The following is a 55,938-nucleotide window of genomic DNA, read 5'->3' as shown; positions in this document are numbered from 1 at the left end:
TTTCAATCAGGACCTTGAAGCGACGCCGCCGGCGGACTGGGTCGCATTCCGCGAGAAGATCCAGACGTCCGACGCGGTTCTTTTCGTCACGCCCGAATACAACAGGTCGACCTCCGGCGTTTTGAAAAACGCGATCGATGTCGCGTCGCGCCCCTACGGGAAAAGCTCGTTTCTCGGTAAGCCGACCGGCATCGTTGCCAATTCACCCGGCCCGCTGGGCGGCGTTGCCGCGGCCATGCATCTGAAATCGATTCTTCCGGGCATTTCCGGACCGATCCTCCAGCAGCCCGAAATCTATCTGAACGGGGTGGGCGATGCGTTCGACGACAAGGGCAACCTCACCAAGGAAGCGCTCGAGAAGGTGCTGAAGACCTACATCGATGCCTTCGCGACATGGGTCGACAAGCTCAAGACATGATTCTGTCGTGATGCGGCGGCCCGGCTGTTAGCAATAGGTTAACCGGGCTGTCGCATCGTGCGGGTATGGTTTCACGCACACGACTCAAAGCCATCATGACCGGCCTCGCGCTGTACGCGATTGCGGCGGCGCTGATCGCCTATTTCGGCGTCAACGCTTATACCGGCAAGTACGGTCTGAACGCGCGCCAGGAACTCGATCAGGAAATCGTGCTGCTGACCGCGGAGCTGGCGCGGCTCAAGGCGGAGCGAACTGCGGCAGAACAGCGCGTTTCCCTGCTTCGCTCTGACCGTGTTGATCCTGACATGCTCGACGAACGTGCGCGTTACCAGCTCGACTATGTGCATCCGCGCGACCTCGTTCGGATGATCGGTCAGAACTAGGTTTCAAATTTCAAAAATCGTTCGCTTTCGATTCTAAAATTGCTGTCGCTGCATTGCGTCATAGATGAGCGAAGCGTTTGTGCACGCTTTGCTTTTCATTGCGATACGAGTTGGGGTACAGAAGTTGGTACCCGCTCTCTTATCCGGACAAGCCATGGCAACAGCGAAGAAAACCGCCGCGCAAGATGCTGGCAACGGCTCCCGCCATCCCAACAATCTGACATTCACGAAGGACCAGGAGCTTCGCGCGTTTCGCGAGATGATGCTGATCCGGCGCTTCGAGGAGAAGGCGGGTCAACTCTACGGCATGGGCGCGATCGGCGGTTTCTGTCATCTTTACATCGGCCAGGAAGCGGTCGTGGTGGGTATGCAGATGTCGCTCGAGCAAGGTGACCAGATCATCACCAGCTATCGTGATCACGGTCACATGCTGGCCTGCGGGATGGACCCCAAGGGGGTGATGGCGGAACTGACAGGACGTGAAGCCGGCTATTCCAAGGGAAAGGGCGGCTCCATGCACATGTTCAGCAAGGAGAAGAACTTCTACGGCGGCCACGGCATCGTCGGTGCACAGGTTCCGCTCGGCACCGGTCTCGCGTTCGCCAACCGCTATCGCGGCGACAAGAATGTCAGCGTCGCTTATTTTGGCGATGGCGCGGCCAATCAGGGGCAGGTCTACGAAAGCTTCAACATGGCGGAGCTCTGGAAGCTTCCCATCATCTACGTCATCGAGAACAACCGTTACGCCATGGGCACTTCGGTCTCGCGTTCGTCGGCGCAGACCGATTTCTCCAAGCGCGGCGCGTCGTTCAACATCCCGGGCGAACAGGTCGACGGTATGGACGTCCGTGCGGTGAAAGCCGCGGGCGACAAGGCGGTGCAGTGGTGCCGCGAAGGCAACGGGCCTTACATTCTCGAGATGCAGACGTACCGTTACCGTGGCCACTCGATGTCCGATCCCGCCAAGTATCGGACCCGTGAGGAAGTGGACAAGGTGCGCCACGACAGCGATCCGATCGAGCAGGTGAGGCAGCGGTTGCTGGACCTCAAGGTCAGCGAGCAGGAGCTGAAGGCGATCGACGCGGAAGTGCGCGAGATCGTCAACGAGGCGGCGGACTTCGCGCAGCACGCGCCGGAGCCGGATGCGTCCGAGCTATACACCGACATCTACCGATAAGTGCGGAGCCACCATGCCGATTCAAGTTCTGATGCCCGCGCTTTCGCCCACCATGGAGAAAGGGAATCTTTCCAAATGGTTGAAAAAAGAGGGTGAAGCCATCAAGTCCGGCGACGTGATCGCCGAAATCGAAACCGACAAAGCCACCATGGAAGTCGAGGCGACCGACGAGGGGACGCTCGGCAAGATTCTTGTCGCTGAAGGCACCAATGATGTCGCCGTCAACACACCGATCGCGACCATCCTCAGTGACGGTGAGAGCGCCGCCGATCTGGGCAAGGCCCCGGCCGCCGCTGCCGCCAAGGCCCCTGAGGCCAGTCCTCAAGTTAAGCAAGAAGTTGAAGAGTCGCGCTCACCCGTCGGGGAAGGCAAGCCCCAGATCAGCGCTCCGCCGGTGGTCGCGGCGCCAGCCGCTCCGGTCGAGCCGGACCCCGAAGTGCCGCCCGGCACCGAGATGGTGAAGATGACGGTGCGCGAAGCGCTCCGCGATGCCATGGCCGAGGAAATGCGCCGCGACGGCGATGTGTTCGTGATGGGTGAAGAGGTCGCCGAGTATCAGGGCGCCTACAAGATCACCCAGGGCCTGTTGCAGGAATTCGGCGCGCGCCGCGTGATCGATACGCCGATCACCGAGCACGGTTTCGCCGGCGTCGGCGTCGGTGCGGCGATGGCCGGGCTGAAGCCCATTGTTGAGTTCATGACCTTCAACTTCGCGATGCAGGCGATCGACCAGATCATCAACTCCGCGGCGAAGACGCTCTACATGTCCGGCGGCCAGATGGGCTGCTCGATCGTGTTCCGCGGACCGAACGGCGCGGCGGCACGCGTGGCCGCCCAGCACAGCCAGGACTACTCGGCGTGGTACTCGCAGATTCCGGGCCTCAAGGTTGTCGCGCCGTATTCGGCGGCGGATGCGAAGGGTCTGCTCAAGGCGGCGATCCGCGATCCGAACCCGGTGATCTTCCTTGAAAACGAAATTCTGTACGGGCACACCGGCGATGTGCCGAAGCTCGACGACTATGTCGTTCCGATCGGCAAGGCGCGGATCGTGCGGCCGGGCAAGGACGTGACGCTGGTGTCATGGTCGAACGGCATGACCTATGCGCTGGGCGCCGCCGATGAACTCGCCAAGGAAGGCATCGAGGCGGAGGTCATCGATCTGCGCACGCTACGTCCGATGGACACCGAGACGATCATCAATTCGGTGAAGAAAACCGGACGCGCGGTCGCGGTCGAGGAAGGCTGGCAGCAGTCCGGCGTCGGCGCGGAAATCGCGGCGCGGATCATGGAGCAGGCGTTCGATTATCTCGACGCGCCGGTTGCGCGCGTGTCGGGCAAGGACGTGCCGATGCCGTACGCGGCCAATCTCGAAAAGCTTGCGCTGCCGACGGTGGCGGAAGTCGTCGCCGCCGCCAAGGCTGTTAGTTATCGCTGAGAGAGCAGGACCAGTGCGGTGGTTCAGAAGTTCGCTTCATCATTCCGCGAATTCTTCAAGCGAACTTATGAACCGAAACCGCACTGGATAGTAGATTTGCGAGTGTCCCTTCGAATCCGAAGTTCGTAACGGAGGGCGCCGTACAATGAGACGAACTTTGGATTCGGGACACTCGTATCATGCCGATCAACATTCTGATGCCTGCACTGTCTCCCACCATGGAGAAGGGCAACCTCTCCAAGTGGCTCAAGAAGGAAGGCGACAAGGTCAAGTCAGGCGATGTGATCGCCGAGATCGAGACCGACAAGGCGACGATGGAAGTCGAAGCCGTCGATGAAGGCACCATCGCGAAGATCCTCGTGCCGGAAGGCACCCAGGATGTTCCGGTCAACAATGTCATCGCGGTGCTTGCTGGTGACGGCGAAGACGTGAAGGCCGCCGGAGCAGGTGCCGCATCGGCTGCGCCTGCGAAATCGGAAGCCGCGCCTGCGCCCGCTCCGAAAGCTGCCGCGCCTGCCGCAGCACCGGCTCCGGCTGCTGCATCCGCGCCAGCGAAGCCTGCTGCTGCGCCAGCCGCCGCAGCGGCTTCTGTACCAAGCAACGGCGCGCGCGTGTTCTCGTCGCCACTGGCGCGGCGTCTTGCCAAGGACGCCGGGATCGATCTGTCCCGCGTCACCGGTTCGGGGCCGCATGGCCGCGTGGTTGCGCGCGACATCGATCAGGCGAAGTCCGGCAAGGGCCTCAAGCCCGCAGCCAGCGCAGGCGCTCCGGCAGCCGGCACCGGTGCAGTCGGTGCACCTGCGATGTCGGACCAGCAGATCCTTGCGCTGTATGAGGAGGGCGGTTACGAGAGCGTGCCGCACGACTCGATGCGCCGGACCATCGCGCAGCGTCTCACCGCTGCGACCAATTCGATGCCGACGTTCTATCTCACGATTGATTGCGATCTCGGCAAGCTCAACGCGGCGCGCGAGGATATCAACGCCGCTGCGGGCAAGAACGCAGACGGCAAGCCGCTCTACAAGATTTCGGTGAACGACTTTGTCATCAAGGCGATGGCGCTCGCGCTGCAGAAGATTCCGGAGGCAAACGTCTCATGGACCGAGACGGCGATGCTTCGCCACAAGCATTCGGACATCGGCGTCGCGGTGGCGCTGCCATTCGGCCTGATTACCCCGATCATTCGCCAGGCCGAAATCAAGACCCTGTCGGCAATTTCCAGCGAGATGAAGGATCTCGCTGCGCGCGCCAAGGCCAAGAAGCTCAAGCCGAACGAGTATCAGGGTGGCACGTCGTCGGTATCGAACCTCGGCATGTACGGCATCAAGGACTTTACCGCGGTGATCAATCCGCCGCAGTCATCGATCCTTGCCGTCGGCACGGGCGAGGATCGGGCTGTCGTGCGCAATGGCCAGATCGTTGCTGCGTCCATGATGAGCGTGACATTGTCCTGTGATCATCGCGCCATCGATGGCGCGCTTGGCGCGGAACTGATCACCGCGTTCAAGAAGCTGATCGAAAACCCCGTGATGATGGTGGTGTAGGCCGGGAGCGCATATGCGCCGGTTTGGGATCATTGCACTTGCCTGCGTGCTCGGTCTTGCTGCAGCCCTCGCGTTCGGTTACGTCGCTGGGCTTTTGCGGCCGTGCCAGGGTGAGCGGCTGTCGTGTTCGATGACGGAGATCATCGGCCTTATCTATACGCCGGTCTTCAGCGTCATTGCGCTGATCTGCTTTACTGTGGCGGTGTTCTGGAGGAGCGGCCCTCGCGCCCTGAATATCGCGCTGCTGGTGCCATTGGTGCCATTCCTGTTGCTGGCTGCGGGCCTGAAGTATTCCGACATATCGGTCCGCGAGTTTCATGAAATTCGCGAGGGCGACATTCAGGAAATGCTGCAGATTGTCGGCCCCATCATCCTGACGTTGATCCTGCCATGGGCCATGCTCCGGCGTTTTGCAGGGCGTCTCGAACCGAAAAACATTCGAACGGCTGAGACATCTTTCAGTGGAGGCGGCCACTGACGAAGCCAATGATGTTCCGAACGGCGAGATGGACTCAGTCGGCGCTTGCGGGCGCGGCGACCGCGACGTTTCTACAGGACGTCGCGTGGACAACAGTGCAAGACTACTACCGGCAATAGCGCGCCAACGGGCGAATGGAGTTCTTTATGGCTGATACATCTTTCGACATTGTCGTGATTGGCTCCGGCCCCGGCGGCTATGTCACCGCCATCCGCGCGGCGCAGCTTGGTTTCAAGACCGCGATCGTGGAGAAGGCCTATCTCGGCGGCATCTGCAACAACTGGGGCTGTATCCCGACCAAGGCGCTGCTGCGCTCGGCGGAAATCTATCACTACATGAAGCACGCCAAGGATTACGGCCTGTCGGCGGACAATGTCTCGTTCGATCCGAAAGCCGTGATCGCGCGTTCACGCGGCGTGGTGAAGCGCCTCAACGGCGGCGTCGAATTCCTGATGAACAAGAACAAGATCACGATCATCTGGGGTGAGGCGACGCTGGACGGCGGCGGCAAGTTCACCGTGAAGAAAACCGAAGCCGCCGCGCCCAAGGGCGCGCTGGGTGCGGGCACTTACAACGCAAAGCACATTATCGTCGCGACCGGCGCGCGGCCGCGCGTGCTGCCGGGTCTCGAGCCCGACAAGAAACTGGTCTGGACCTACTTCGAGGCGATGAACCCGGACAAGATGCCGAAGTCGCTGCTGGTGGTCGGCTCAGGCGCCATCGGCATCGAGTTCGCGTCGTTCTACCGCACCATGGGGGCGGAGGTGACCGTGGTTGAGGTGCTGCCGCAAATCCTTCCCGTCGAGGACGCGGAGATTGCTGGCTTTGCGCGCAAGCAGTTCGAGAAGCAGGGCATCAAGGTGATGTCGAACACCAAGGTGACCAAACTCGACAAGAAGGCCGACAGCGTTGTCGCCACCATCGATGACGGCAAGGGCAAGCCGGTGCAGATCGAGGTGGATCGCGTGATCTCGGCGGTCGGCGTGGTCGGCAACATCGAGGGCTTCGGACTCGAAAAGCTCGGTGTGAAAACCGATCGCGGCTGCATCGTCATCGACGGATACGGCAAGACCAATGTGCCCGGCATCTATGCCATCGGCGACGTCGCCGGTCCGCCGATGCTCGCCCACAAGGCCGAGCATGAAGGCATCATCTGCGTCGAGGCGATCAAGGGGCTTCATCCGCATCCGATGGACAAGACGCTCATTCCCGGCTGCACCTATTGCCATCCGCAGATCGCATCGGTCGGCCTCACCGAGGCGAAGGCGAAGGAAGCAGGCAAGGACATTCGCGTCGGCCGTTTCCCGTTCGTCGGCAACGGCAAGGCCATCGCGCAGGGCGAAGACCAGGGCATGGTCAAGGTGGTGTTCGACAAGAAGACCGGTCAGCTTCTCGGCGCGCACATGGTCGGATCGGAAGTCACCGAACTGATCCAGGGCTTCGTTGTGGCAATGAACCTCGAGACCACCGAGGAAGAACTGTTCCACACCATCTTCCCGCATCCGACCATTTCGGAGACGATGAAGGAAGCTGTGCTCGATGCCTACGGCCGCGTGCTGAACATGTAATCCGGAAGCTGGAGCCTGATCCAGATCAAGGCGCTCGGCTGCGCAAGGGCCTGCAATCGTCAGTGAGGACAGTCCGACGTGCTGATTGCAGTTTTTGCCGATATTCATGCCAACCGTCAGGCGTTCGAGGCTTGCCTCGCGCGCGCGAAAAGTGATGGCGCGGAGAAAATCTATCTGCTCGGTGACATCGTGGGTTATGGCGCGGACCCGGACTGGTGCACGCAGACGGCCATGGAACTGGTCGGGCATGGTGCGCTCGCCGTCCGCGGCAATCATGACAATGCCATTGCGGTCCCCAGCGAGCGCATGAATGCAAAGGCGCAGGTTGCGATTGAGTGGACGCGGAACGTGCTCGGCCGTGCCGAGCGGCAGTTTCTCGCCGAGCTGCCATTGTCGGTCGAGGATGGCGGGCGGCTGCTTGTTCACGCGGATGCCACCGCGCCCGCTCAGTGGCACTATGTGACCGATGGCCAGAGCGCGACCCGAAGTCTGGAAGTGACACGACTGCCACTGACCCTGTGCGGCCACGTTCACATTCCCGCGCTCTATTCGCTCTCGTCGATTGGAAAGATTACGCCCTTCACGCCCAAAACGGGCGTGCCGATCCAGTTGATAAAGGGCCGGCAGTGGCTGGCTGTGGTCGGTTCTGTGGGCCAGCCGCGCGATGGCAATCCGGCAGCGTCCTATGCCATGCTGGATACCGACCGGAACGAGATCACCTTCTGCCGCGCTCCCTATGACATCGACGGCGCCGCCGCGCGAATTCGCGACAACGGATTGCCTCCTTCGCTCGCCGAGCGATTGTACGAGGGGCACTGATGGCCAGGCCCGAACTCGTTCCCGGCGAAGTACTCGATGGTTTCCTGGTCGAGGAACAGGTGCATCGCGGCGGCATGGCGACCCTATGGCGTGTGTCGCATCCGGACCATCCGCAGCCGATGCTGATGAAGGTGCCAAGGTTCGGAGACAGCCCGGATCCCGCGGCCATTGTCAGCTTCGAGATGGAGCAGATGATTTTGCCGCGCCTCTCCGGCATCCATGTTCCAAAATTCATAGCGTTGGGAGATTTCTCCACACCACAGCCCTATATCGTGATGGAGCGCATTCCTGGCGACACCCTCTACAAGCGATTAGCGGATCTCCCGCTTCCGTATGAGGAGGCTGTCGGAATCGGGCTGAAAATTGCCACGGCGCTGGATGATCTGCATCGGCAGAGCGTCGTGCATCTCGACATCAAGCCGAGCAACATCATGTTCAGGCCGACAGGCGAGGCCGTGCTGATCGACTATGGCCTGTCGCATCACGATCATCTGCCGGACCTGATGCAGGAGGAGTTTCGCCTGCCGTTCGGGACCGCGCCATACATGGCGCCCGAACAACTGCTCGGCACCCGTAATGATCCCCGCAGCGATCTGTTTGCGCTCGGTGTGCTGCTTTATTTCTTCACCACGGGCGAGCGGCCGTTCGGTGAATCTGAAACCTTGAGCGGGATGCGGCGGCGTCTTTGGAAAGACCCGGTTCCGCCGCGCCGTCTGCGGCCGGACTATCCGCCGTGGCTTCAGGAAATCGTCCTCCACTGTCTCGAGGTGCAGCCGGCGTGGCGTTATCCGTCCGCGCGGCAGCTTGCCTTCGATCTTGGCAATCCCGATCAGGTCAAAATGACCGCACGCGCCGAGAGGCTGAAGCGTGACGGACTTGCCACCGTTCTGCGCCGGCGCTTCAACAACGAACTCATGGCTTCGCGGTCGCGCCCGGATATTGCCTCACACCTCGCACAGGTCCCGATCATCGCTGTGGCGATCAATCTCGACGACGCCAACGAGGCCCTTAACGAAGCCCTTCGCACGGAGGCCGCGCGCATTGCGAAGGCCGTTCCCGGTGCGCGGCTCGCATGCGTCAACGTCCTCAAGCTCGCGCGTCTTACCGTCGATCATGCGCTGAACGAGGAAGGGCACAACAAACATGTCGGGCGGCTTGCCGAGTTGAAGAACTGGGCGCGGACGCTTGGACTTGGCGATGAGAGTTTTACGGTCCATGTGATCGAAGCCTTCGATCCGGCAAACGCCATCCTCGAGTTTGCCAGCTCAAATCTGGTCGATCATGTCCTGATCGGCGCGCGCGAGAACTCGTTTCGAAAGACGGTTCTCGGCAGCGTATCGGCGAAGGTCGCGGGGGAAGCACCCTGCAGTGTGACCGTCGTTCGTCCCACTCGCAGGCGGGCCGGTCAGGATGGGGAAGGGCGGCCGTAGCCCCGCCGGTATAGATGCACGGTCATATAGTTCCTGTAAGATCGGGTTATGATGACATTCCACTGAGGGGATTCGTCGATGAACGAAGCACAGGCATTTTTCAGCCAGCCCGGCGTGGGCTTTTTCACCATGCTCCTGATCGGCGCGATTGCCGGCTGGATTGCCGAACGGGTGACGGAGTCCAACCATGGCATCTTCACTAACATTCTGGTCGGCATTGCCGGTTCGTTTGTCGGCGCCAAGCTCGCGGAAATCGCACAGGTGCCGGTCTTTGGCTTCTGGCGGACGCTGATTTCCGCGTCCATCGGCGCAGTTCTCCTGCTGTTTGCCTGGCGCATGATCCGTCAGCGTTAACGGGTCGCTTCCTTTCTCAATCGCTGGACTGGCCGCCGCGGTATCGTTGCCGCGGCGCAACGAATGTTGCGTGCCTACAACACTTCGTGAACATTTAACCGTGGCCCCAGCAAGCACTTGCGCGCGCCGCTATTTAGCCACACGCCTCCATGAGATCATTATTCCGTAGGCGAAACGCCACGGCATTCGCGATGGCATTGGAAGAACCTCCCATTTTTAGGGGGTTTTCTGGCTCTCGGGGCGGCTGCGGGACAAGGTTCACGATGGACGCGAAGAGCAACATCAAGGCGCGACTTCCAAGCCGTTACGTCACGGAAGGTCCCGCGCGCGCGCCCCATCGCTCCTACCTCTATGCCATGGGCCTCACCACCGAGCAGATTCACCAGCCGTTCGTTGGCGTGGCCTCCTGCTGGAACGAGGCCGCTCCCTGCAATATTTCCCTGATGCGTCAGGCGCAGGCCGCGAAAAAGGGCGTCGCCTCCGCCGGCGGCACCCCGCGCGAGTTCTGCACCATTACCGTCACCGACGGCATCGCCATGGGCCACGAGGGGATGCGCTCGTCGCTCCCGTCACGGGAAACCATTGCCGATTCCGTTGAATTGACAGTCCGTGGTCATGCCTATGACGCCCTGATCGGGCTGGCGGGCTGCGACAAGTCCTTGCCGGGTATGATGATGGCGATGCTGCGCCTCAACGTGCCGTCGATCTTCATCTACGGCGGCTCGATCCTGCCCGGCAACTTCCGGGGCCAGCAGGTCACCGTCCAGGACATGTTCGAGGCGGTCGGCAAGCACTCGGTCGGCGAAATGTCCGACGAGGATCTGGACGAAATCGAGCGGGTGGCGTGCCCCTCGGCAGGCGCCTGCGGTGCCCAGTTTACCGCCAACACCATGGCGACCGTTTCCGAAGCCATTGGTCTGGCCCTGCCGTACTCGGCCGGAGCGCCGGCGCCATACGAAATCCGCGACAGCTTCTGCATGGCGGCGGGTGAAAAGATCATGGAATTGATCGCGCAGAACATCCGTCCGCGCGACATCGTGACCCGTAAGGCATTGGAAAACGCAGCCGCCGTGGTCGCGGCGTCCGGCGGTTCGACCAATGCTGCGCTGCATTTACCGGCGATGGCGCACGAATGCGGAATTGAGTTTGATCTTTTCGATGTCGCCGAAATCTTCAAAAAGACACCGTATATCGCGGATTTGAAGCCGGGTGGCCGTTATGTCGCCAAAGACATGTTCGAGGCTGGCGGAATACCGCTTTTGATGAAGACTCTCTTGGACAACGGTTACTTGCACGGCGACTGCATGACGGTCACCGGACGGACCATCGCCGACAACCTCAAGAGCGTGAAATGGAATCCGCACCAGGACGTGGTGCATCCTGCCGATAAGCCGATCACCGTGACCGGTGGCGTTGTCGGCATGAAGGGCAATCTCGCGCCGGACGGCGCGATCGTGAAAGTCGCTGGAATGTCGGTGTTGAAGTTCACAGGGCCCGCGCGTTGCTTCGATTGCGAAGAAGACGCGTTCGAGTGCGTGAACAAGAAGACCTACAGGGAAGGCGACGTCATCGTGATCCGCTATGAGGGCCCCAAGGGTGGTCCCGGCATGCGGGAAATGCTCCAGACAACCGCAGCTCTCACCGGCCAGGGTATGGGCGGCAAGGTGGCCCTCATTACGGATGGCCGCTTTTCCGGTGCCACCCGAGGCTTCTGCGTCGGTCACGTCGGACCGGAGGCCGCGGTCGGCGGCCCGATCGGGCTGATCCGCGACGGCGATATCATCGAACTTGATGCGGTCAACGGCACACTCCAAGTTAAGTTGACAGACGAAGAGTTGGCCGAACGCAGGAAGGCGTGGAAGCCGCGTGAAACCTCGGTCGGTTCCGGCGTGCTTTGGAAATATGCCCAGCAGGTGGGACCGGCAATCAAGGGCGCGGTGACCCATCCCGGCGGGGCAGCCGAGAAGGTGTGTTATGCGGACATCTGAGCGCATCGGTATTGTGGGTGCTCTGGCTGTCGTGTTTTTCGCGGCAGGTCCGGCCTTTGCGTTCGAGGGAACATCGCCGGGCGGTCAGGAAGCTGCGTTGCCGATGGTTGCCGCGCCGAGCGGCGTTCCGGTGCTGAAGAAGCCGGTTCCGCCGGCGGACATTCCGCAACCGGCGGCGTTGACGGCCCTGCAGTATGCCGCCGAGGGCGGTCACCCTGTGGCACAGTGGAAGCTCGGGCGCATGTACGCCAAGGGCGACGGCGTCGCCCAGGACGATCTGCGCGCCTATGACTATTTCAGCAAGATCGCCAACGCCCACGCCGAAGACAGCCCGTCGGCTCCGCAGGCCACGATCGTCGCCAACGCTTTCGTAGCGCTCGGCCGCTACTACGTGTCCGGTATCCCGAACTCCAAGGTGAAGGCCGATCCGGAGCGGGCGCGGGAAATGTTCTCCTACGCCGCATCGTATTTCGGCAACGCCGAAGCGCAGTACAATCTCGCACGGATGTATCTCGACGGCGTCGGCATGCCGCGCGATACCAGGTACGGCATTCGCTGGCTCGGGCTGGCAGCGCGCAAGGGCCAGCATCAAGCGCAGGCGCTGCTCGGCCAGATGCTGTTCAACGGTACCGGCTCTCAGCGTCAGGCGGCCCGCGGTCTGATGTGGCTGACCTTGGCGCAGGACAGCGCGGGGCCCGACGAGATCTGGATCAAGGACAGCTACAAGACGGCGATGGCCAAGGCGTCTGAGGATGATCGGGCCATGGCGTTGCAGATGCTCGAGCGCTGGGTTCAGGGCCGCCGGGACTAACCTGTTCGCTTCGCGAACCGGGCGCCGCTTAGTTCAGATCCAGATCGATCCACACCGGAACGTGATCTGACGCCTTTTCCCATCCCCGCACGTAACGATCGATGCCGGCATCGAGCAGCCGGTCGCTGGCCTGCGGCGACAGCAGCAGGTGGTCGATCCGGATGCCATTGTTCTTCGGCCATGCGCCGGCCTGATAATCCCAGAACGTATATTGGCCGGGCTGGTCCGAAACCGCGCGGATCGCGTCGGTCAGCCCGAGATTGAGCAGGGTGCGGAAGCGCTCGCGCGTCTTTGGCAGGAACAGAGCGTCGTTCGCCCAGGCGGCAGGATTGTAGACGTCGCCATTGGCGGGGATGACGTTGAAGTCGCCCGCCAGCACCAGCGGCTGCTCACCCTTCAGGCGCTCTTTCGAATACTGAATAAGCCTGTCCATCCACTTGATTTTGTAAGGATATTTATCCGTTTCCGGCGGGTTGCCGTTGGGCAGGTAAAGGCACGCGATCCGCAGGGTGCCGTTTGCGTGAGACACGACTCCTTCGAGAAAGCGAGCGTGGAGATCTTCGGCGTCGCCGTCCAGACGCGGCGTGGTTTCGTCGAACCGGTACTTGGAGAGCAGCGCCACACCGTTGAAGGTCTTCTGGCCGTGGGTCACCACGTTGTAGCCGAGCGCCTCGATTGGCTCGCGCGGAAACGCCTCGTCCACGCACTTGATCTCCTGCAGGCAGACGATGTCCGGGGACCGCTCCTTGAGCCACGTCAGCAGATGATCGAGCCGCTGTCGGACAGAGTTAACGTTCCAGGTGGCGATCCGCATGGCCATTTCCGTTAGTGACGTGAGCAATATTACGAAGAATCCACCTGTAAGCCGTACCACGGGCGGAGCGGCTGTGATAAGCCGAATACAAATTAACGCTGGAAAACCAGCACCATGGGGTTGGGGAAACGGCGGCTGTTAGGCGTTTTTGCACAGCCTGAATCCTGAACCCGAGAAACGGCATGACTGGAAATTTTTTCAAACGGCGTATTTTGCTCGCGGCCATCGTCGTTGCGGCTGTCGCGCTCTATGCAACGCGATCTACGTGGATGGGCGGCGCGACCACCGCGCAGGCTCCGCCTCGGCCTCGCGCCATTTCCGTGGAGATCGCGAAAGCCGAAAAGAAGCGGGTTCCGGTCGATGTGGATTCCATCGGAATGGTGACGCCGATCTCGAGCGTGGCGCTGAAATCCCGGGTCGAGACCACCATCGTCGGAGTTCACTTCGAGGACGGCGCTCGCGTCAAGGAAGGCGATCTGCTGTTCACACTGGACTCGCGCCAGATCGACGCGCAGATCGCGCAGGCTGAAGGCAATCTCGCGCGGTCTCAATCGACACTCGTCGCGGCGGAACGCGACATGAGGCGTTTCAACGAGCTGATCGGCAAGGGGGCAACCACACAGGTCAACGTCGACAACGCGAAGACCGCCGCCGACACTGCGACCGCGACCATTCAGGCCGATCAGGCCATTCTGGACAATCTGAAGGTCCAGAAGAGCTACACCAGGATTGTCGCGCCGATCAGCGGCCGCATCAGCGCAGCGTCGGTCAAGGTCGGGAATTTCGTCCGTCCTGCGGATACGTCGCCGCTCGCGACCATCAACCAGATGGCGCCGGTCTATGTGACGTTCGCAATCCCGCAGCGCGTTCTGAGCGATCTGCGCGATGCCATGAAGGAAAATCAGTCGTCGGTGACGGCGACCATTCCCGGCAACAACAAATCCGAAACCGGCACTGTTGCGATGGTCGAGAACACCGTCGATGCCACCACCGGCATGGTGACCGTGCGCGGCATCATGGGCAACGAGAGCGAGGTCTTGTGGCCCGGTATCCTCGTCAACGCGACCCTTACGGTTCGTAATGAAACCGCAGTCGTCGTGCCCTCGGTCGGCATCCAGCGAAGCCAGACCGGCAACTTCGTCTTCGTCGTCCGTGACGGGAAGGCGCAGATGCAACCGGTGACGGTCAGCCGCACGTTTCAGGGACTGTCCGTGGTTGAGACCGGCCTCGGAGGCGGGGAGGATATCGTTGTCGATGGGCAGCTCCTTCTGTCCAACGGTTCGCCGGTGGAGCCGCGCAACCGCAAGGCCGGAGCATAATCTAGTGATCCGATTCTAACATTCGCGTCCCTTCTCAGCAGGCATTTTCGCGAATGTTAGAAACAAGGGGTCACTAGCAAATATAAGTTTTCGAGTGTCCTTCCGATCCGACGTTCGCTGCGGAAGGCGCTGCAAGGTTCAAGCGAACGGCGGATCGGGACACTCGAATGAACCTGTCGGAGCTTTGTATCCGCAGACCGGTGATGACGACGCTGATGACGGCGTCGATCATCGCGTTCGGTGTGTTCGGCTTCCGGCTGCTGCCGGTTTCCGCGCTTCCCAAGGTTGATTTTCCGACCATTCAGGTCACGGCAACCCTGCCGGGCGCCAGCGCCGACACCATGGCGGCGTCTGTTGCGGGTCCGATCGAGCGCCAGCTTTCGACCGTCGCGGGTATCTCCTCGATGTCGTCGAGTTCGTCGCAGGGCACGACCTCGATCACCATCCAGTTCGACCTCAACCGCAACATCGATGGCGCGGCTCTCGACGTGCAGACCGCGCTGACTGTCGCGCAGCGACGTCTGCCGGTGGAAATGCTGGTCCCGCCGAGCTTCCGCAAGGTGAACCCGGCCGACTTCCCCGTGCTGTTCGTGTCGCTGAGTTCCGAAACCCTGCCGCTCTCCACCGTCAACGAATACGGCGACATCACCATTGGACAGACCCTGTCGCAGATTCCGGGCGTGGCGCAGGTCCTAATCTACGGTCCGCAGAAGTTCGCGGTTCGTGTGCAGGCCGATCCCGAAGCCGCCGCGGCGCGCGGCTTGTCGCTGGAAGACATCCGCACCGCCGTGTCGCGCGCCAATTCGTCAACGCCGGTCGGCACCCTGAACGGTCCGAAGCAGGACATCGCGATCCAGGCCTCGGGACAGCTCAGCAAGGCGAGCGACTATCGTCAGGTCGTGGTGGCTTGGCGCAACGGCTCGCCGGTGAAGCTCGACGAAGTCGCGAAAATCTACGACAGCGTCGAGAACGACAAGGCTGCGACCTGGTTCAACGGCACCCGTTCCATCGTGCTGGCGATCCAGAAACAGCCCGACGCCAACACCGTGGCGGTGGTCGATGCGGTGCGCGCCAAGCTGCCATCGCTGCGAGCGCAGATCCCGCCGTCGGTCACGATGGACGTCACCCTCGACCGCTCGGTGTCGATCCGCGAGTCCGTTGCCGACGTGGAGGAGACGCTGCTGATCGCCGTCGGCCTCGTGATCGTCGTGATCTTCCTGTTCCTGCGCTCGGCGTCCGCCACCCTTATTCCGGCGCTTGCGGTTCCGATTTCGGTGCTGGGCACCTGCGCGGTGATGTACGCGCTCGACTACTCGATTAACAACATGACGCTGCTGGCGCTGACGCTGTCGGTCGGCTTCGTGGTCGACGACGCCATCGTCATGCTTGAAAACATCATGCGCCACATCGAGGAGGGCATGAAGCCTTACGAGGCCGCGTTGAAGGGCGCGCGCGAGATCGGCTTCACCATCCTGTCGATCACGTTCTCGCTGATCGCGGTGTTCATCCCGGTGCTGCTGATGGGCGGCATTGTCGGCCGCGTGTTCCGTGAGTTCGCCGTAACGATCTCTGTAGCCATCCTTGTGTCCGGATTCGTGTCGCTGACCCTGACGCCCATGCTCTGCGCGCGGGTGCTCAAGCCCCACGATCCGCATCACAAACCCAACTTCGTGCTGCGCTGGTTCGAGGCGATGTTTGAGTCCTGGCTGCGTGCCTATGAATGGACGCTGGATCGCGTGCTGGCCTACAAGTCGGTCATGCTGCTGGTGACGTTCGCAACACTTGGCCTCACCATCTGGCTCTACATGATCGTGCCGAAGGGTTTCTTCCCGCAGGAAGACACCGGCTTCCTCAGCGGCACGACGGAAGCCGCGACCGATACCTCGTTCGCGGCGATGAGTGACCGCCAGAAAATTCTTGCCGATATTCTGCGTGCCGATCCGGCGGTGGAATTCGTCAACAGCACCGTCGGCTCCGGCGGCCCCAATCCGACCGCGAACTACGGACGCCTGTTCATCGGCCTGAAGCCGAAGGATGAGCGCGATCCGGCACCGGTGGTGATGGCGCGGCTGCGGCAGAAGGCGCTGCAGGTGCCGGGCCTGCAGGCGTTCTTCCAGGGCATCCAGAACCTGAACATCGGCGGACGCCCGTCCAAGAGCCAGTACCAGTACACGTTGCAGAGCGGCGATACGGATTCGCTCTACCGCGCGGCGCCTGAAATGCGCGATCGCATCGCGAAGGTCGATGGATTGCAGGATGTCACCACGGATCTTTACATCAAGAACCCGCAGCTCACAGTCGAGATCGACCGCGAGAAGGCCGCAGTCTATGGCGTTACTGCGGACCAGATCCGCAACCAGCTCTTCAACGCCTACGGCGCGCGGCAGGTGGGCACGATCTACATGCCCTCGAATGACTACCAGATCATTCTGGAAGTGCAGCCGAAGTTCCGCGTCGATCCGACCGACCTGTCCAAGCTGTATGTGAAGACCACGAACAATCAGACCATTCCGCTCGATGCGGTGGCCAAAATGGTGCCGACTGTCGGGCCGTTGCAGATTAATCACCAGGGCCAGCAGCCGGCGGTGACGATCTCGTTCAACCTGCGGCCCGGCACGTCGCTCGGCTATGCGGTCGATCAGATCACCAAGATCGAGCAGGATTCGAATTTGCCGGCGACCATTGCGACCGGCTTCTCAGGCACTGCGCAGGTGTTCCAGGATTCGCTGCGCGGGCAAGGCGTGCTCATTCTCGCCGCCGTGTTCGCCGCCTTCGTCATTCTCGGCATTCTCTACGAGAGCTTCATCCATCCGATCACGATCATCTCGGGCCTGCCGTCCGCGGGCATCGGCGCGATCCTGACGCTGATGCTGTTCAAGATGGAGTTGTCGGTGATCGCCATGATCGGCATCGTCATGCTGGTCGGCATCGTGAAGAAGAACGCCATCATGATGGTCGACTTCGCCATCGAGCGCCGCGCCGTGGGCCTGAGCGCGGAGCATGCTATTCGCGAGGCGGCGCTGATGCGCTTCCGGCCGATCATGATGACGACCTTCGCCGCGATCTTCGGCACGCTCCCGATCGCGCTGGGCGCGGGCGCCGGCGCCGAGTTGCGTCAGCCGCTCGGCGTGGCGGTGGTGGGCGGGCTTCTGGTGTCGCAACTGCTGACGCTGTTCATCACGCCGGTGATCTACATTTATCTCGACCGGATCGATCGCCGTCTGAAGCGCCGCCTCGATCCGACGCTGATCGAGGCGCCGGACGTCGAACCGCCGCGCGCTGCGGCGGCTGAGTAGGATCACAGATGCCGATCATATCCGCACGGGCAGGGTGGCGCGTTCTCATCGCCGCCGTTGCTCTGCTCGCTGCCGGGCCCGTTCGCGCGAGTGAAGAGCCGATCGAGATTTTCGACGCCCATCTGCATTACAACTGGGAGCCGAAGCCCTACTATCAGGTCGATGAAGTGGTCGCGTTGTTCAAGAAGCACCGCGTCACCGGCATTCTGGCGACCAGCCGTCCCAACACCGGCACCCATGCACTGATGGACGCAAAGGCCGACGGCTTGTGGATCGTCCCGTTCATCCGGCCCTATCGCGTTCGTCCCGACATTCAGACCTGGTTCAACGATCCGACGATCTTCGATCTGGTGCAGGACGAGTTCAAGCGTGGCTATTATCGCGGGGTCGGCGAGTTTCATCTGTCGGGGAAGGCCGCAGCCACCGAGTGGGTGAAGAAGGCTGTCGACTTCGCGGTCGCTAACGATCTCTACCTGCATGCCCATGCCGACGATGAGGCCGTCGAGATTCTGATGCGCCACAACGGCCGCGCCAAGATCATCTGGGCGCATACCGGCTTCAGCCTCGCGCCGAGCCGTGTCGCTGCGATGCTGGCGACTTATCCGCAGCTTTGGGGCGAACTGTCGTATCGCGGCGGCATCACCGGTGCCGGAGGTGAGTTGACGCCGGAATGGCGGGCGATGTTCGAGAAGTATCCGGATCGTTTCCTGCTGGGCTCGGATACTTGGATCAGCGAGCGCTGGTCGAGTTACGGTTCGATCATGGCGGAGTATCGCAGCTGGCTGAAGCAGTTGCCGCTACCCGTGGCGAAGCAAATCGCGCATGGCAACGCGAAGCGGCTGTTTGCGGAGAAGTAGCGGCATCTTCAGCCGTCATCCTGAGGTGCGAGCCGTTTCCGGCGAGACTCAAAGGATGAGAGTTTGCTTTACCTCTCCCATGGGGAGAGGTCGGCGCGTAGCGCCGGGTGAGGGGTACGCTCTCTACGCCCTTACCCCACCCCTCTCCCCACGGGAGAGGGAGTTGGACTGCGCTCGCGTCGGAGCAGGTGTTTAATTCAAGAAACTAAATCGAAAAACTGGTGCCGCAGCCGCAGGAGGCGGTGGCGTTCGGATTGACCACGCGGAACGACGCGCCGATCAGGTCATCGACAAAGTCGACTTCCGATCCGGCCAGGAACGGCACGGACGAGGGGTCCACCAGAACCACGGCATCGTCACGTTCGATCACAAGATCGTCGTCTGCCTTGGCGCGTTCGACATCGAACTTGTACTGGAAGCCCGAGCAGCCGCCGCCCTCGACGCTGATGCGCAGCATCGCGCCTTCGCCCTCGGATTTGAGGATCACGCCGATTCGCTTCGCGGCCCGCTCCGAAATTGTGACGTTGGCGGCCGGTGCTAGGTCGGTGGCGGTCATAATAAGTCTCCGGAAACGGGGCTATTTGATCATCCCGTGTGGCATAGTTAAGTGCGCTCAACGCCAGAATCAAACACCGAAAGTAGAATAATTCGATGTCGGTCGGAATGGCTGCCCCCCGTGTGGTCTATGGCTGCGACCCCGGTCAAAGCCGCGGGAGACGCTTCAACGAGCCGCCGAGCCTGCGGCGCAGCGCGTTCCGGCGCGACTGCGACCGCGTCATTCATTCCAACGCCTTCCGGCGTCTGAAACACAAGACGCAGGTTTTCGTGTTCCACGAAGGCGATCACTATCGTACCCGCCTGACCCATACGCTGGAGGTCGCGCAGATCGCCCGGGCGCTGGCGCGACAGCTCGGGCTCGATGAGGATCTCACCGAGACGCTGGCGCTGGCCCATGACCTCGGCCATCCGCCGTTCGGTCATGCGGGCGAGCGGGCGCTGGATCAATGCCTGAAAGATCATGGCGGCTTCGATCACAACGCGCAGAGCCTGCGCGTGGTCACCTTGCTGGAGCGGCGTTATCCGCAGTTCGACGGCCTTAACCTGACGTGGGAGTCGCTCGAAGGTATCGTCAAGCACAACGGTCCCTTGATTGACAGCAACGGCGAGCCCGTTGGCCGTTACCGCGACCATGGCGTTCCAGTCGGAATCTCGGAGTACGTCGCGTATCACGATCTTGAGTTGTGGAGTCACGCTTCGCTGGAGGCGCAGGTTGCCGCCGTGGCCGATGACATTGCGTATGACGCGCACGATATCGACGACGGATTGCGAGCAGGGCTGTTCACCGTCGACGATCTCGGTGCTATTCCGCTGATCGCCGACATCAACGCGGTGATTACGGCACGCTATCCGGTTCTCGACGAGACGCGCCGCGGCGCCGAACTGGTTCGCGAACTGATCTCCTATCTGATCGAGGATGTGTTCTCCGAGACGTGCAAGCGGCTCACGGCGCTACGTCTCGAGAGTGTGATCGATGTGCGCAATCACGATGCCACGCTCGTCGGGTTCTCTGCGGAGGCGGAGAAAACGGAGGCGGCGATCAAGCGCTTCCTCAAGACGCGGATGTATCGCCACGACCGGGTGATGAGCGTCATGCGGGATGCGGAGGCCGTGGTCCGCGATCTGTTCGCGCGCTATCAGGCCGAACCGGGTGATTTGCCGCCCGAATGGCTGCCGGATGAGGGCGAGGAGGGTGAGGCTGGCCGGGCCCGCCGGATCGGCGATTTCATTGCCGGAATGACCGACCGATACGCCATCATAGAGCACCGGCGGCTTTTTGACTCGACCCCGGATTTACGTTAGGCGGCGGCCTGAAAAAGGCCCATTCTCCGTGGACTACAGGACGTCTCATGACTTCGCCCAGCCACCCCCAACATCTGTTCGCCGACGTGCTATCGCGCGTGCATGCCGTATGCGGCGCGCTCGGCAGTGAAGGCGTCCTGCCTGCAGGCATGGACCTCTCGCGTGTGGTGGTGGAGCCGCCGAAAGATGCGGCGCATGGCGACATGGCGACCAACGCGGCGATGGTGCTGGCCAAGGAGGCCAAGACGAAGCCCCGAGAGCTTGCTGACAAAATTGCCGACAAACTTCGGGCCGATCCGATTGTTGAAAGCGTCGACGTGGCCGGACCCGGCTTCATCAATCTGACCCTGAAGACGTCCGCCTGGTTCGGCGCATTGCGGTCCGTGCTGGAGCAGGGCGTGAGCTATGGCCGCAGCGCAATCGGCGCGGCGGAGAAGGTCAACGTCGAGTACGTCTCCGCCAATCCGACGGGGCCGATGCATGTCGGTCATTGCCGGGGTGCGGTGTTCGGCGACGCTCTGGCGAGCCTGCTGTCGTTCGCGGGCTACGACGTCACCAAGGAATATTACATCAACGACGCCGGAGCGCAGGTGGACGTACTCGCGCGCTCTGCCTTCCTGCGTTATCGCGAAGCGCTTGGCGAAACCATCGGCGAGATTCCCGAAGGGCTTTATCCCGGTGACTATCTTGCGCCGGTCGGCAAGGCGCTTGCCAGCGAATACGGCGACAAGCTGACCAAGCGGTCGGAGGCTGAGTGGCTTCCTGTTGTGCGTGCAAAAGCCATTTCCATGATGATGGAGATGATCAAGGGTGATCTCGCCGCGCTCAACATCAGGCACGATGTATTTTTCTCGGAGCGCTCGCTGATTGCGGGCGGCACCGATCAGGTCGGCGCCACCATCGCGGAGTTGCGCGCGAAGGGCGATGTCTATGAGGGGCGTCTGCCGCCGCCGAAGGGCGCGCCGGTCGAGGATTACGAAGATCGCGAGCAGACGCTGTTCCGCGCCACCGCGTTCGGCGACGACGTCGATCGTCCGCTGAAGAAGTCGGACGGTTCCTACACGTACTTCGCGTCCGACATCGCCTATCACAAGACGAAGTTCGATCGCGGCTTCCTCAACATGGTCGATGTGTGGGGTGCCGATCACGGCGGCTATATCAAGCGTGTGCAGGCGGCGATCAAGGCCGTCACCGCGAACAAGGCGACGCTCGATGTGAAGATCGTGCAGCTCGTGAAGCTGCTGCGCAATGGCGAGCCGGTAAAGATGTCGAAGCGCTCCGGCGATTTCGTCACGCTGCGCGAGGTCGTGGACGAAGTCGGTTCCGACGCCGTCCGCTTCATGATGCTGTTCCGCAAGAACGATGCGGTGCTCGACTTTGATCTCGCCAAGGTGATCGAGCAGTCGAAGGACAACGCGGTGTTCTACGTTCAGTACGGGCACGCGCGCGGGCATTCGATTTTCAAGAATGCGCGCGAGACGGTTCCGTCATTGCCCGAGACTGCGGCGGAGCGTGTCGCGTTCCTGCGGGGCGCGAAGATCGAGCGGCTCAGCGATCCGGTCGAACTGAGCCTGATCCGGCAGATCGCGATTTATCCGCGGATCGTCGAGGCGGCGGCGGTCGCACATGAACCGCACCGAATCGCGTTTTACCTGTATGATCTGGCGAGTGAATTTCACGCGCTTTGGACCAAAGGGCGCGATATGCCTCATTTACGCTTCATTATCCAGAATGATGCAGAAGTAACAATCGCGCGACTTGCCCTGGTTCAGGGCGTCGTCTCGGTTCTGGCTTCCGGCCTCGCCGTGCTCGGCGTCCATGCTCCAGACGAGATGCGATAGTTGGGGGATTTGACCGCCACGGGGAATGGGTGGCGGCCGTGTGAATAGCGGCGTTCGTTTGAATGACGGGCGAGGCGCTTTCCCGAAGGGGATGCAACATCGCAATGGCGAACCAGTATCGCGACAGACCGTTTCCGGCGGACGACGATTACAGCCGGGATCAATCCAGCATGGCCTCGCACAAGGTCGAGAGCGATCCGCTGGCGGAACTGGCGCGGTTGATCGGGCAGGCCGATCCGCTTTCGAATTTCGGCCGCGACGGACAACAGCAGCGGCACCAGCAGCATCACGATCAATACGACGCGCCTGAGCCTGCGGTTGAGGAAGAGCTTCCGCCGCCCCGGCCTTCCTGGATGCAGAACCTGGCTGCATCGCGGCCTGCGCCGCAGGAGACAGCCTATCGGCAAGAACCGGCTTATCGCGATGAGGAGCCGTACGCTCCGCAGCAGGATCATTACGATCCGCGCTATGCGGACCCTCAGAATGACCCGGCTTACGGCAGGCACGCGCCGCAGTTCGATCACTCCGGCTACGATCCGGTGCTCTCAGGACAGCCGCATGGACATCAGGCCGCCGGCGGCGATCGCTACGATGACGTGCTCTATGGCCGCCCGGATCACGATCCGGCTCATGACCAGTATGGCGCGCAGGACGACCATTACGGCAACGGCGCCTACGACCGGCAGCCCTATGGCGAGGATTTCGAGCAGGAGGCCCCGAAGGCCCGGCGCGGCGGCACAATGACGGTTGCCGTCGTTCTGCTGCTTGCTGTTGTCGGCACCGGTGCGGCTTTCGCCTACAGGACGTTCGTCGGTTCACCGCGCAGCGGCGAGCCGCCGGTGATCAAGGCCGATGCAGGCCCGAACAAGGTTATCCCGCCGGGCGCGGGCGACGGCTCAAGCAAGCAGATCACCGACCGCGTCGGCGACAAGTCGGCCGAGCGCATGGTGTCGCGCGAGGAGCAGCCTGTCGACGTCAACGCCCGGACCGGTCCGCGCGTGGTGTTCCCGCCGTTGACCCAGAATGCGAACCCGCCGACCGTCGCCAGCGCTTCACCGAATGCGCGGCCGACCGGAGCAGGCGTGGGCAATGGCACGCTGACCGGCGGCGAGGAGCCGCGCAAGATCCGCACCCTCAGCATCCGGCCGGGTGAGCCGGATCCAGCGGCTGCGGCACCGGCGGCACCAGCACGTGCGCAACCTCCCGCGCAACGGGCTTCGACCACTGCGCCGGCCAGCACCGCCTCAACGGGCGCGCCGTCCGCAAACGCACCGGTTTCGCTCTCGCCGCAGGCACAGCCTCCGGCGGCTCCTGCCGATCGGCAGAAGGTCGCAGCAATCAGTCCCGCGGCTGTCACGGGCGGCGGCGCCTATGTGCAGGTCTCGTCGCAGAAGTCGGAAGCCGATGCGAAGGCGTCGTTCAAATCGATCCAGGGCAAATATGCCTCGATCCTGGGCTCACGCACGGCGTCGATCCACAAGGCCGAGATCGCCGGCAAGGGCACGTTCTACCGCGCCATGGTCGGGCCGTTCGGGACCAATGAGGAAGCCGCGGCGTTCTGCGGGAACCTGAAAACGGCCGGCGGGCAGTGCGTGGTGCAGCGGCGCTAGGCCTCAAGTCGCGCCAAATCATTGGAACGACTGCGTTTGTGACTGTGGATGATCCTCACAATCCGGCGTGAATCGGCCTGCTTTCCTTGACCCTGCGGCTCTACGCGCGCTAATCGCGCAAGTATGGCCGCGCGTGCATTCATTACCGGCGTCTCCGGAACCGCTCTGACCGACGATGAGCGTGCATTTCTGCGCGATCAGCGGCCGTGGGGCTTCATCCTTTTCAAGCGCAATATCGAGACCCCGGACCAAGTCATTCGGCTGGTTGAGGAAATGCGCTGGGCAATTGGCCAGCCCGGAGCGCCGGTCCTGATCGACCAGGAGGGCGGGCGGGTTCAACGGCTGCAGCCGCCTCAGTGGCCGGCCTATCCGCCTGGGGCAGTGTTCAGCGCGCTGTACGACGTCGATCAGGGGACCGGACTTGAGGCCGCCCGCCTGTCATCCCGTCTGATTGCCGCCGATCTGGCCGATCTCGGGATCACCGTGGATTGCCTGCCGCTGGCCGATGTGCCGGTTCCCGGCGCGGACTCGGTGATCGGCGACCGGGCTTACGGAACCACCCCGGAGAAGGTGGCAGCGATTGCCCGCGCCGTGACCGACGGGTTGGCGCAGGGCGGCGTGTTGCCCGTCCTGAAACACATTCCCGGCCATGGAAGGGCCACAGCGGACAGCCACTTTCGGCTGCCGACGGTCGATACGCCGGCGGCGGAACTCGCCAAAACCGACTTCGCGGCCTTCAAGCCGCTTGCCGATCTGCCGATGGCCATGACGGCACATGTTGTGTTTAGCGCCCTCGACCCCGCCCAACCTGCGACGACATCTGCGACAATCATCGAACAGGTGATTCGCGGAACGATCGGATTCCAGGGTCTGTTAATGAGTGATGACGTGTCCATGAATGCCTTGCAGGGATCGATTGCGGAACGGACGCGCGCCAGCTTCAAGGCGGGCTGCGATGTCGTTCTGCATTGCAATGGCAAGCTCGACGAAATGAGCCAGGTTGCGGGTGAAGCCCCTGAACTGGCCGGCGTGGCTCTGGCGCGTGCGGACCGTGCCTTGGCGTCGCGGCGAACACCGCAGCCGTTCGACCGTGGCGCGGCGCGTGCCGAACTTGACCGCCTGATCGATCGCGCCGGAGGTCTGACATCATGAGCGCGGAAATTCTTTCCTTCGAGACGGGTTTGCCGGCAGAGCACGCCGAGGACGAACCGTCGCTCGTCGTCGACGTCGAGGGCTATGAAGGTCCGCTCGACCTGCTGCTTGCGCTTGCGCGTCAGCAGAAAGTCGATCTCGCGAAGATTTCCATTCTGGCGCTGGCCGATCAGTACCTCGTATTCATCGAAGCGGCGCGCAAGTTGCGGCTGGAACTGGCTGCCGACTATCTCGTGATGGCGGCGTGGCTGGCGTACCTGAAGTCACGCCTGCTGCTGCCGGAGCCTCCCGAAGCCGAAGGCCCGAGCGCCGAGGATCTCGCGACCGCGCTGGCCAACAGGCTGCGCAGGCTGGAACAGATCCGTGAGGCATCGAACCGCCTGATGACGCGGCCGCAACTGCGGCGCGATATTTTCCCGCGCGGCCAGCCGGAACAGATAGCGCAGGTCAAGCACGCCCGCTGGACAGCGACGCTGTACGACCTGCTGACCGCCTACGCGACGCAGCGCCAGCAGCGCGTGCTTGCGACCGTGCACATGACCAAGCGGACCGTGTGGTCGCTGTCTGAGGCACGCGCGTCGCTGGAACGGCTGGTGGGTTCTGCCGAGTCCGAGGACTGGGCGAACCTCGACGATTATCTGATGCGTTACGTGGTCGATCCTTCGCAGAAGGCGACGGTGTTTGCGTCGAGCTTCGCCGCCGCGCTGGAATTGGTGCGCGAAGGCACGCTGGATCTGCATCAGAAAGAAGCATTCGCACCTTTGTATTTTCGTAAGCACGTGGCGCATTTGCCTCCCGACGCTCAAGCAGCGCCGGAAGTGCAGGCCGAATAAGACGTCGAGTAAGTGGAAGAAGGAGACAGGGCCATGGCAAGTCCGGCGAGAACGACTGCGGCGGCACAGCACATCGCTCCGGTAGAGCAGGAGTCCGTGCTGGAGTCTTCGCAGGAGACGTCAAACGATACCGTCGCGCGTCCTGAGGAACTCCGTTTGCTCGAAGCCTTGCTGTTTGCATCGACCGAGCCGCTCGACGAAGCGTCGCTTGCCAAGCGCATGCCCGACGGCGTGGACATCAAGGTCGCGCTCGCTCAGTTGCAGGCCGACTACGCCATGCGTGGCGTCAATCTGGTGAAGGTCGCCAACAAATGGACCTTCCGCACCGCGGGTGATCTCGCTTGGCTGATGACGCGTGAAAGCGTCGAGACGCGCCGTCTGTCGCGCGCCGCGATCGAGATGCTGGCGATCATCGCCTATCACCAGCCGGTGACGCGTGCCGAGATCGAGGAAATCCGTGGTGTTGTCACCTCGAAGGGCACCCTCGACGTGCTGCTGGAAACCGGCTGGATCCGCCCGCGCGGTCGCCGCAAGACGCCGGGCCGGCCGCTCACATTTGGAACCACGGAAGCTTTCCTCTCGCAGTTCAGCCTGGAAGCACTGGGTGATCTGCCCGGCCTCGATGAACTCAAGGGCGCGGGTCTTCTGGACACCCGGTTGCCGGGCGGCTTCGCTGTTCCGTCGCCATCCGACGACCCGGCGCTGCGCGAGGACGAAGATCCGCTGGAGCCCGGCGATCTCGAACTGGCGCTGGCACCCGCCGTGGAGCCGGAAAAGCCCGGCGAAAGCTGATTTCCGGCGGGGACGCGGATCGATCGCGCCCGCCAGGAGCCAACATTAACTCTCGTGTCAATGCGCCGCTTTGCGCAATCCTGGCGCGGGGTTAATCCTTGTTTTTGACACCTCCGGGGCCTACTTTCCGGTCAGATTTGGCCGGAAATCCCGGCCCCGTGTTTTGGAGGATGGCAGTATGGGTTCGTTGAGTATCTGGCACTGGATCGTCGTGATCGCCGTTGTCCTGCTGCTGTTCGGCCGCGGCAAGATTTCGGACCTGATGGGCGACGTCGCGCAGGGCATCAAGGCCTTCAAGAAGGGCATGGCCGATGATGACAAGCCGGCCGAGAAGCCCGAGCCGGTCAAGACCATCGACAGCGCGCCTTCTGCATCGACATCGCAGCGGACCGACGTCGGCAGCAAGGCTGTCTGATTTCAGGCTGCGGTTTTTCTGAGAGAGTGCGGGGCGGAAGCCCCGTCAGCGGAATCTTCCATGTTCGACATCGGGTGGAGTGAACTGGTCGTCATCGGCGTCGTGGCGCTGATCGCCATCGGCCCGAAAGAATTGCCCGGCGTGCTGCGCATGGTCGGGCAGTGGATGGGCAAGGCGCGCCGCATGGCCGCTGAATTCCAGGGCCAGTTCAACGAAGCGATGCGCGAAGCCGAAATGGCGGACATCAAGAAGACGTTCGATGATGCCTCCGCCGCAGCCAAGGATCTGTCGCCGACCAATCTGCTGACGTCCCTCAACAAGGACGTCGAGGATGCCATGAAGATCGACCAGCCGGTGATGACGCCGACGACGCCTGAGCCTCCGACCGCAGAGACGTTCGCTGAGGCCGAAGCCCATGCATCGGCGGTTGAGACCCCGAAGCCTGCCGTACCGGACGCCAAAGCGTCATGAGCCACGAGGACATCGAAGCCACCAAGGCGCCGTTGATGGATCACCTGATCGAGCTGCGCTCGCGGCTGATCAAGGCGCTGCTCGCATTCGCGCTGGCCTTCATCTTCTGCTTCTTCTTCGCCAAGCAGATCTACAACGTGCTGGTGTGGCCGTTCGTCTGGGTCGCGGGACCTGAGAACTCCAAGTTTATCTACACCGCGCTGCTCGAGTACTTCTTGACGCAGCTCAAGCTTGCGATGTTCGGCGCGGGATTTATTTCTTTCCCCGTGATCGCGGCGCAGATCTACATGTTCGTTGCGCCCGGCCTCTACAAGCACGAGCGCGGCGCGTTCCTGCCATATCTGATCGCGACGCCGATCTTCTTCGCGCTCGGCTCACTGCTGGTTTATTTCCTCGTGCTGCCGATGCTGATCCGCTTTTCGCTCGGTATGCAGCAGGTGGGCGGCGCAGAGACCGCGCAGATCGCGCTGCTCCCTAAGGTCGGCGAATATCTCTCCCTAATGATGTCGCTGATCTTCGCGTTCGGCATCGCATTCCAGTTGCCGGTGATCCTGACGTTGCTCGGGCGGATCGGAATCCTGACCTCGAAGCAGCTCAAGGAAAAGCGGCGCTACTTCATCGTGGTGGCATTCATCATCGCCGCAGTGCTGACCCCGCCGGATGTCATCAGTCAGATGTCACTCGCGGTCCCGCTGCTGATCCTCTACGAGGGCTCGATCATCGCGGTTGCGATGGTGGAGAAAAAGGCCGCCAAACAGGCCACCGGCACGACCCCGCCCGCGGATGTGCCGCCGACACCGCCTGCCACGACGCCTGCGGAGTAGGACAGAGACAGCCAAGCTTCCCTCGTCATTGCGAGGAGCGAAGCGACGAAGCAATCCAGCTTTCTTAAGAGTGGATTGCTTCGCTTCGCTCGCAATGACGGTCTTTTGGTCGTTTCGGTCTGGTACGCGGGATGACCGCCTGTGCCAGTTGTTCAGCTATCATTGCTGCAATGCCCTTCGATTCGCGGTTTCCGGGCTTGACCCGGGCATCCGCGGCTTGTTCTAACCCACCCAGAATTGACGCAGATGGCGGCGAAAGCGGCCATGACCGGAATTTGCCATGCACGATATCAAAGCCATTCGCGACAACCCGGACGCCTTTGACGCAGCGCTGAAACGGCGCGGGCTCGAGCCATTGTCGAAGCCGCTGATCGCGCTCGATGAAAAGCGCCGCACGGCGATCCTCGCGTCGGAGCAGGCACAGGCGCGCCGCAACGCGGCCTCCAAGGAAATCGGTGAAGCCAAGAAGGCCAAGGACAACGCGCGTGCCGACGCGCTGATGGCCGAGGTCGGTGAACTCAAGACCAGACTGCCCGAGCTTGAAGCGACGGTGAAGCAGGTCGAAGAGGAACTGAAGAAAGAACTCGCGCAAATTCCGAACCTGCCGCTCGATGAAGTGCCGGACGGCGCCGACGAGCACAGCAATGTCGAGCATCATCACTTCGGCGCGAAACGCAATTATGCGTTCAAGCCGAAGGAGCATGTCGAGCTTGGCGAAGGTTTGAAGTTCATGGACTTCGAGAGCGCTGCCAAAATGTCGGGCGCGCGCTTCGTCGTTCTGAAGAAAGGCCTCGCGCGGCTTGAGCGTGCCATCGGCCAGTTCATGCTCGATCTGCACACCGGCGAGCACGGCTACACCGAAGTCAATCCGCCGCTGCTGGTGCGTGACGATGCGATGTTCGGCACGGCACAGTTGCCGAAATTCGAGGACGATCAATTCACGGCCACGAATGTCGAGTACGTCAAGCAAGCGGCCAACGACTACTTGCGAAATCTTGCTCCATTTGTACGAGAACAACTCGACAAAGCTATTAAGCGCGATCCTGAAGATCCTACAATCGAATATGCTGACAGAGCATTCATCACGATGATGAGTCATTTTGCGGAGGTAGCGGGTGCGAAGGAAACTCGCCGCTGGCTCATTCCCACCGCAGAAGTGCCGCTGACCAATCTCGTTCGCGAATCCATTCTCGACGAAAAAGAACTTCCGATGCGCCTCACCGCGCTGACGCCCTGCTTCCGCGCGGAAGCGGGCGCGGCGGGGCGCGATACGCGCGGCATGATCCGCCAGCATCAGTTCACCAAGGTCGAACTGGTCTCGATCACGACGCCGGAAGAATCGAGAAACGAACACGAGCGCATGCTGTCCTGCGCCGAGGAGGTTCTCAAAAAACTCGATCTGCATTACCGCGTGATGACGCTGTGCACCGGCGACATGGGCTTCGCGTCGCAAAAAACCTACGACATCGAAGTCTGGATGCCGGGACAGGGCGAGGACGGCATGTACCGCGAGATTTCGTCCTGCTCGGCGTGCGGCGACTTCCAGGCGCGGCGCATGGATGCGCGCTCAAGAGGCCCGGACGGCAAGCCGCGCTTCGTGCACACGCTCAACGGCTCGGGCACGGCGGTGGGCCGCGCGCTGATCGCCGTCATGGAAACCTATCAGCAGGAGGACGGCTCGATTGCCGTTCCCGATGTGTTGCAGCCATACATGGGCGGCCTCAAAGTGATCGCGAAGGAACAATAAGAAAATGCGCATTCTCTGCACCAACGACGACGGCATTCACGCGCCGGGCCTGAAAGTCATCGAGGAAATCGCGAAGCAGATTTCCGATGACGTCTGGGTGGTTGCGCCCGAACTCGACCAGTCCGGCGTATCGCATTCGCTGTCGCTGAACGATCCGTTGCGTCTCCGCGAAGTCGATGAGCGTCACTTCTCGGTGCGCGGCACGCCGACCGACTGCATCATCATGGGCGCGCGGCACATTCTCAAGGACAAGCAGCCGGACATCGTGCTGTCCGGCGTCAACAAGGGCCGCAACGTCGCCGAAGATGTTGTCTATTCGGGCACCATCGCCGGCGCACTCGAAGGCACCATCCTCGGTCTGCCGTCGTTCGCGCTGTCGCAGGAATTCTCTATGGAGACGCGCACCAAGCCGCTGTGGGACACCGCGCTGAAGTTCGGCCCCGATGTGATCCGCAACGTGATGAAGCTCGGGGTGCCGCGCAACACCGTCATCAACGTCAACTTTCCGTCCTGCATGCCGGACGAGGTCAAGGGCATCGCGGTCACGCGGCAGGGCAAGCGTAATCTGGGCTTTCTCAAGATCGACAGCCGCCAGGACGGGCGCGGCAATCCCTATTACTGGATCGGTTTCGAGCGGGCTGCGATGCTGGAAACGCCGGCGGAGGGGACCGATCTTGCAGCGCTTGCCGCGAAACTCGTCTCAGTCACGCCTCTGCGGCTCGATCGCACCGATGAGGCGTTCTCGGAAAAGCTGAAAGGCATTCTGAAGTAATCGCGAGGGCTTTTGCGGCTCAGGCCGCAATTCCCTTCAGAACGGTCTCGATCGTGCGCGCAAGCGTTTCGATCTGGAAGGGCTTTTGAATCGTGGCGCGGTCGCGGAATTTTTCCGGAAGACCCTGCGCGCCATAGCCTGTCGCAAACACGAACGGACGTCCACGCAACTGAACAGCCTCGGCGACCGGCGTGATGACCTTGCCGTTGACGTTGACGTCGAGAATGGCGATGTCGAAATCGACGGACTGCACCAGCCTGACGCCTTCGTCGATGTCGCCGGCTTCACCGGCAATCTTGTAGCCAAGCTCCTCCAGCATGTCGGCGACCATCATGCGGATCATGACTTCGTCTTCGACCAGCAAAATCGATGTATGCGATCCTGCTTTGAAATTGCCCGGCATTCGTTCCCCAACGACAAATCTGGAATGGCTGACAAGGAATAACACAATTATACAGCGCGCAAACTGACGGCTCATCCAAAAAGTTCCGTGAACCGGAACTTTTGGGCGACGGAAACAGCCGCTCAGGCAGGGATGGGAAAGAACCGGCCCCGTCCGGTCGCCAGCACGCTGCCGGTGCTCAAGTCCTCCAGCCGGCCTTCCACATCCACATAGCGGCCATGGTCGGTCACCAGCGAACCGCGCCCGACGATCGGCATCTCGGTCGGCACCGGCTTCATGTAGCGGATGGTCAGTTCGCCGGTCACGCCCAGCCGCCCCGTGACCCGGAGCACCGTGGCGGCCAACACCTCGTCGAGATAGGCGGCCACGATGCCGCCATGTGCCGCGCCCGGCGGTCCTTCGTAGTGCCGTGCAATGAGGATCGGCGAGGCGACGCCTTCCTCTGTCTTGAAGGTGCGCACATGCAGGCCGGTGGGATGAGACGGACCGCAGCCGAAGCATTGATGAAAGCTGTTGTCCGGCCCGCCGGAGAGAATCTGCTCCTCCAACCCGTCAAAGGAGGCGCGAAATGGTTCGGGAAGAGGTAACGTCATGAGAATCTCGGCACGCTTGAACTGTAAGCGGTGATTGCGCAGAACATATTCGGATAGCTCACACAAAAGGGTGGCGCATCCCGCGTTGCTTGTCAAAGTACGCAAAGGATAGAAGCCTTCCCGCTTTCAACGTTGATCAGGTATGCCGTCAGCCCAGCCCACGCCGCACGACAAGATGATGTTTCAGCTGAACCTGCGGCAGCGCGGAATCAGCAATCAGGCCGTGCTGAAGGCGATGGAGGATGTGCCGCGCGAATTGTTCGTGACGACGCTGGACCGCGCCTATGCCTACCGCGACACCGCTCTCGGCATCGCCTGCGGCCAGACCATCAGCCAGCCGTTCGTCGTGGCCTACATGACCGAGCAGCTCGATCTGAAGCCTGAAAACCGTGTGCTGGAGATCGGGACGGGTTCAGGCTATCAGGCCGCGATCCTCTCGAAGCTTTGCCGGGACGTCGTGACGCTGGAGCGGTTTCGCACGCTGGCGGATCGCGCGAAGCTGGTCCTGACGGAACTCCGTTGCCGCAACGTCGAGGTGAAACTCGGCGACGGATTTGACCCGCCGGAAACGCTCGGCACGTTCGACCGGATCATCGTGACCGCGGCGATGGAGGAAATTCCCGACGCGCTGCTCGGTCGGCTGGAGCCGGGCGGCATCCTGATCGCTCCCGTTGGGCCAGTGGACGACAGGCAGATGCTGGTCCGCGTGGTTCGGACCGCCGCCGGCTTCGATCGGGAAGAGCTTGTCGCGGTGCGTTTCGTGCCGGCGCTGCCGGGTCTCGCGCGCGAGCTGTGAACGCCGTAACGCATTAGGAATTGCGGCGGATTTGGAGCCTTAAAGAGTTATTTACTCGGACTGTGTTTACTCAAATTTGTGTTAGTTGCGTACGAGTGAGTAACCATGTCCCGCTTTGTCGAGTTGATAAGCTCGCGTCACGCGCCGCATTTCGTGGTTCTGGCGCTCGTCTCGGTCGGATTTGGCGGATGTAGCGCCGATACCTCGACACGGTTCTCCGATACGTCGTTTTCCAATCCGTTTGCGTCGCGCAGCGCAGACGCGACCGGCTCGGTGCCGAGCAATTATCGCGGCGCGCCTTATCAGCAGCAGCCGCAGCAGCAATCCTATCAGCAGCAGCCTCGCGAACTTCCGCAGTATGCGCGTCCGCACAATCCTCCGGTCATCTCCGCGCCGCTGTCCGCGCCTGTCGCCACATCGGGCGGCGGCAGAGGCATGGCGTCCTATGCGCCTCCGTCATCTTCGCCGATCGAGACCACGGCATCCGTTGCGCCGCGCTCCGTCGCTGCGAACTCCGGCTACAGCCGGGACGGCGGCACCACGATCATCGTCGGCACCGCGGATACGCTCGATATCATCTCGAAGCGTTACAACGTTCCGTCGTCTGAAATCCTGAAGGCGAACGGCTACGGCGGACCGCGCGTCCTTCAGCCGGGCCAGCAGCTTGTCATTCCGCGCCGCACGGCTCAGGCAGCTCCGCCGGCGCTGTCGACTGCGCCGGGTACGAAGGTCGCGGCAGCACTTCCGGCAAGCGTTCATGTCGTCAAGTCTGGCGACACGCTGATGAATCTGTCTCGCCGTCACAACATCGCGCCGGCTCAGCTGGCCGCTGCCAACAATATTCCGGTCACGACGCAGCTCAAGATCGGCAGCAAGATCAACATTCCGGGCGGCAAGGCCGTCTCGGCAGCACCGGCGCCGCAGGTTGTCGCGGAAGCACCGAAACCTGCGGTTGCCGCTCCTGCACCCGCCGCAAAGCCTGTGACCGTCGCGTCGGTTGAGCCTCAGCAGAAAGCACGCGTTGCGGCCGAGGCTCCAGCCGCCGACCTGCCCGAAGCACAGTCGCCCGTGAAAGCGGCCGATGCCACCAACGCATTGCCGACGTTCCGCTGGCCGGTGCGTGGACGTGTCATCACGGCTTACGGTGCGAAGACCAATGGCAAACAGAACGACGGTATCAATGTCGCCGTTCCTGAAGGCACGCCGGTGAAAGCCGCTGAGGATGGCGTGGTTGCTTACTCGGGCAACGAACTCAAGGGATATGGCAATCTGATCCTGGTGCGGCACTCCAACGGTTACGTCACCGCGTATGCCCACGCGAGTGAACTGATGGTGAAGCGCGGGGATACGATCAAGCGCGGCCAGATCATTGCCAAATCGGGTCAGACGGGGGAGGTGGGGTCGCCGCAGCTTCACTTCGAGATTCGCAAGGGATCTTCAGCCGTCGACCCGCTTCAATTCCTGAACGGCGCGTAAGCCGATACGTTCAGATGCACCTCTATCCCCCGGCCTCAAAGCCGGGGGATTTTCTTTGTGGGTAGTTCACTCGGCTGCGTCGGCGACGCAGGCCAGATCGGATTTCGCAGGAGCCCCTTTGGAGCCGAAGGTCAGGAAGCTGATCGCGGCGAGAATCCAGGCGCCGATGCCGCCGTACAGCATCACCCAGCCGAAGCCTTTGACCAGCGCTGCGTGAACGATGGCGCCGGTCGGGTCCTGCACGGATAACACCGGATACGCCTGATGCAGTGACGCGAGATTTCCGGTGGCAACGGTCGAGGCCAACGCTCGCATCTGCTGGTCGCCGAGTGCGGCGGCAAGCGTGTCCGGAAGGGACCGCTGGATCGCTTCCAGCAGGATCAGCCCCATCACCGCGATGTTGATGGCCAGCGAGATCAGCCGTGCGCTGATATCGATGCCGGACGCCATGCCCGCACGGTTACTGGGCACCGAGCCGGTTGTCGTGTTGGTCACGGATGTATTTGTCAGACCAAGTCCGATCCCGGCCAGCAGTGCGCCGGGGAGTACGCTGAGCCAACTCGCCTGTTCGATACCGCCACCGAAACGCATGGCGAGAAAGCCGGTCCCCATGATGGCCATGCCGAAGGGGATCACGATGCGTGCCCCGTGACGCCGGAGCAGGTGGTCGGCGATGGGAGGCATCACCAGAAACGGAATTGTATAGGCAAGGAGCAACAGGCTCGCTGTCCTGCTGTCGAGGGTCAGGCCGCCCTCGAAGTAGATCGGCAGATAGATCATGAACGGCCAGTAGCAGAAGTTCATGCCGATACAGCCGATGATCGCGCCGCTGAACTTCCGGATTCGGAATACCGAGAAGTCGAACATCGGCTGCGCGGTGTTGCGTTCCACGAGCACGAACGCGGCGAAGCTTGCGATGGCGATGGCCGCGAGCCCGATCGCAGTGGTTCTGCCAAGGTCTGCGCCCTGCGTGATGACGTAGGTCAGGCCGAACACGGCAATCGTCAGTGTCACGATGCCCCAGCCGTCCAGTCGCTTGGCATGCGGATCGCGGGATTCGCGAATTCCCATCAAAGCCGGAACGAGGGCGATCACCGTCAGCGGGACATGGACCAGGAACACCCAATGCCAGCTCGAGACTGCGGTGATCGTGCTGCCGATAATCGGGCCGAAGCCGAGGCCGATGCCGCTGATGATGCCCCAGGCGGTAAACGCCCGGCCGCGTTGTTTTTCGTCCTGATACTGATGCGAGATGATGGCGATGGAGCAGGTGAGCATGGCGCCGCCGGCGAGGCCCTGTAGAAAACGGGCGACGATCAGCACCGATGCGCTCTGCGCCAGCCCGCACATCAGCGACGTGATGCCGAAGGCGACTGTGCACGTGATGAAAACGCGCTTGCGGCCGTACCGGTCAGCGAAGGTGCCGGTCGCCATCAGCACCGTGGTGCAGGCGATCGTGTAGGCGTTCATGATCCACTGCAGGTCTTTGAAGTTCGCAGGCAGCGCCGTCTCCAGACTTGGCAGGATGACGGGGACGCTGGATATTTCGAGGCCGAACATCAGGGATGCGAGGCAGACGCCGATCAGTGCGGCGGTGTTTCTGGTGGTAGGCGAGACGCTCATGCGAATTCCTTTCAACCCGGCGCAGGCGTCGCGGCACGGGCTGACGGATATGGGCGCTATCATTTCATGATGGAAATGAATTGATTTTATTGCTTTCAGTGTTTTCTGTCATATATTGGATTCATGGACTTTGAACCCACATTGCTCCGCGCCTTCGTTGCCGTCTGCGAGACCGGCGGCTTTACCCGCGCGGCTGAGCGGCTTCATCTGACCCAGTCCGCGGTCAGTCATCAGATCCGGCGTCTGGAAGAGCAGGTTGGCAGGCCGCTTCTATACCGGACTACACGGAAGCTGACCCTCACCGAAGATGGTGAGGATTTCCTGCGCCACGCGGAGCAGATTTTGCAAAGCCAGGAAGCGCTGACACGCCGCTTTCAGTCTTCTACGGCTTCAGGCTCCATCCGTCTGGGTGTTCCGGAAAATTTCATCGGTGATCGGCTCCCGCAACTGCTTGGCCGGTTCGCCCGCCAGTATCCTGCGGTCCGGCTCGAGGTTTCGGTCAGTGTCTGTCTCGACCTGAGGGCCAAAGTCGATGCCGGCGATCTTGACCTTGCAGTGGCGATTACGGGATCGGGCGACGTGGATGGAATAGTTCTCCGTCAGACGCAATTCGTCTGGGCGGTCGCGGACACGTTCAAACGGCCGCAGAATTCATCGTTGCCATTCGCGTTCTCGCCGCCGCCATGCGCCTTGCGTGCGATAGCTGTGGACGCTTTGGCGGCCTCTGGCATTGACTGGCACGTCGGATTCACGTCGGCGAACCAGCATGGTTTGAAGGCGGCCGTGAAGGCGGGACTGGCGGTGTCGATCTTTGCGAAGGAAGAAATCGAGCCGTGGATGGTCGTTCTCGATGAAAGCGACGGCCTGCCGCCCTTGCCGGAGGCAAAGTATGTCCTGATCGGCAAACAGGGCGAGCAGATGCCATGTACTGCCGAGCTTGGCCGGTTGATTGTGGACGAGGCGAGCTTGTGGCCGAGCGCATCGGGAGGTTCGGAGCGGGCCCGCTTGAGGTCGGCGTAGTCGCCGCACCCAACCGGGTCGCTGCACAGTTTTAGAAGACGGAGTTGCCTTCTAGGCCGTCGCGAGTTTCACGCCCATCCGTCCCGCGATTTCCTGCGTGAACTGCCACGCCACGCGGCCCGAGCGCGATCCGCGTGTGGTGGACCATTCCAGCGCCTCGCGCTCAAGCTGATCATCGGGCATCTTGACGCCGAAGTGCTTGCAGTAGCCGCGCACCATATCGAGATATTCGTCCTGGCTGCACTTGTGGAAGCCGAGCCACAGGCCGAAACGGTCCGACAGCGAAACCTTTTCCTCGACCGCTTCGCCGGGATTGATCGCCGTTGAGCGCTCGTTCTCGATCATGTCGCGCGCCAGCAGATGGCGGCGGTTCGAAGTCGCATAGAGGATGACGTTCTCGGGCCGGCCCTCGATGCCGCCCTCTAACACCGCCTTGAGCGACTTGTAGGACGCGTCGTTGCCGTCGAACGACAGGTCGTCGCAGAACACGATGAAATGGAAATCCGACTCGCGCAGCAGCGACATCAGCAGCGGCAGGCTCTCGATGTCCTCGCGGTGAATTTCAATCAGCTTCAGCCGGCCATGCACCATGGCGTTCACGCTGGCGTGTGCCGCCTTGACCAGCGACGACTTGCCCATGCCGCGCGCGCCCCAGAGCAGGGCGTTGTTGGCGGGAAGACCCTTGGCGAAGCGCTCGGTGTTCTCGATCAGGATGTCGCGCATGCGGTCGATGCCCCGGAGCAGGCCAAGGTCCACGCGGTTCACCTTCGGAACCGGCACCAGACGGCCATTGGGCTGCCAGACGAACGCATCGGCGCTTTTGAGAGAATCAGCGCTGGACGGTTTGGCCGCGGATGCATTCAGGCTCGCCGCAATGCTCTCCAGAGCCCGTGCGATGCGCCCGGTCTCGGTATCCGCCGCTGTGGCAGGGCGTTTTGTCGCGGATTTGATCGCCTTGGCAGGACGTGCCTTCGCGGTGGCCCTGGAGGCCTTTTTATTGGGTTTTTTGGACATGAATTCAGCCCCCTTGCGAGGCACCCATAGCGAGGCCCGTGAATGCCCGCAAGCGCCACAAATGCATGGCAAAATCGGGATGGCCGGTCCCGTTGCAATTGGGACGCTGGCCGTTATAGTCCGCGCAAATTCGGCCAAAACGGCCACAACGCTATGCGTTTCGCCCGGTGGCGGGCGCCTTCCCGAGGACTTTTCGTATGTTCATTACTCCTGCCTTCGCTCAGGCCGCCGGCGCTGCCGACACCAACAGCATGCTGATGTCGCTGCTGCCGTTCGCGCTGATCTTCGTCATCATGTACTTCCTGATCCTCAAACCGCAGCAGAAGAAGCTGAAGGACCATCAGGAGCTGGTGAAGAACATCCGCCGCGGCGACACCGTCGTCACCAATGGCGGCCTCGTGGGCAAGGTCACCAAAGTGGTCGATGACGACCAGATCGAAGTCGAAATCGCCGACGGCGTGCGCATTCGTCAGATGCGCCAGATGATTTCCGGCGTTCGCACCAAGGGTGAGCCTGCCAAGGATACCAAGGAAGAAACAGCCGCGAGCTGACGCGCTGATCGCCGCGGTTTCATCAATCTGACGGACTTACATCGATGTTGTATTTCACGCGGTGGAAGGCGCTGGCGGTCATCATGACCGCCTTGATCGTTTGCCTTTGCGCGGTTCCGAACTTCTTCCCGGATCACGTGGTCAAGACCTGGCCGAAGTGGGCCCAGCGTCATGTCGTGCTCGGCCTCGACTTGCAGGGCGGCTCGCACATCCTGCTCGAGGTCGATTCAAACTCGGTCAAGAAGGACAAGCTCGATCAGGTTCGCGATGACGTTCGCCGCACGCTGCGTGAAGCCAAGATCGGCTACACCGGGTTGGCGGTTCGCGGCGAGAGCGTCGAAGTCCGCGTCAAGGACACCGACCTGACGGCCGCGCTCGCCAAGCTGCGCGAACTCTCGCAGCCGCTCGGCGGATTGCTCGGTTCGAGCGGCCAGCGCAGTGTCGAGGTCAGCGACGCCGGCGGCGGGTTGATCCGCCTGACCGTACCTCCGGCCGCGATCACGGAGCGCGTTCGCCAGTCGGTCGAACAGTCGATCCAGATCGTCGAACGCCGCATCAACGAACTCGGCACCGTCGAACCGCTGATCCAGCGTCAGGGCATCGACCGCATTCTGGTGCAGGTGCCGGGTCTGCAGGATCCGACCCGCCTCAAGGAACTGCTCGGCAAGACCGCGAAGCTCGATTTCCGCATGGTGGATACCACCGTCCCCGCCGATCAGGCGCAGCAGGGGCGGGTGCCGCCGGACTCCGAAGTCCTCATGAGCGCGTCCTCGCCGAAGGTGCCTTACGTCATCAAGAAGCAGGTGCTGGTCTCGGGCGGCGACCTGACCGATGCGCAGCCGGGCTTCGACCAGCGTTCTGGCGAGCCGATCGTCAGCTTCCGTTTCAATACGTCGGGCGCGCGCAAGTTCGCGACGGCAACACTTGAGAACGTCGGCCAGCCGTTCGCCATCGTGCTCGACAACGAAGTGATTTCCGCTCCCGTGATCCGCGAACCGATCACCGGCGGCTCGGGCCAGATTTCCGGCAGCTTCACCGTGCAGGGCGCCAACGATCTGGCGATCCTGCTGCGCGCGGGCGCATTGCCTGCGCCGCTGACCATCATCGAAGAACGCACGGTCGGACCCGGCCTCGGTCAGGACTCCATCGCCGCCGGCGAACTGGCGTCCTATGTCGGCTCGGTGCTGGTCATCGTGTTCATGCTGCTGACCTACCGGCTGTTCGGCTTCTTCGCCAACGTCGCGGTCGCGATCAACGTTGCCATGATCTTCGGCATCCTCTCGCTGCTCAATGCGACGCTGACGCTGCCCGGCATCGCCGGCATCGTGCTGACGGTCGGCATCGCGGTGGACTCGAACGTGCTAATCTATGAGCGTATCCGCGAGGAATTGCGCGCCGGGCGCACCGCGATTTCGGCGATCGACGCAGGATTCACCCGCGCACTCGCGACCATTCTGGACTCCAACATCACCACCTTCATCGCGGCGGCAGTGCTGTTCTACATCGGCACCGGACCGGTGCGCGGCTTCGCCGTGACCCTCGGCATCGGCATTCTGACCACCGTCTTCACGGCTTTCACCGTGACGCGGCTGATTGTTGCGATGTGGGTGGCGTGGAAGCGGCCCAAGACCGTGCCGATTTGAGGATTGTATAAGCCGTGACTCATACCATCATCGTCGCACTCGCCATCTTCATCGTCGTTCTGACAGGCCTCAGTATCTATGGCGTGATCCCCGCGCTTCGCATCGTCCCGGACGATACGAAGTTCGACTTCATGCGCTTCCGCCGCATCAGCTTTCCGATCTCGGCGCTGCTGTCGCTGCTCGCCATCGGTCTCTATTTCGTTCACGGACTGAATTTCGGCATCGACTTCAAGGGCGGCACGCTGCTGGAAATCCAGACCAAGTCGGGTCCAGCCGACATCGCAAAATTGCGCGCGCAGCTTACGACGCTGAATTTCGGCGACGTCCAGCTCCAGCAGTTCGGTGGTCCCTCCGACGTTCTGATCCGCATCGCAGAACAACCCGGCGGCGATCAGGCACAGCAGGCTGCGGTGCAGAAGGTTCGGCAGCTGTTCGGCGACAGCGTTGAATACCGCCGCGTCGAAGTGGTGGGACCTCGCGTGTCGAGCGAACTGCTCGCCTATGGCACGGTCGGATTGATGCTCGCGATCGTGGGCATCTTCATCTATCTCTGGTTCCGGTTCGAATGGCAGTTCTCGCTCGGCGCGATGATCGCCAACGTCCACGATATCGTGCTGACGCTGGGATTCATGTCGATCACCCAGATCGAATTCGACCTGACCAGCATCGCCGCGCTGCTCACCATTCTCGGCTATTCGCTGAACGACACGGTCGTCATCTATGACCGCATTCGTGAAATGCTGCGGCGGTACAAGAAAATGCCGATGCCGGAACTGCTCAACACGTCGATCAACTCGACGCTGTCGCGCTCGATCATCACCCACGTCACGGTGACGCTGGCACTGCTCGCCCTCCTGCTGTTCGGCGGCAAGGCGATCCATTCCTTCGCGGCGACGATGACCTTCGGCGTGGTGCTGGTCGGCACCTACACGTCGATCTTTATCGCGGCGCCGATCCTGATCTATCTCGGCGTGGGCGAAAACCGGGGCGGCGAGGACAAGCCGTCGAAGCCGTAATCGTCATTGCGAGGAGCCCTTGCGACGAAGCAATCCACTCTTGTTACGGTCAAGATGGATTGCTTCGCTTCGCTCGCAATGACGAGGGTAGGGCCACCTTATTGCAGGCGGTGGTGAGATGGATCACGAACTTCGGAAATCGGGTACCAATCACGCGCCGGATGCGCTGCACCTTCCACGGTCCGCGCCGATCGATGCCTACGGCAACGGCGGCTTCCGGTTCGCAGATATGTCGCATCGCGGCTCGCTGCTCTGCCTGCCGGATGCGATCTGGGCGTGGCCGGTCAACGACCCCAAGGACATCGACCGGTATTCGCTGGAACGCGTGTTCGAGCACGCCAATGAGATCGATACGCTGCTGATCGGCACGGGGAGTGGTGTCTGGATCGCACCTGCGCCGCTGCGCAATGCTCTCCGCCAGGTCCATGTGGTGCTTGACACCATGCAGACGGGACCGGCGATCCGGACCTACAACGTCATGATGGGCGAGCGGCGGCGCGTTGCGGCAGCGCTGATCGCTGTTCCATGAGCGGCGCAGCCAGCAATGACGCCGCGGCGTTCTGCTCCGATCTGGCGCGCGCACGGGATTTCAGAACCTATGCCGCGAGCCTGTTCATATCGCCCGCGGCAAGGCGCGCATGGATTGCGTTGGCTGCATTCAATGCCGAGGTTGCTCATGTCCGCGATCATGTCAGCCAGCCGCTGCCGGGTGAAATCCGGCTGCAATGGTGGCGGGATGTTCTGACCGGCGAGGGGCAGGGCTCTCGCGGCGAAGCCGAGGCCAATCCGGTCGCGGCGGAATTGCTGCGTGCGATCGCCTTGCACGATCTTCCCATTGAGGCGCTTGTCCGCCTGATCGATGCGCATGTGTTCGATGTCTATGACGACCCCATGCCGGACATGGCAGCGCTGGAAGCCCATTGCCGGGATACGGCCGCAGCGCTCTATACCTTGCGTGCAAAGGTGCTCGGGGTGACTTCACCCGATGTCGCGCGCATCGCAGAGCATGCCGGCATCGCGGAGGGACTGACAGACGTTATGTTGGCGTTGCCGCGTCATGCTGCGCGGCGGCAGCTTTACCTGCCGGGCGACCTCATGAATCTTCATGGTGTGATTGCCGAAGAGTTTTTTCTGCGGCAGGCGGGCCCGCCGCTTAAGGACGCGCTGGCGCATCTGCGCCGCGAGGCTGATAAGCAGATGAAGCAGGCGCTGCTAATGCTTGAGAGTGCCCCATCCGCCGCGCGCCCGTCGTTTCTGCCGCTCGCGGTGATCGGAAAGATACTGTCTCGGCTGGAGACGTCCGATCCGTTCGCGCCGCCGTTGCCGTCGCGGCTTGGCATTCTCTGGACGACGTGGCACGCGAGCGGTGCGGAGCCGTTCAGGGGATAAGCACAAGGCCGGCATAGTTGCGGCGCCTCACGCGGGCGGCGGATTCTCCGCGGTCAGCCTTCGGCTTTACCGAAGGCTGCCAACGTAACTTCCACATGGTGAGCGGCGGCGGCGTCTGTCACGATTCTTCGCAAATTCGAGACACCGAATTTCGAGGTGATGACATGGCGGAATTGAACAAGGACGAGCAGGTCGAGCCGGTTGGTAAGCTTCATTGGACGGCGATAGCGCTGATCATATTCATGACTCTCGGAATGCTTGCGCTGGCTGTTCGCGTTGAAAATGCCGCACCATCCAAACCTGATAGAAACCGCATATTCGAGAATTTGAAGTCGATTGACTAAGCGGCTACGGAGATGTGCAACGCTTACATGGCCGCGCGCGGTAAGCGCGAGGTCATTCAAGGCGTGAAGCTGCGTTCAGGTGGGGGCAGTCAAGTTAATTCCGCTCCTTTGCGTGCACTGAATCCCGATCCGTCTGAGCGACATCATTCAGTCACCACTTCGCCTTTTGCGGAGAAGTTTGCCGCTGTTTTGCCGTTACGCTGCGTGAGCCACATGCAGCGTATCTGCGATCCAGCGATCAAGATCCGACAGCGCGCGCGCGCTGATCGCCTGCTTCTTCGCGATCGTCTTTTCATTGCCGCGCAGCCGCGTGCCGTCCGGCTTCCTGGTCGGCGGCGAAGCCAGCGGCGGAAACAGTCCGAAGTTGATGTTCATCGGCTGGAACGAGCGGGGCCCGGCATCGATGGTTTCGATGTGCCCGCCGGTGATGTGGCCGAGCAGTGCGCCGAGCGCGGTTGTTGGCGGGGGCGGCATGATCGCGTGGCGGCGCGCATCGGCCGCAGCGAACAGGCCGGCGAGCAAACCGACGCCGGCGGATTCGACGTAACCCTCGCACCCGGTCATCTGTCCGGCAAATCGCAGGCGCGGCTGCGCGTGCAGGCGCAACTGCGGATCGAGCAGCTTTGGCGAGTTGAGAAACGTATTGCGATGCAGACCGCCGAGGCGCGCGAACTCTGCGTTCTCAAGGCCCGGAATGGCGCGAAGCACATGCGTCTGCGCGCCGTGCTTGAGTTTGGTCTGGAAGCCGACGATGTTGTAGAGCGTGCCGAGTTTGTTGTCCTGGCGAAGTTGCACGATCGCATAGGGCTTCACGGTCGGATCGCGTGGATTGGTCAGTCCAACCGGCTTCATCGGCCCGTGGCGCAGCGTTTCGCGGCCGCGCGCAGCCATGACCTCGATCGGCAGGCAGCCGTCGAAGTAAGGCGTGTTGGTTTCCCACTCCTTGAAATCGGTTTTTTCCCCCGCGATAAGCGCATCGACAAAGGCGTCGTACTGCTCACGGGTCATCGGACAGTTGAGATAGTCGGCGCCATTGCCGCCGGGGCCCACCTTGTCGTAGCGGGACTGAAACCACGCGACGTCCATGTTGATGCTGTCGCGATGAACGATGGGCGCGATGGCATCGAAGAAGGCGAGGGCATCTTCGCCGGATAGCCCCCGGATTGCATCGGCAAGCGCCGGTGACGTCAGCGGTCCGGTCGCGACGATCACGTTCTGCCATTCGGCAGGCGGCAATCCGGCGATTTCCTCGCGGCGAATTTCGATTTTCGGATGAGCGGTGAGCGCTGCGCTGACGGCTGCCGAAAAGCCGTCGCGATCCACCGCAAGCGCGCCGCCGGCCGGCACCTGATTGGCGTCGGCGCTGCGCATGATGAGGGAGTTGAGCTTGCGCAGTTCCGCGTGCAGCAGACCGACGGCGTTATTGGCCGCGTCATCGGAGCGGAACGAATTGGAGCAGACGAGTTCGGCGAGGCTGTCGGTGCGGTGGGCATCCGTCGTTCTGACCGGACGCATCTCGTGCAGCACGACGTTGACGCCGGCATTGGCGATCTGCCACGCGGCTTCCGAGCCGGCCAGTCCGCCGCCGATCACATGGACGGCGTCTGCTTCATGATTGGTGTGAGCTGTCATGGCTCACAACTAAAGCTCACAAGGCCCCGACGCAACGCTTGATGCAGGGTGCGAATGCCTGTGTCGTGCGCCAGATACGACAACGCCCGCACAGGGCGGGCGCAATCGTTCGTCAGTCAGCTATCGCAACGGTTAGCCGTTGTAAGCACCGGCTGCGACCCGCTGGATGTCGGACCGATCAAGTCCAATATCGGCCAGTTCCCGATCGCTCAACTGGGACAGCTCAGCGACATTGCGCTGATAGTCACGGAACGCCTGGATAGCGCGGATAAATGAGAGCAGCATAGTTAATCTCCTTCGTAATCGCGATTCAGCTCTTGGAGTAGCGTCATCGTTGGAACTGAATATAGGGGACGATTCTGCGCTGCAACACCGCAAATGTTGCGATGCAGCTAACCGCTTAGTGCATATCTAGAGTAAGGAGTGATTAATCTTTCAGCTAAGATTGCTCAGACTTGATCGGCCTGTTTTCGTACAAAAGCCAATTTTAGTCCTGTATTTCATCGAGTTGACGCAAAGGAGACATAGATTCCACGCCGCCCGGCACGACGGTATTGGAATAAGTGGCTACGCTAAGCCATGTGCTGGATAAATGGCACCGAAAGCTTCCTACGGCTACTCACGTATAGTTCCGAGTATCTACTAATAGCGAATAATAATTCATTTTATCATGCCGATCCCGGCCGATGTATCCCGGACCCAAGGCGCGCGACGCCGAATTGTGGACGTCCAACCAACGGCGTGGCATAGCCGCTGGATGCGAGATCGCTATTCAGTTCGCCGGTTGCTCCTGACCCTTGCGCTGTCGCAGGCGATGGTGATTCAGGCCCTTCTGGTGGTCTGGAGCGGCGCCCAGGCCGCGGCCGGGGTAGCGGACGGCGTCAGCGCCATTTGCTCTGGCAAGATAACTCCGGGCGGAACTGAGCCAGGCCAGCCGAGCGCGCCTCACGATTGCTTTAGCGCCTGCCTGGCGGGTCAGATCGCTGCACCACCCGATCGCATGGTGCTCCGGACGCACGCCACAGCCTATGTGCGAATGTCAGCTTCCCGGCAGTTGGCGCTGCCGGAAATTGAACGGCAACTGGCTTTTTTGGCAAGGGCTCCGCCGAAGCTGACTTGAGACCTTCGTTCAGAACTCTCTTTCAGCATCATCGAGGACAACATGATTATCAACCTCCGCGGCCTTCAGCGGCTGCTGACCGGCGCTGGCCTGACGGCAGCGGCCGTCATCGCTTCGCAACCATCTGCATCCGCCCATGTGACGCTCGCGACCGGAGAGGCGCGCGCCAATACCTATTACAAGGCCGTGTTCCAAGTGCCCCACGGCTGCGATGGCGCGGCGACCCAAGCCGTCCGCATCCAGATTCCGGAAGGTGTCATCGGCGTAAAGCCGATGCCTAAGGCGGGATGGACCCTTAGCATCACGCGTGGCGCTTACGCCAAGTCGTACCAGAGCCACGGCAAGACCGTGACCGAGGGACCCAAGGAAATCGTGTGGTCGGGCGGATCGTTGGCCGATGACAACTATGATGAATTCGTCTTCTCCAGCTTCGTCACTGATTTTCCTTCGGGGCAGGCGATTTCCTTTCCGACAGTTCAGCAGTGCGCCAAGGGCGAGGTTCGCTGGGATCAAATCGCATCGGAGGGGCAGAATCCGCACAGCCTGAAGTCGCCGGCTCCGGTGCTGCGGATCGTTGCCGACACCACCACGGTTGCGCAGGCGCAAATGGATCACAGCCAGATGGACCACGGGAAGATGGCAGCGCCCAAGTCAGGCAGTGACACCTTGAAGGCCGGTGATTTGATCGTCGCCGCGCCGTGGACTCGCGCAACGCCGGGCGGCGCCAAGATTGCCGGCGGCTATCTCAAGATCACCAACAACGGCAAGTCTGCCGACCGTCTTCTCAGCGCGATCTCGGCTGGTGCCGACCGCGTGGAAATTCACGAGATGTCGATGACCGACGGGGTGATGAAGATGCGGCCGCTGACTGACGGCTTGACCATCAAGCCCGGCGAGACCGTCGAACTGAAGCCCGGCGGCTTCCACATAATGTTCATGGACATCAAGCAGCCGCTGAAGCAGGGCGACAAGCTGAAGGCCACGCTGACGTTCGAAAAGGCGGGCAAGCTCGATGTCACTTTCGACGTCAATGCGATGGGAGCAACCAGCGAGCCTGCGCATAAGCACTAAAATCGATTGATGTGATGATGCGGCCGAGCGCGGCCGCATCATCGCTCAAGGCGCGCGATCGAGCTGGCTGGCAAAATAGGCAATCGTCTTCGAATAGACTTCGCTTTTGTTCCATTGCTGGATCACCGCAAAGTTCTCGCTGCCGGGGTCCCATGGTTGTCCACGCTTCCAGCCATGACTGGCGAGGAAGTTCGCGGTCGAGGCCAGCACGTCGGGTGCGCTTCGCAAAAGGTCACGCCGGCCGTTGCCGTCGAAGTCGACGGCGAATTTGATATACGACGACGGCATGAACTGCGTTTGCCCAATTTCACCGGCCCAGGCGCCGCGCATGTCTGCGGGCGACAGATCGCCCTGATCCACAATGCGCAGGGCATCTTTCAACTCCGCGCGAAACATTTCGGAGCGCCGGCAGTCGTAAGCCAGCGTTGCGACCGAGCGGATGGTCGGGAATTTTCCGATATTGACGCCGTAGTCTGTTTCAAGCCCCCAGATCGCGACAAGAACAGAGCCGGGGACGCCGTAACGCTGCTCGATGCGGGACAAGACCGACCCGAACTGTTTCATCTTGTTGGCACCCGCTGCCAACCGCGGCGGCACCATCCGGCCGGAAAACTCCTCGAAACTCTGACGGAAGACATGCTGCGACCGGTCGCGTGAAAGGACAGAGCTGTCGAGTGTGATGCCGTTCAGCCCCTGCGAGATCGCCTGTTGGGAGATACCCTCCGCCGCAGCTTCCTTCCTGAAATTGTCTAGCCAACTCTCGAAGCTGCCGGTGCCGCACGTCGCAGCGGATGCCTGCGAAGCAGCCACAAGGAAAATAAAGGCGGCGGAAGTTGCGCGTGAGAGCAAAGCAACGGTCATCTGAATGCCTGCTGCGAACATGAGCCCATCGAGAATCTTGCGTGGAACCGCGGCTAAAACGTGTCGCTCTTGACGGTCAGAGTGCTCATCGATTGAGCGAAGCAGCAAATGCGTCGCCGTCCTCGAGGCCGAGTTCGTAAGCGTCCCGGATGCCATCCGGGTTTCGGATATCGAATTGCCCGACGCCGATCTTTCGGGAGGGCTGTACGTAGGTGCGCCCCTTCACCTGCGGGATTGTTTTGTAGAGGCGGGTCAGCAGCACAAGCGAACGGCCGCCGGCAGCTTCAATCGGTACCAGCGGCTCAACCGGAACGTTGTCAACGAGCCCGCCATCGAAGGCTGGCCGTCCCGCGATTTCGGTGACCGGCATGAATGGCGGAACACCGCTGCTGGCCATCAATGCCTCGCGAAATTGCTGCGGATCGTTCAGGGAGCCGACTGCGACGAATTCGGACCGGAAACCCAGCGCGCGCCCGAAACGCGGATGCACCGGATGAAAGAGTTTCTTCTCCAGTTGATATGCGCCGATGCCGATCGCTGCGCCAATCGGCGGGGACAGTCCGCGCGGCAATCGCGAGACGGCGATCTGAAAATCGGTCATGTCTTGCAGCCGCCTGAAGGCGTCCGCGTCGATGGTCTGGTCAAGGAGTTCGCAGAACATAGGGCCGACGGGGCAGAGCGGTTTACCCGCACGCCAAGCGGCGAAATCAAAATTCCTCAATTTGGGATCGCAGGCGCCGATCACGCGAGCCCGGGTCGTTGGCCCGGCCTTGAGCAGCGAATACGCTGCCGCAAACGCGCCCGCGCTGGCGCCGACCACCAGTTTGGGCGACAGACCAAGACGCGTTGCGGCGGCTTCATAGAAACCGCCCTGCCAGTAACAGCGGTTGCCACCGCCTGCGAAAACCACTGCGTCGAACATGAACTATCTTCGGATGCACACCATCAGATGTGCATCCATGCCAAACCGCAGTGCGTCAGGCAACGGTACAGTGCTGAAGTCCGGCTAACGTTCCTTGCGCCCCCATGAAAACAGACTGGCGGGGAAATCCGCCGCGTAGCGCCGCGCCTTCTGTTGTCGCGGCGGTTCATATGATGTTGCAGCGGGTTTGATCACCTTTCGATAGAGGTGCCAGGTCGCATGACCAAGCACAGGGATCACGACGGTGAGTCCGAGGAAGAACGGGATGATTCCGGCCACCAGCAGAACCGCAACAATCAGACCCCACGCAGCCATCGGAACAGGATTTTGTACGACCGCACGTACCGACGTCAGCATCGCATCCATGGCGCCCGCATGACGGTCGAGCATTAACGGGAAGGAGACAACGCTGACGCAGAGCGCAACGAGTGCAAACAGAAACCCGATGCCGCAGCCCAGCACGATCAGCCTGTGCCCTTCCGAGGTTGTCAGCACCCGCTGGAAGAAGTCCGGAAAGCTTGAAGCCGCCGCATAGCCGAATGTCGCCGTGTAGATGGACTGCGCGGCTGCGAGCCACACCAGGAACAGCACAAGGAGGGCGACACCGAAAAACAGCATGGCTCCGATGGACGGCGAGCGCAGCACCCCCAAGGCATGAGAGGCTGTTGGCGTTTCGCCCTGTTCACGCCGGCGGCTGAGATCGTAAAATCCGAGCGCTGCGAACGGTCCGAGCAACGCGAAGCCGGCAGCCAGTGGAAACAGCAGCGGCAGGATTGAATAGCCAAGGACAGTGCGTGCGAGCATCAGTCCGAGCACGGGATAGATCAACGCCAGGAGTATCGCATGAGTAGGAACGGCCTTGAAGTCCTCCCATCCCAAGCGAAGCGCGTCCTTGAGATCAGCCATCGTGATTGTCTGGATCGCGTATTTCGCCGGCTCTGCCGCAGCCGGAAATGCTTTCATGTTGGTGGAAACGCTCATGGTGGCTGTCTCCTTGTCACACAGCGCTGAACGCTGTGATTACGCTAGGGGCACCGTGCGAACCTCAAGCCTATCATGATCGCTTCAAAGGGCATCCGCGAAAGCATCACGATTGCTTGCAATGTGTAAACGCGCGGATGCAGCAAGGTTCTGCAAATGAACGAGATGGATTTTGCCTCCAAACGATTGGTGTCGTCACACCACAGTCATTGTGGCGTCTTTTTGACGTTTTTGACTCAATTCGCCGCAACGCAATGTTGAGGTGCTGCATTGGCAAGCCGTAACCGGGCGTCTACACTCTTGCGTGATACCGGTGCGGTGCTGCCGGAGAGGGGAAGCGCCAATCAGATCCACCAGTCAATCGACGGGCTATCGGGAGTTTACAGATGAGCATTTTTGGAAAGATCATGGGCGCTATTTTCGGCACCAAGGCCGAAGCGGCGGAGCCTGCCGGCGGTGCGGGATCGGCTGCGGGCGGCGGTGCCAGCGTGCCGATGGTCGATGTCGCGCCGATTCTCGACAAAGCCGTTGCTGCCAAGGGCGAAAAGCTCGAGTGGCGCACGTCGATCGTCGACCTGATGAAGGCTCTCGATATCGATTCAAGCCTGACCGCCCGCAAGGAACTCGCCAAGGAATTGAAGTACGACGGCGACACCAGCGACTCGGCCAAGATGAACATCTGGCTGCACAAGCAGGTCATGACCAAGCTTGCTGCGAACGGCGGCAAGCTGCCGGACGATCTGAAGCACTAATTCGGCCTTGAGCCGGATATGAAAGGCCCGCCTTTGGCGGGCCTTTTTCGTTGCGACGCACACGGACGTCAGATGCGTGGGCTCTGTTCAAACACATGTCGTCGGCATACAAAATACCAGCGCTCAAGTCGTTGTCCGCAAGCCTCAACGAACGGATGGCGGCTGCGCCAATGCCAACAACGAAAAGCAGGAAACGACCATGACAGAATTCAACCGCAGAAACATCTTGGCTGGCGGAGCTGCCGCCATTGCCGGGACGGCAGCACTTGGTGAGACCGCAAATGCCGAGATTGGCCTGAAAGCAGTGTTCCCTGTCGCACAGGCGACAATCCCTATTGTCGGTCTGAAAGAGGTTTTCCCCGTTCGCCGCATCTATTGCATCGGCCGCAATTACGCGGCGCATGCGCGCGAGATGGGATCAGATCCGACGCGGGAGCCGCCGTTCTTTTTCCAGAAGCCTACAGACGCGATCCAGAACGTTGCGATCGGAGCGGTTGGAGACCATCCGTATCCGCCGCTGACCAAGAACTATCACTATGAAGTCGAACTGGTGGCTGCATTGAAGTCGGGCGGGTCCAACATCTCGCCGGAGAAGGCGCTCGACTGCGTTTACGGTTATGCCCTGGGCCTCGACATGACGCGCCGCGATCTGCAGCGCGCGATGGGTGACCAGAAAAAACCGTGGGAGATCGGCAAGAGCTTCGATAATTCCGCCGTGCTTGGGCCGATCCATCCGGTGACCAAGACCGGTCATTTCACCAAGGGCGCGATCTCGCTCGCGGTAAACGGAACGGTGAAGCAAAGCTCCGATCTCAGCAACATGATCTGGAGCGTCGCGGAGCAGATATCGAAGCTGTCGGAAGCCTGCGAGCTGAAAGCAGGAGACATCGTCTATTCCGGCACGCCGGAGAATGTCGGACCGGTGGTGAAGGGCGACGTCATCCTCTGCAAGCTGGAGGGCTTGCCGGATATGTCGATCAAGATTGTCTGACGTTCGCCTGACTGGCGCGGTTGTCCGTTGAGCGCAGCAAAAGCCCGCCGGCTGGCGGGCTTTTGCTGGGAGCGTAGGAGTGGGTTAAGCCACAACGTCCGCGAATTCTGGATGCTTCTCCAGATAATCCACTACGAAACTGCAGCCTGCGACGGCCTTTAAGCCATCGGCGCGAATCTGTTCCAGCGCGCCCTGCACGAGCTTCGACGCAATGCCCCGACCGCGCAAAGTCCGAGGCGTTTCGGTGTGGGTGATGATCACTTTCCCCGGTGCAAGCCGGTAGTCGGCAAATGCTGTGGCGCCATCTGCGTCGAGTTCGTAGCGGCTGAGGGCAGTGTTGTTGCGGACGATGCCTTGGTCCATGGAGCCTGCGTTCTGTTGTTGAGTGTGTCGCGGGAATTTACTTCAGGAGGTCGGCATATTCCTGATGCTTGCCGATGTAGGCCTTCACGAAGGGACATTGGGCGACGACTTTCAGCCCGTCGGCGCGTACCTGATCGAGCGCACCTTTGATGAGCTGCGATCCGATGCCTCGGCCGCCAAGCGCTTCCGGTACTTCGGTATGGACGAAGGTGATTACGCCATTGGACAGTTCGTAGTAGGTCGCCGCGATATGTCCTTCGACATCGAGTTCATAGCGCTTTTTGGCGGGGTTATTCCGCACGGCATCGGTCATCTGTCTGTTTCCGTTTCGGGTATCAGCGTCGGAGAGTCTATCAACATTTCATATGCTAAGGCGAGCCGTCCGCCGCATCGCACCGTCGTCACCAGCGGGTAACAAAATCCGTCGCCAGGACCTTGCAAGGACCGGCGGGTTTCATACGTTTAGAATTGGACATACTCCGATGCGGCCGAATGGTCGTCTTCGAGTCGGAATGTGACGACGCCAGGCCGCCGACGTATGCCTCTTTTAATGGAGGTCTTACATGTCTGGCTTTCGGTTTTTCGACACTCATCGCAAATGGGAAGATTGGTTCGGCATGCTGTTGGGCCTGCTGATCGTGCTGTCGCCCTGGCTCACGGGACAGGCAAACTACGGGTTTGGTTCGCTGTCGGAGCCCGGATTCGCAATCCTGTGCACGGTGCTGGCCGGCGTTCTCGTGTTTGGCCTGGCCCAGATGGAGTACATCGCGCTCCAGCGCTGGGAGGAAGCGGGTGAGATGGTGCTCGGTCTCTGGCTGATCGCGGCACCGTATCTGCTCGGCTATTCGAGCGACGGCGTACTCAGGTTCTGGCACACCGGTATTGGCGCCGTTGTGTTCCTGCTGGCGGCTCTGAAGCTCTGGCAGGATTGGGATCTGACGGACCAGGAACTCGCCAGGCACGGGCAATGATGCTGCCTGACGCGTTCGCGTCAGGATGATGTGGCCCATTCGCTGACTGAACGGCGCGCGGAGTGATCCGTGCGCCGCTTACTCCGCCGCCTCACCGGTATCGTGAATCTTTCCGGCGCGGCCCTTTTTTAGAACCGGCGCGAGGAATTTTCCGGTGTAACTGCGCGGCGCTTTGACGATGTCCTCCGGCGGTCCCCAAGCGACGATCTCTCCGCCGCCGTCACCACCCTCCGGGCCAAGATCGATCACCCAGTCGGCGGTCTTGATGACCTCGAGATTGTGCTCGATGACGACAACCGTGTTACCCTGCGCCACCAGTTCGTGAAGCACTTCCAGAAGCTTTGCGACGTCATGGAAATGCAGTCCGGTCGTCGGCTCGTCGAGGATATAGAGCGTCCGCCCGGTCGCGCGCTTGCTGAGCTCCTTGGCGAGTTTGACGCGTTGCGCCTCGCCGCCTGAAAGCGTGGTCGCTTGCTGGCCGACATGGATGTAATCCAGACCGACGCGATGCAGGGTTTTGAACGTTTCGCGCACCCGCGGTACCGCCTTGAAGAACTCGGCGGCTTCTTCCACCGTCATATCCAGCACGTCGGCGATCGACTTGCCCTTGAACAGGACTTCAAGGGTTTCGCGGTTGTAGCGTTTGCCCTTGCAGGTATCGCAAGTGACGTAGACATCCGGCAGGAAGTGCATCTCGATCTTGATGACGCCGTCGCCCTGACAGGCCTCGCAACGGCCGCCTTTCACGTTGAATGAGAAGCGACCCGGCTCGTAGCCGCGTGCCTTTGATTCCGGCAATCCGGCGAACCATTCGCGGATCGGCGTGAAGGCCCCGGTGTAGGTCGCCGGATTTGAACGCGGCGTCCGCCCGATCGGTGACTGGTCGATATCGATGATCTTGTCGATATGTTCGAGACCTTCGATGCGGTCATGCGGAGCAGGACCTTCCGAGGCATTGTTGAGCTTGCGGGCGATGGACTTGTAAAGTGTGTCGATCAGCAGAGTGGATTTGCCGCCGCCCGAGACACCTGTGACGCAGGTGAACAGCCCGAGCGGAATTTCTGCCGACACGTTCTTCAGATTGTTGCCGCGTGCGTTAATGACCTTGATGGTCCGGCGGTGATTGGGCGGCCGGCGCTCGGGTATCGGCACGTACATCTCACCGGTGAGATACTTTCCGGTCATCGATTTCGGATTGCTCTTCACCTGCTGCGGCGTGCCCTGGGCGACGATGTTGCCGCCATGCATGCCGGCGCCGGGGCCGACGTCCACCACATAGTCCGCGGTTTCGATGGCATCCTCATCGTGCTCAACGACAATGACCGTGTTGCCGAGATCGCGCAGCCGCCGCAACGTGTCGAGCAAGCGCGCGTTATCGCGCTGGTGCAGTCCGATCGATGGTTCGTCTAGCACGTAGAGCACGCCGGTCAGACCGGAGCCGATCTGCGAGGCGAGTCGGATACGCTGGCTTTCGCCGCCGGACAGGGTGCCGGACGAACGCGACAGTGTGAGGTAGTTCAGACCGACGTCCAGCAGGAACGACAGTCGCTCGCGTATTTCCTTGAGCACGCGCGTCGCGATCTCGTTCTGCTGCTTGTTCAACTGCTTGGGAACGTTCTCGAACCATTCCCCGGCGCGGAGAACCGAAAGCTCTGCCACTTCGCCAATGTGCTTGCCGCCGATCTTGACGCAAAGCGCTTCCGGCTTCAGCCGATGACCGTGACAAGCCTCGCAGGGAACGTCGCTGAAGTATTTGCCGAGTTCCTCGCGCGCCCACTCGCTTTCGGTTTCGCGGAAGCGGCGCTCGATATTGGTGACCACGCCCTCGAACGGCTTCTTGGTGTCGTAGGACCGAACGCCATCTTCATACGAGAACTTGATCTCGTCATCGCCGGAGCCGAACAGAATTGCGTCTTTCGTCTTCTTCGGCAGGTCTTTCCACTTGGTGTCGAGTGTGAACTTGTAGAACTTGCCCAGGGCTTGCAGTGTCTGGACATAATAAGGTGACGAGGACTTCGCCCATGGTGCGATCGCACCCTTGCGCAGCGTCAGTTCCTTGTCCGGGATCACCAGTTCGGCGTCGATATGCTGTTCGACACCAAGGCCACCACATTTCGGGCAGGCGCCGTAAGGATTGTTGAATGAGAACAGCCGAGGCTCGATTTCAGGGATCGTGAATCCGGAGACGGGGCAGGCGAACTTCTCCGAGAACAGGATCCGCTCCGGCCCGCTCTTGTCGTGAATCTTTGCGGTCTTCTTTTCCGCCTTCTCTTCGGACGCTGGCTCGCCTGCAGGCGCATCGGCGAACTCGACGACGGCAAGGCCTTCGGCGAGTTTCAGCGCGGTCTCGAACGATTCGGCGAGCCGCTGTGCCATGTCGGGCCGCACGACAATGCGGTCGACCACAACGTCGATGTCGTGGGGAAACTTCTTGTCGAGCGTCGGCACGTCCGCCAACTCATAAAACTTGCCGTCGACCTTGATCCGCTGAAATCCCTTCTTGAGGTATTCGGCAAATTCCTTCCGGTACTCGCCTTTGCGGCCCTGGACGACCGGCGCCAGCAGGTAGAGCCGGGTGCCTTCGGGTAACGCGAGTACGCGATCCACCATCTGCGACACGGTCTGGCTTTCGATCGGAAGTCCCGTCGCCGGCGAATAAGGAACGCCGACACGCGCCCACAGCAGGCGCATGTAGTCGTAGATCTCCGTAACCGTACCCACGGTCGATCGCGGATTCTTGGAGGTGGTTTTCTGTTCAATTGAAATGGCTGGCGACAGACCGTCGATCTGATCGACGTCCGGCTTCTGCATCATTTCCAGAAACTGGCGGGCATAGGCCGACAGCGATTCGACATAGCGGCGCTGACCTTCGGCATAGATGGTGTCGAAGGCGAGGGACGATTTCCCGGACCCTGACAGGCCGGTGAAGACGACCAGCTTGTCGCGCGGAATCGCGAGGTCAATGTTCTTGAGATTGTGCTCGCGTGCGCCGCGAATCGTGATGGCCCGCGAGTTCGATCCGGTCGATTTGCGGTTTGCCTTGATGACTTCATCCATAGGGGGAATTCCGGTGCGCGTGGTGCGCAGCTAGAGCGCTGTCTCCGGAAAACGCGATGACCGTTCGCCGGTTTCTCATTCTCGATTAGATTCCTGCCCGCAGAACATAGTGAGAACGCGGCTGGATTTCCAGCCCTGTTCGCGATCCATCAACTGTTTGATGTCTGCTTGGGACTTCAGAGATATGGGGCGTGATTGGCAAACAAAAAGGCCGGCTCAAGAGCCGGCCTTTCCGTATTCCCGAGAGACTCAGGTGAAGCGAAGCTTAGTACTTCGCGACGACCGGGCCACCCCAGTTGAAGTGGTAGTTGACGCCAACCTTCACAGTGTGGAGGTCGTCC

The 55,938-nt window shown here is 61.4% G+C and carries 54 protein-coding genes and 1 pseudogene (1 of these 55 only partly in view); 39 read left to right on the top strand and 16 right to left on the bottom strand.

Annotation, left to right across the window (positions count from 1 at the left end):
- The 12 genes from AC1Q67_RS00275 to AC1Q67_RS00220 all read left to right on the top strand — a co-directional run.
- Positions 1-418, top strand: partial view of an NADPH-dependent FMN reductase gene (locus tag AC1Q67_RS00275; protein WP_492235627.1) — the 3' portion only. 134 nt of this gene lie to the left of the window's left edge; only the last 418 of its 552 coding nucleotides appear in the window; its start codon lies beyond the left edge, outside the window; its stop codon occupies positions 416-418.
- A gap of 65 nt (positions 419-483) precedes the next feature.
- On the top strand, positions 484-801 hold the full coding sequence (locus AC1Q67_RS00270; protein ID WP_024575354.1) for an FtsB family cell division protein: 318 nt from the start codon (positions 484-486) through the stop codon (positions 799-801).
- Positions 802-955: 154 nt separating this feature from the next.
- Positions 956-1,978, top strand: a complete 1,023-nt coding sequence (gene pdhA, locus AC1Q67_RS00265) for a pyruvate dehydrogenase (acetyl-transferring) E1 component subunit alpha (protein WP_024575355.1) — start codon at positions 956-958, stop codon at positions 1,976-1,978.
- 13 nt (positions 1,979-1,991) lie between these two features.
- Entirely contained in the window at positions 1,992-3,413 is a 1,422-nt protein-coding gene (locus AC1Q67_RS00260) for a pyruvate dehydrogenase complex E1 component subunit beta (RefSeq protein ID WP_024575356.1), read from the top strand.
- A 179-nt stretch (positions 3,414-3,592) separates the two neighbouring features.
- Positions 3,593-4,957 (top strand): pyruvate dehydrogenase complex dihydrolipoamide acetyltransferase, encoded by a 1,365-nt coding sequence (locus AC1Q67_RS00255; RefSeq protein WP_492235628.1) that lies wholly within the window; start codon positions 3,593-3,595, stop codon positions 4,955-4,957.
- A gap of 13 nt (positions 4,958-4,970) precedes the next feature.
- Positions 4,971-5,435 (top strand): hypothetical protein, encoded by a 465-nt coding sequence (locus AC1Q67_RS00250; RefSeq protein WP_492235629.1) that lies wholly within the window; start codon positions 4,971-4,973, stop codon positions 5,433-5,435.
- 146 nt (positions 5,436-5,581) lie between these two features.
- A complete protein-coding gene (gene lpdA / locus AC1Q67_RS00245) occupies positions 5,582-7,003 on the top strand; it encodes a dihydrolipoyl dehydrogenase (RefSeq protein WP_492235630.1) in 1,422 nt (473 codons plus the stop codon).
- Positions 7,004-7,081: 78 nt separating this feature from the next.
- Positions 7,082-7,822 carry a metallophosphoesterase family protein gene (locus tag AC1Q67_RS00240; protein WP_492235631.1) on the top strand — a complete coding sequence of 247 codons (741 nt, stop codon included), beginning with the start codon at positions 7,082-7,084 and terminating at the stop codon, positions 7,820-7,822.
- The gene (locus AC1Q67_RS00235; RefSeq protein ID WP_492235632.1) at positions 7,822-9,252 is read left to right on the top strand and encodes a serine/threonine protein kinase; all 1,431 of its coding nucleotides are present in this window, start codon (positions 7,822-7,824) and stop codon (positions 9,250-9,252) included. The genes AC1Q67_RS00240 and AC1Q67_RS00235 overlap by 1 nt, the downstream gene beginning before the upstream one ends.
- Before the next feature lie 78 nt (positions 9,253-9,330).
- Positions 9,331-9,606, top strand: coding sequence for a GlsB/YeaQ/YmgE family stress response membrane protein (locus tag AC1Q67_RS00230; protein WP_024575362.1), 276 nt, complete (start codon positions 9,331-9,333; stop codon positions 9,604-9,606).
- 263 nt (positions 9,607-9,869) lie between these two features.
- A complete protein-coding gene (ilvD, locus tag AC1Q67_RS00225) occupies positions 9,870-11,594 on the top strand; it encodes a dihydroxy-acid dehydratase (protein ID WP_024575363.1) in 1,725 nt (574 codons plus the stop codon).
- Positions 11,581-12,405 carry a tetratricopeptide repeat protein gene (locus AC1Q67_RS00220; protein WP_492235633.1) on the top strand — a complete coding sequence of 275 codons (825 nt, stop codon included), beginning with the start codon at positions 11,581-11,583 and terminating at the stop codon, positions 12,403-12,405. Before ilvD ends, AC1Q67_RS00220 begins: the two co-directional genes overlap by 14 nt.
- Before the next feature lie 28 nt (positions 12,406-12,433).
- Here the strand turns inward: AC1Q67_RS00220 and xth are convergent, their stop codons facing one another.
- Positions 12,434-13,219, bottom strand: a complete 786-nt coding sequence (gene xth, locus AC1Q67_RS00215; protein WP_024575365.1) for an exodeoxyribonuclease III — start codon at positions 13,217-13,219, stop codon at positions 12,434-12,436.
- 182 nt (positions 13,220-13,401) lie between these two features.
- Here xth and AC1Q67_RS00210 point away from each other — a divergent pair, with 182 nt between their 5' ends.
- The 3 genes from AC1Q67_RS00210 (at position 13,402) to AC1Q67_RS00200 (ending at position 18,691) form a co-directional block, all read left to right on the top strand.
- Positions 13,402-14,538 carry an efflux RND transporter periplasmic adaptor subunit gene (locus AC1Q67_RS00210; protein WP_024575366.1) on the top strand — a complete coding sequence of 379 codons (1,137 nt, stop codon included), beginning with the start codon at positions 13,402-13,404 and terminating at the stop codon, positions 14,536-14,538.
- Positions 14,539-14,705: 167 nt separating this feature from the next.
- Positions 14,706-17,834 (top strand): efflux RND transporter permease subunit, encoded by a 3,129-nt coding sequence (locus tag AC1Q67_RS00205; RefSeq protein WP_492235634.1) that lies wholly within the window; start codon positions 14,706-14,708, stop codon positions 17,832-17,834.
- 8 nt (positions 17,835-17,842) lie between these two features.
- Positions 17,843-18,691 (top strand): amidohydrolase family protein, encoded by an 849-nt coding sequence (locus AC1Q67_RS00200; RefSeq protein WP_492235635.1) that lies wholly within the window; start codon positions 17,843-17,845, stop codon positions 18,689-18,691.
- 205 nt (positions 18,692-18,896) lie between these two features.
- Here AC1Q67_RS00200 and erpA read toward each other — a convergent pair whose 3' ends face one another.
- Complete coding sequence (erpA, locus tag AC1Q67_RS00195) at positions 18,897-19,247, bottom strand: iron-sulfur cluster insertion protein ErpA (protein WP_024575369.1); 351 nt, start codon at positions 19,245-19,247, stop codon at positions 18,897-18,899.
- A 95-nt stretch (positions 19,248-19,342) separates the two neighbouring features.
- Between erpA and AC1Q67_RS00190 the strand changes: the two genes are divergently transcribed.
- The 11 genes from AC1Q67_RS00190 (at position 19,343) to surE (ending at position 31,008) form a co-directional block, all read left to right on the top strand.
- Positions 19,343-20,551: a deoxyguanosinetriphosphate triphosphohydrolase gene (locus AC1Q67_RS00190; RefSeq protein ID WP_492235636.1), complete on the top strand. Its 1,209-nt coding sequence runs from the start codon at positions 19,343-19,345 to the stop codon at positions 20,549-20,551.
- 47 nt (positions 20,552-20,598) lie between these two features.
- The gene (gene argS, locus AC1Q67_RS00185) at positions 20,599-22,392 is read left to right on the top strand and encodes an arginine--tRNA ligase (protein ID WP_492235637.1); all 1,794 of its coding nucleotides are present in this window, start codon (positions 20,599-20,601) and stop codon (positions 22,390-22,392) included.
- A gap of 104 nt (positions 22,393-22,496) precedes the next feature.
- On the top strand, positions 22,497-24,002 hold the full coding sequence (locus AC1Q67_RS00180; protein WP_492235638.1) for an SPOR domain-containing protein: 1,506 nt from the start codon (positions 22,497-22,499) through the stop codon (positions 24,000-24,002).
- Positions 24,003-24,125: 123 nt separating this feature from the next.
- A complete protein-coding gene (gene nagZ / locus AC1Q67_RS00175) occupies positions 24,126-25,154 on the top strand; it encodes a beta-N-acetylhexosaminidase (protein WP_492235639.1) in 1,029 nt (342 codons plus the stop codon).
- Positions 25,151-25,987, top strand: coding sequence for a segregation and condensation protein A (locus tag AC1Q67_RS00170; RefSeq protein ID WP_024575376.1), 837 nt, complete (start codon positions 25,151-25,153; stop codon positions 25,985-25,987). The genes nagZ and AC1Q67_RS00170 overlap by 4 nt, the downstream gene beginning before the upstream one ends.
- A 33-nt stretch (positions 25,988-26,020) precedes the next feature.
- Entirely contained in the window at positions 26,021-26,779 is a 759-nt protein-coding gene (gene scpB / locus AC1Q67_RS00165; protein WP_492235640.1) for an SMC-Scp complex subunit ScpB, read from the top strand.
- A gap of 178 nt (positions 26,780-26,957) precedes the next feature.
- Entirely contained in the window at positions 26,958-27,194 is a 237-nt protein-coding gene (locus AC1Q67_RS00160; RefSeq protein ID WP_024575378.1) for a twin-arginine translocase TatA/TatE family subunit, read from the top strand.
- A 60-nt stretch (positions 27,195-27,254) separates the two neighbouring features.
- Entirely contained in the window at positions 27,255-27,665 is a 411-nt protein-coding gene (tatB, locus tag AC1Q67_RS00155; protein WP_492235641.1) for a Sec-independent protein translocase protein TatB, read from the top strand.
- Positions 27,662-28,489: a twin-arginine translocase subunit TatC gene (tatC, locus tag AC1Q67_RS00150; protein WP_492235642.1), complete on the top strand. Its 828-nt coding sequence runs from the start codon at positions 27,662-27,664 to the stop codon at positions 28,487-28,489. Before tatB ends, tatC begins: the two co-directional genes overlap by 4 nt.
- A gap of 280 nt (positions 28,490-28,769) precedes the next feature.
- Positions 28,770-30,236, top strand: coding sequence for a serine--tRNA ligase (gene serS, locus AC1Q67_RS00145; RefSeq protein ID WP_492235643.1), 1,467 nt, complete (start codon positions 28,770-28,772; stop codon positions 30,234-30,236).
- A 4-nt stretch (positions 30,237-30,240) separates the two neighbouring features.
- Positions 30,241-31,008, top strand: coding sequence for a 5'/3'-nucleotidase SurE (surE, locus tag AC1Q67_RS00140; protein WP_024575382.1), 768 nt, complete (start codon positions 30,241-30,243; stop codon positions 31,006-31,008).
- A gap of 19 nt (positions 31,009-31,027) precedes the next feature.
- On the opposite strand, the gene AC1Q67_RS00135 is transcribed toward surE, so the two are convergent.
- Entirely contained in the window at positions 31,028-31,411 is a 384-nt protein-coding gene (locus AC1Q67_RS00135) for a response regulator (RefSeq protein WP_024575383.1), read from the bottom strand.
- A gap of 122 nt (positions 31,412-31,533) precedes the next feature.
- Entirely contained in the window at positions 31,534-32,004 is a 471-nt protein-coding gene (locus tag AC1Q67_RS00130; protein ID WP_024575384.1) for a PaaI family thioesterase, read from the bottom strand.
- Between the two features lie 142 nt (positions 32,005-32,146).
- Between AC1Q67_RS00130 and AC1Q67_RS00125 the strand changes: the two genes are divergently transcribed.
- The gene (locus AC1Q67_RS00125) at positions 32,147-32,800 is read left to right on the top strand and encodes a protein-L-isoaspartate(D-aspartate) O-methyltransferase (RefSeq protein ID WP_492235644.1); all 654 of its coding nucleotides are present in this window, start codon (positions 32,147-32,149) and stop codon (positions 32,798-32,800) included.
- A 105-nt stretch (positions 32,801-32,905) separates the two neighbouring features.
- A complete protein-coding gene (locus AC1Q67_RS00120) occupies positions 32,906-34,276 on the top strand; it encodes a peptidoglycan DD-metalloendopeptidase family protein (protein WP_024575386.1) in 1,371 nt (456 codons plus the stop codon).
- A gap of 66 nt (positions 34,277-34,342) precedes the next feature.
- On the opposite strand, the gene AC1Q67_RS00115 is transcribed toward AC1Q67_RS00120, so the two are convergent.
- Positions 34,343-35,899 (bottom strand): MFS transporter, encoded by a 1,557-nt coding sequence (locus AC1Q67_RS00115; RefSeq protein WP_492235645.1) that lies wholly within the window; start codon positions 35,897-35,899, stop codon positions 34,343-34,345.
- Positions 35,900-36,022: 123 nt separating this feature from the next.
- On the opposite strand from AC1Q67_RS00115, the gene AC1Q67_RS00110 reads away from it, so the two are divergent.
- The gene (locus AC1Q67_RS00110; RefSeq protein ID WP_024575388.1) at positions 36,023-36,919 is read left to right on the top strand and encodes a LysR family transcriptional regulator; all 897 of its coding nucleotides are present in this window, start codon (positions 36,023-36,025) and stop codon (positions 36,917-36,919) included.
- Between the two features lie 51 nt (positions 36,920-36,970).
- Here AC1Q67_RS00110 and AC1Q67_RS00105 read toward each other — a convergent pair whose 3' ends face one another.
- The gene (locus AC1Q67_RS00105; RefSeq protein ID WP_492235646.1) at positions 36,971-37,933 is read right to left on the bottom strand and encodes an ATP-binding protein; all 963 of its coding nucleotides are present in this window, start codon (positions 37,931-37,933) and stop codon (positions 36,971-36,973) included.
- A gap of 197 nt (positions 37,934-38,130) precedes the next feature.
- Between AC1Q67_RS00105 and yajC the strand changes: the two genes are divergently transcribed.
- The 5 genes from yajC (at position 38,131) to AC1Q67_RS00080 (ending at position 42,532) form a co-directional block, all read left to right on the top strand.
- The gene (gene yajC / locus AC1Q67_RS00100; RefSeq protein ID WP_024575390.1) at positions 38,131-38,484 is read left to right on the top strand and encodes a preprotein translocase subunit YajC; all 354 of its coding nucleotides are present in this window, start codon (positions 38,131-38,133) and stop codon (positions 38,482-38,484) included.
- Between the two features lie 44 nt (positions 38,485-38,528).
- On the top strand, positions 38,529-40,127 hold the full coding sequence (secD, locus tag AC1Q67_RS00095; protein ID WP_492235647.1) for a protein translocase subunit SecD: 1,599 nt from the start codon (positions 38,529-38,531) through the stop codon (positions 40,125-40,127).
- A 14-nt stretch (positions 40,128-40,141) separates the two neighbouring features.
- Complete coding sequence (secF, locus tag AC1Q67_RS00090) at positions 40,142-41,143, top strand: protein translocase subunit SecF (RefSeq protein ID WP_492235648.1); 1,002 nt, start codon at positions 40,142-40,144, stop codon at positions 41,141-41,143.
- A gap of 118 nt (positions 41,144-41,261) precedes the next feature.
- Entirely contained in the window at positions 41,262-41,672 is a 411-nt protein-coding gene (locus AC1Q67_RS00085; protein ID WP_492235649.1) for an Mth938-like domain-containing protein, read from the top strand.
- Positions 41,669-42,532: a phytoene/squalene synthase family protein gene (locus tag AC1Q67_RS00080; protein ID WP_492235650.1), complete on the top strand. Its 864-nt coding sequence runs from the start codon at positions 41,669-41,671 to the stop codon at positions 42,530-42,532. The genes AC1Q67_RS00085 and AC1Q67_RS00080 overlap by 4 nt, the downstream gene beginning before the upstream one ends.
- Positions 42,533-42,585: 53 nt before the next feature.
- On the opposite strand, the gene AC1Q67_RS00075 is transcribed toward AC1Q67_RS00080, so the two are convergent.
- The 3 genes from AC1Q67_RS00075 to AC1Q67_RS00065 form a co-directional block, all read right to left on the bottom strand.
- Complete coding sequence (locus tag AC1Q67_RS00075; RefSeq protein ID WP_492235651.1) at positions 42,586-42,936, bottom strand: hypothetical protein; 351 nt, start codon at positions 42,934-42,936, stop codon at positions 42,586-42,588.
- 135 nt (positions 42,937-43,071) lie between these two features.
- Positions 43,072-44,508 carry a methylenetetrahydrofolate--tRNA-(uracil(54)-C(5))-methyltransferase (FADH(2)-oxidizing) TrmFO gene (gene trmFO, locus AC1Q67_RS00070; RefSeq protein WP_492235652.1) on the bottom strand — a complete coding sequence of 479 codons (1,437 nt, stop codon included), beginning with the start codon at positions 44,506-44,508 and terminating at the stop codon, positions 43,072-43,074.
- 132 nt (positions 44,509-44,640) lie between these two features.
- Positions 44,641-44,793 carry a DUF1127 domain-containing protein gene (locus tag AC1Q67_RS00065; protein WP_002711692.1) on the bottom strand — a complete coding sequence of 51 codons (153 nt, stop codon included), beginning with the start codon at positions 44,791-44,793 and terminating at the stop codon, positions 44,641-44,643.
- Between the two features lie 472 nt (positions 44,794-45,265).
- On the opposite strand from AC1Q67_RS00065, the gene AC1Q67_RS00060 reads away from it, so the two are divergent.
- A complete protein-coding gene (locus AC1Q67_RS00060; protein WP_492235653.1) occupies positions 45,266-45,628 on the top strand; it encodes a hypothetical protein in 363 nt (120 codons plus the stop codon).
- Between the two features lie 42 nt (positions 45,629-45,670).
- Complete coding sequence (locus AC1Q67_RS00055) at positions 45,671-46,699, top strand: DUF1775 domain-containing protein (protein WP_492235654.1); 1,029 nt, start codon at positions 45,671-45,673, stop codon at positions 46,697-46,699.
- A gap of 45 nt (positions 46,700-46,744) precedes the next feature.
- Here the strand turns inward: AC1Q67_RS00055 and AC1Q67_RS00050 are convergent, their stop codons facing one another.
- From AC1Q67_RS00050 to AC1Q67_RS00040, 3 genes are all read right to left on the bottom strand, one after another.
- Positions 46,745-47,560 (bottom strand): lytic murein transglycosylase, encoded by an 816-nt coding sequence (locus AC1Q67_RS00050; protein WP_492235655.1) that lies wholly within the window; start codon positions 47,558-47,560, stop codon positions 46,745-46,747.
- Between the two features lie 85 nt (positions 47,561-47,645).
- Positions 47,646-48,482, bottom strand: a complete 837-nt coding sequence (locus tag AC1Q67_RS00045; protein WP_492235656.1) for a patatin-like phospholipase family protein — start codon at positions 48,480-48,482, stop codon at positions 47,646-47,648.
- An 84-nt stretch (positions 48,483-48,566) separates the two neighbouring features.
- Positions 48,567-49,463 carry a DUF2189 domain-containing protein gene (locus AC1Q67_RS00040; protein WP_492235657.1) on the bottom strand — a complete coding sequence of 299 codons (897 nt, stop codon included), beginning with the start codon at positions 49,461-49,463 and terminating at the stop codon, positions 48,567-48,569.
- A 386-nt stretch (positions 49,464-49,849) separates the two neighbouring features.
- Here AC1Q67_RS00040 and AC1Q67_RS00035 point away from each other — a divergent pair, with 386 nt between their 5' ends.
- Positions 49,850-50,215 carry a DUF3597 domain-containing protein gene (locus AC1Q67_RS00035; protein ID WP_024577659.1) on the top strand — a complete coding sequence of 122 codons (366 nt, stop codon included), beginning with the start codon at positions 49,850-49,852 and terminating at the stop codon, positions 50,213-50,215.
- 199 nt (positions 50,216-50,414) lie between these two features.
- Positions 50,415-51,206 carry a fumarylacetoacetate hydrolase family protein gene (locus AC1Q67_RS00030; RefSeq protein WP_024577658.1) on the top strand — a complete coding sequence of 264 codons (792 nt, stop codon included), beginning with the start codon at positions 50,415-50,417 and terminating at the stop codon, positions 51,204-51,206.
- Positions 51,207-51,290: 84 nt separating this feature from the next.
- Here AC1Q67_RS00030 and AC1Q67_RS00025 read toward each other — a convergent pair whose 3' ends face one another.
- Together AC1Q67_RS00025 and AC1Q67_RS00020 are read right to left on the bottom strand one after the other, a co-directional pair.
- Positions 51,291-51,569 (bottom strand): GNAT family N-acetyltransferase, encoded by a 279-nt coding sequence (locus AC1Q67_RS00025; protein ID WP_029659791.1) that lies wholly within the window; start codon positions 51,567-51,569, stop codon positions 51,291-51,293.
- Positions 51,570-51,606: 37 nt separating this feature from the next.
- Positions 51,607-51,882, bottom strand: coding sequence for a GNAT family N-acetyltransferase (locus tag AC1Q67_RS00020; protein ID WP_024577656.1), 276 nt, complete (start codon positions 51,880-51,882; stop codon positions 51,607-51,609).
- A gap of 250 nt (positions 51,883-52,132) precedes the next feature.
- Between AC1Q67_RS00020 and AC1Q67_RS00015 the strand changes: the two genes are divergently transcribed.
- Positions 52,133-52,540: an SPW repeat protein gene (locus AC1Q67_RS00015; protein ID WP_492235658.1), complete on the top strand. Its 408-nt coding sequence runs from the start codon at positions 52,133-52,135 to the stop codon at positions 52,538-52,540.
- Between the two features lie 78 nt (positions 52,541-52,618).
- Here AC1Q67_RS00015 and uvrA read toward each other — a convergent pair whose 3' ends face one another.
- A complete protein-coding gene (gene uvrA, locus AC1Q67_RS00010; protein WP_492235659.1) occupies positions 52,619-55,597 on the bottom strand; it encodes an excinuclease ABC subunit UvrA in 2,979 nt (992 codons plus the stop codon).
- 265 nt (positions 55,598-55,862) lie between these two features.
- Positions 55,863-55,938: pseudogene (locus AC1Q67_RS00005) on the bottom strand (outer membrane protein); the annotation flags it as partial.

The sequence above is a fragment of the Afipia sp. GW823-FHT06G09 genome, assembly GCF_058794875.1.
Note: the sequence above shows the minus strand (reverse complement) of the source record. Positions and strands in the feature narration are given on the sequence as shown.

Coding starts and splice junctions, on each gene's coding strand:
- pdhA (WP_024575355.1), top strand. CDS start 956: ATGGCAACAGCGAAGAAAACCGCCGCGCAAGATGCTGGCAACGGCTCC.
- scpB (WP_492235640.1), top strand. CDS start 26,021: ATGGCAAGTCCGGCGAGAACGACTGCGGCGGCACAGCACATCGCTCCG.
- secD (WP_492235647.1), top strand. CDS start 38,529: ATGTTGTATTTCACGCGGTGGAAGGCGCTGGCGGTCATCATGACCGCC.
- AC1Q67_RS00035 (WP_024577659.1), top strand. CDS start 49,850: ATGAGCATTTTTGGAAAGATCATGGGCGCTATTTTCGGCACCAAGGCC.
- AC1Q67_RS00235 (WP_492235632.1), top strand. CDS start 7,822: ATGGCCAGGCCCGAACTCGTTCCCGGCGAAGTACTCGATGGTTTCCTG.
- AC1Q67_RS00040 (WP_492235657.1), bottom strand. CDS start 49,463: ATGAGCGTTTCCACCAACATGAAAGCATTTCCGGCTGCGGCAGAGCCG.
- uvrA (WP_492235659.1), bottom strand. CDS start 55,597: ATGGATGAAGTCATCAAGGCAAACCGCAAATCGACCGGATCGAACTCG.
- AC1Q67_RS00180 (WP_492235638.1), top strand. CDS start 22,497: ATGGCGAACCAGTATCGCGACAGACCGTTTCCGGCGGACGACGATTAC.
- AC1Q67_RS00190 (WP_492235636.1), top strand. CDS start 19,343: ATGTCGGTCGGAATGGCTGCCCCCCGTGTGGTCTATGGCTGCGACCCC.
- AC1Q67_RS00030 (WP_024577658.1), top strand. CDS start 50,415: ATGACAGAATTCAACCGCAGAAACATCTTGGCTGGCGGAGCTGCCGCC.
- AC1Q67_RS00080 (WP_492235650.1), top strand. CDS start 41,669: ATGAGCGGCGCAGCCAGCAATGACGCCGCGGCGTTCTGCTCCGATCTG.
- AC1Q67_RS00025 (WP_029659791.1), bottom strand. CDS start 51,569: ATGGACCAAGGCATCGTCCGCAACAACACTGCCCTCAGCCGCTACGAA.
- AC1Q67_RS00115 (WP_492235645.1), bottom strand. CDS start 35,899: ATGAGCGTCTCGCCTACCACCAGAAACACCGCCGCACTGATCGGCGTC.
- AC1Q67_RS00120 (WP_024575386.1), top strand. CDS start 32,906: ATGTCCCGCTTTGTCGAGTTGATAAGCTCGCGTCACGCGCCGCATTTC.
- yajC (WP_024575390.1), top strand. CDS start 38,131: ATGTTCATTACTCCTGCCTTCGCTCAGGCCGCCGGCGCTGCCGACACC.
- trmFO (WP_492235652.1), bottom strand. CDS start 44,508: ATGACAGCTCACACCAATCATGAAGCAGACGCCGTCCATGTGATCGGC.
- surE (WP_024575382.1), top strand. CDS start 30,241: ATGCGCATTCTCTGCACCAACGACGACGGCATTCACGCGCCGGGCCTG.
- AC1Q67_RS00050 (WP_492235655.1), bottom strand. CDS start 47,560: ATGACCGTTGCTTTGCTCTCACGCGCAACTTCCGCCGCCTTTATTTTC.
- AC1Q67_RS00105 (WP_492235646.1), bottom strand. CDS start 37,933: ATGTCCAAAAAACCCAATAAAAAGGCCTCCAGGGCCACCGCGAAGGCA.
- xth (WP_024575365.1), bottom strand. CDS start 13,219: ATGCGGATCGCCACCTGGAACGTTAACTCTGTCCGACAGCGGCTCGAT.
- AC1Q67_RS00230 (WP_024575362.1), top strand. CDS start 9,331: ATGAACGAAGCACAGGCATTTTTCAGCCAGCCCGGCGTGGGCTTTTTC.
- AC1Q67_RS00210 (WP_024575366.1), top strand. CDS start 13,402: ATGACTGGAAATTTTTTCAAACGGCGTATTTTGCTCGCGGCCATCGTC.
- AC1Q67_RS00255 (WP_492235628.1), top strand. CDS start 3,593: ATGCCGATCAACATTCTGATGCCTGCACTGTCTCCCACCATGGAGAAG.
- tatC (WP_492235642.1), top strand. CDS start 27,662: ATGAGCCACGAGGACATCGAAGCCACCAAGGCGCCGTTGATGGATCAC.
- AC1Q67_RS00220 (WP_492235633.1), top strand. CDS start 11,581: ATGCGGACATCTGAGCGCATCGGTATTGTGGGTGCTCTGGCTGTCGTG.
- AC1Q67_RS00065 (WP_002711692.1), bottom strand. CDS start 44,793: ATGCTGCTCTCATTTATCCGCGCTATCCAGGCGTTCCGTGACTATCAG.
- AC1Q67_RS00020 (WP_024577656.1), bottom strand. CDS start 51,882: ATGACCGATGCCGTGCGGAATAACCCCGCCAAAAAGCGCTATGAACTC.
- AC1Q67_RS00160 (WP_024575378.1), top strand. CDS start 26,958: ATGGGTTCGTTGAGTATCTGGCACTGGATCGTCGTGATCGCCGTTGTC.
- serS (WP_492235643.1), top strand. CDS start 28,770: ATGCACGATATCAAAGCCATTCGCGACAACCCGGACGCCTTTGACGCA.
- AC1Q67_RS00170 (WP_024575376.1), top strand. CDS start 25,151: ATGAGCGCGGAAATTCTTTCCTTCGAGACGGGTTTGCCGGCAGAGCAC.
- AC1Q67_RS00205 (WP_492235634.1), top strand. CDS start 14,706: ATGAACCTGTCGGAGCTTTGTATCCGCAGACCGGTGATGACGACGCTG.
- AC1Q67_RS00260 (WP_024575356.1), top strand. CDS start 1,992: ATGCCGATTCAAGTTCTGATGCCCGCGCTTTCGCCCACCATGGAGAAA.
- AC1Q67_RS00200 (WP_492235635.1), top strand. CDS start 17,843: ATGCCGATCATATCCGCACGGGCAGGGTGGCGCGTTCTCATCGCCGCC.
- AC1Q67_RS00130 (WP_024575384.1), bottom strand. CDS start 32,004: ATGACGTTACCTCTTCCCGAACCATTTCGCGCCTCCTTTGACGGGTTG.
- lpdA (WP_492235630.1), top strand. CDS start 5,582: ATGGCTGATACATCTTTCGACATTGTCGTGATTGGCTCCGGCCCCGGC.
- AC1Q67_RS00060 (WP_492235653.1), top strand. CDS start 45,266: ATGCGAGATCGCTATTCAGTTCGCCGGTTGCTCCTGACCCTTGCGCTG.
- AC1Q67_RS00015 (WP_492235658.1), top strand. CDS start 52,133: ATGTCTGGCTTTCGGTTTTTCGACACTCATCGCAAATGGGAAGATTGG.
- tatB (WP_492235641.1), top strand. CDS start 27,255: ATGTTCGACATCGGGTGGAGTGAACTGGTCGTCATCGGCGTCGTGGCG.
- AC1Q67_RS00085 (WP_492235649.1), top strand. CDS start 41,262: ATGGATCACGAACTTCGGAAATCGGGTACCAATCACGCGCCGGATGCG.
- ilvD (WP_024575363.1), top strand. CDS start 9,870: ATGGACGCGAAGAGCAACATCAAGGCGCGACTTCCAAGCCGTTACGTC.
- AC1Q67_RS00135 (WP_024575383.1), bottom strand. CDS start 31,411: ATGCCGGGCAATTTCAAAGCAGGATCGCATACATCGATTTTGCTGGTC.
- AC1Q67_RS00250 (WP_492235629.1), top strand. CDS start 4,971: ATGCGCCGGTTTGGGATCATTGCACTTGCCTGCGTGCTCGGTCTTGCT.
- nagZ (WP_492235639.1), top strand. CDS start 24,126: ATGGCCGCGCGTGCATTCATTACCGGCGTCTCCGGAACCGCTCTGACC.
- argS (WP_492235637.1), top strand. CDS start 20,599: ATGACTTCGCCCAGCCACCCCCAACATCTGTTCGCCGACGTGCTATCG.
- AC1Q67_RS00125 (WP_492235644.1), top strand. CDS start 32,147: ATGCCGTCAGCCCAGCCCACGCCGCACGACAAGATGATGTTTCAGCTG.
- AC1Q67_RS00055 (WP_492235654.1), top strand. CDS start 45,671: ATGATTATCAACCTCCGCGGCCTTCAGCGGCTGCTGACCGGCGCTGGC.
- erpA (WP_024575369.1), bottom strand. CDS start 19,247: ATGACCGCCACCGACCTAGCACCGGCCGCCAACGTCACAATTTCGGAG.
- AC1Q67_RS00270 (WP_024575354.1), top strand. CDS start 484: ATGGTTTCACGCACACGACTCAAAGCCATCATGACCGGCCTCGCGCTG.
- AC1Q67_RS00045 (WP_492235656.1), bottom strand. CDS start 48,482: ATGTTCGACGCAGTGGTTTTCGCAGGCGGTGGCAACCGCTGTTACTGG.
- AC1Q67_RS00110 (WP_024575388.1), top strand. CDS start 36,023: ATGGACTTTGAACCCACATTGCTCCGCGCCTTCGTTGCCGTCTGCGAG.